The sequence below is a fragment of the Caulobacter sp. GW821-FHT11A05 genome, from assembly GCF_058809015.1.
Genome location: NZ_JBXASF010000003.1, coordinates 224,979 through 281,325 on the forward strand (window position 1 = coordinate 224,979; position 56,347 = coordinate 281,325).

General features: G+C 69.9%; 50 protein-coding genes (2 of these 50 only partly in view). 27 read left to right on the top strand and 23 right to left on the bottom strand.

Annotated features, from left to right (window positions below; all coding sequences use genetic code 11):
- The 3 genes in view from AC1RSK_RS07015 to AC1RSK_RS07025 are tightly spaced (at most 33 nt apart) and all read right to left on the bottom strand, a layout consistent with a single transcriptional unit that may run on beyond the window.
- On the bottom strand, positions 1–653 hold the 5' portion of the coding sequence (locus AC1RSK_RS07015; protein ID WP_492906784.1) for an SDR family NAD(P)-dependent oxidoreductase. Its footprint begins 121 nt before the window's first position; the window shows 653 of its 774 coding nt (coding positions 1–653); it begins with the start codon at positions 651–653; the stop codon falls past the left edge of the window.
- 8 nt (positions 654–661) lie between these two features.
- Positions 662–2,716: a glycoside hydrolase family 2 protein gene (locus AC1RSK_RS07020; protein WP_492906785.1), complete on the bottom strand. Its 2,055-nt coding sequence runs from the start codon at positions 2,714–2,716 to the stop codon at positions 662–664.
- A gap of 33 nt (positions 2,717–2,749) precedes the next feature.
- Positions 2,750–3,352, bottom strand: a complete 603-nt coding sequence (locus AC1RSK_RS07025) for a TetR/AcrR family transcriptional regulator (protein WP_492906874.1) — start codon at positions 3,350–3,352, stop codon at positions 2,750–2,752.
- A gap of 76 nt (positions 3,353–3,428) precedes the next feature.
- Between AC1RSK_RS07025 and AC1RSK_RS07030 the strand changes: the two genes are divergently transcribed.
- The 5 genes from AC1RSK_RS07030 to AC1RSK_RS07050 all read left to right on the top strand — a co-directional run bounded on the left by AC1RSK_RS07030 (position 3,429) and on the right by AC1RSK_RS07050 (position 7,441).
- Positions 3,429–4,637: a serine hydrolase domain-containing protein gene (locus AC1RSK_RS07030; RefSeq protein ID WP_492906786.1), complete on the top strand. Its 1,209-nt coding sequence runs from the start codon at positions 3,429–3,431 to the stop codon at positions 4,635–4,637.
- 43 nt (positions 4,638–4,680) lie between these two features.
- Positions 4,681–5,370, top strand: coding sequence for a GNAT family N-acetyltransferase (locus tag AC1RSK_RS07035; protein WP_492906787.1), 690 nt, complete (start codon positions 4,681–4,683; stop codon positions 5,368–5,370).
- 57 nt (positions 5,371–5,427) lie between these two features.
- Positions 5,428–5,961 (top strand): hypothetical protein, encoded by a 534-nt coding sequence (locus tag AC1RSK_RS07040; RefSeq protein ID WP_492906788.1) that lies wholly within the window; start codon positions 5,428–5,430, stop codon positions 5,959–5,961.
- A gap of 54 nt (positions 5,962–6,015) precedes the next feature.
- Positions 6,016–6,891, top strand: a complete 876-nt coding sequence (locus tag AC1RSK_RS07045) for a 50S ribosomal protein L11 methyltransferase (protein WP_492906789.1) — start codon at positions 6,016–6,018, stop codon at positions 6,889–6,891.
- A 64-nt stretch (positions 6,892–6,955) separates the two neighbouring features.
- The gene (locus tag AC1RSK_RS07050) at positions 6,956–7,441 is read left to right on the top strand and encodes a hypothetical protein (protein WP_492906790.1); all 486 of its coding nucleotides are present in this window, start codon (positions 6,956–6,958) and stop codon (positions 7,439–7,441) included.
- 57 nt (positions 7,442–7,498) lie between these two features.
- On the opposite strand, the gene AC1RSK_RS07055 is transcribed toward AC1RSK_RS07050, so the two are convergent.
- Positions 7,499–8,029: a carbonic anhydrase gene (locus AC1RSK_RS07055; protein WP_492906791.1), complete on the bottom strand. Its 531-nt coding sequence runs from the start codon at positions 8,027–8,029 to the stop codon at positions 7,499–7,501.
- A gap of 268 nt (positions 8,030–8,297) precedes the next feature.
- On the opposite strand from AC1RSK_RS07055, the gene AC1RSK_RS07060 reads away from it, so the two are divergent.
- Genes AC1RSK_RS07060 through AC1RSK_RS07070 form a run of 3 tightly spaced genes read left to right on the top strand, consistent with a single transcriptional unit; the run spans position 8,298 to position 11,585 of the window.
- Positions 8,298–10,097, top strand: coding sequence for an aminopeptidase P family protein (locus AC1RSK_RS07060; protein WP_492906792.1), 1,800 nt, complete (start codon positions 8,298–8,300; stop codon positions 10,095–10,097).
- Between the two features lie 22 nt (positions 10,098–10,119).
- Positions 10,120–10,710, top strand: coding sequence for a 3-keto-disaccharide hydrolase (locus AC1RSK_RS07065; RefSeq protein ID WP_492906793.1), 591 nt, complete (start codon positions 10,120–10,122; stop codon positions 10,708–10,710).
- Between the two features lie 8 nt (positions 10,711–10,718).
- A complete protein-coding gene (locus AC1RSK_RS07070) occupies positions 10,719–11,585 on the top strand; it encodes a hypothetical protein (protein WP_492906794.1) in 867 nt (288 codons plus the stop codon).
- Here the strand turns inward: AC1RSK_RS07070 and AC1RSK_RS07075 are convergent.
- The 5 genes from AC1RSK_RS07075 to AC1RSK_RS07095 form a co-directional block, all read right to left on the bottom strand.
- A complete protein-coding gene (locus AC1RSK_RS07075; protein ID WP_492906795.1) occupies positions 11,555–13,357 on the bottom strand; it encodes a hypothetical protein in 1,803 nt (600 codons plus the stop codon). The genes AC1RSK_RS07070 and AC1RSK_RS07075 overlap by 31 nt on opposite strands.
- 581 nt (positions 13,358–13,938) lie before the next feature.
- A complete protein-coding gene (locus AC1RSK_RS07080) occupies positions 13,939–14,616 on the bottom strand; it encodes a nitroreductase (protein ID WP_492906796.1) in 678 nt (225 codons plus the stop codon).
- 108 nt (positions 14,617–14,724) lie between these two features.
- Positions 14,725–15,870, bottom strand: coding sequence for an acyl-CoA dehydrogenase family protein (locus AC1RSK_RS07085; protein ID WP_492906797.1), 1,146 nt, complete (start codon positions 15,868–15,870; stop codon positions 14,725–14,727).
- Between the two features lie 45 nt (positions 15,871–15,915).
- Entirely contained in the window at positions 15,916–17,130 is a 1,215-nt protein-coding gene (locus tag AC1RSK_RS07090) for an acyl-CoA dehydrogenase family protein (protein WP_492906798.1), read from the bottom strand.
- 233 nt (positions 17,131–17,363) lie between these two features.
- Positions 17,364–17,690: a hypothetical protein gene (locus AC1RSK_RS07095; protein WP_492906799.1), complete on the bottom strand. Its 327-nt coding sequence runs from the start codon at positions 17,688–17,690 to the stop codon at positions 17,364–17,366.
- A gap of 205 nt (positions 17,691–17,895) precedes the next feature.
- Here AC1RSK_RS07095 and AC1RSK_RS07100 point away from each other — a divergent pair, with 205 nt between their 5' ends.
- The 3 genes from AC1RSK_RS07100 to AC1RSK_RS07110 all read left to right on the top strand — a co-directional run bounded on the left by AC1RSK_RS07100 (position 17,896) and on the right by AC1RSK_RS07110 (position 19,202).
- Positions 17,896–18,378, top strand: coding sequence for a PaaI family thioesterase (locus tag AC1RSK_RS07100; protein WP_492906800.1), 483 nt, complete (start codon positions 17,896–17,898; stop codon positions 18,376–18,378).
- On the top strand, positions 18,375–18,605 hold the full coding sequence (locus AC1RSK_RS07105) for a DUF1289 domain-containing protein (protein WP_492906801.1): 231 nt from the start codon (positions 18,375–18,377) through the stop codon (positions 18,603–18,605). Before AC1RSK_RS07100 ends, AC1RSK_RS07105 begins: the two co-directional genes overlap by 4 nt.
- A 90-nt stretch (positions 18,606–18,695) precedes the next feature.
- Entirely contained in the window at positions 18,696–19,202 is a 507-nt protein-coding gene (locus tag AC1RSK_RS07110; RefSeq protein ID WP_492906802.1) for a TIGR02281 family clan AA aspartic protease, read from the top strand.
- Here AC1RSK_RS07110 and AC1RSK_RS07115 read toward each other — a convergent pair.
- The 4 genes from AC1RSK_RS07115 to AC1RSK_RS07130 form a co-directional block, all read right to left on the bottom strand.
- Positions 19,199–19,651, bottom strand: coding sequence for a group III truncated hemoglobin (locus AC1RSK_RS07115; RefSeq protein ID WP_492906803.1), 453 nt, complete (start codon positions 19,649–19,651; stop codon positions 19,199–19,201). The genes AC1RSK_RS07110 and AC1RSK_RS07115 overlap by 4 nt on opposite strands.
- Positions 19,652–19,700: 49 nt before the next feature.
- The gene (locus AC1RSK_RS07120) at positions 19,701–21,119 is read right to left on the bottom strand and encodes a pyridoxal phosphate-dependent decarboxylase family protein (RefSeq protein WP_492906804.1); all 1,419 of its coding nucleotides are present in this window, start codon (positions 21,117–21,119) and stop codon (positions 19,701–19,703) included.
- 23 nt (positions 21,120–21,142) lie between these two features.
- On the bottom strand, positions 21,143–22,138 hold the full coding sequence (gene dusA, locus AC1RSK_RS07125) for a tRNA dihydrouridine(20/20a) synthase DusA (RefSeq protein ID WP_492906875.1): 996 nt from the start codon (positions 22,136–22,138) through the stop codon (positions 21,143–21,145).
- A gap of 193 nt (positions 22,139–22,331) precedes the next feature.
- A complete protein-coding gene (locus AC1RSK_RS07130; RefSeq protein ID WP_492906805.1) occupies positions 22,332–23,084 on the bottom strand; it encodes an SDR family oxidoreductase in 753 nt (250 codons plus the stop codon).
- 129 nt (positions 23,085–23,213) lie between these two features.
- Here AC1RSK_RS07130 and AC1RSK_RS07135 point away from each other — a divergent pair, with 129 nt between their 5' ends.
- Positions 23,214–24,137 (top strand): LysR family transcriptional regulator, encoded by a 924-nt coding sequence (locus tag AC1RSK_RS07135; RefSeq protein ID WP_492906806.1) that lies wholly within the window; start codon positions 23,214–23,216, stop codon positions 24,135–24,137.
- 117 nt (positions 24,138–24,254) lie between these two features.
- Here AC1RSK_RS07135 and AC1RSK_RS07140 read toward each other — a convergent pair whose 3' ends face one another.
- From AC1RSK_RS07140 to AC1RSK_RS07160, 5 genes are all read right to left on the bottom strand, one after another.
- On the bottom strand, positions 24,255–24,740 hold the full coding sequence (locus AC1RSK_RS07140; protein WP_492906807.1) for a glyoxalase superfamily protein: 486 nt from the start codon (positions 24,738–24,740) through the stop codon (positions 24,255–24,257).
- Entirely contained in the window at positions 24,682–25,221 is a 540-nt protein-coding gene (locus AC1RSK_RS07145; protein ID WP_492906808.1) for a DUF1697 domain-containing protein, read from the bottom strand. The genes AC1RSK_RS07140 and AC1RSK_RS07145 overlap by 59 nt, the downstream gene beginning before the upstream one ends.
- Entirely contained in the window at positions 25,218–26,258 is a 1,041-nt protein-coding gene (locus tag AC1RSK_RS07150) for a Cj0069 family protein (RefSeq protein WP_492906809.1), read from the bottom strand. Before AC1RSK_RS07150 ends, AC1RSK_RS07145 begins: the two co-directional genes overlap by 4 nt.
- Positions 26,259–26,407: 149 nt before the next feature.
- Positions 26,408–26,884 carry a chemotaxis protein CheW gene (locus AC1RSK_RS07155; protein ID WP_492906810.1) on the bottom strand — a complete coding sequence of 159 codons (477 nt, stop codon included), beginning with the start codon at positions 26,882–26,884 and terminating at the stop codon, positions 26,408–26,410.
- Positions 26,884–28,716 carry a methyl-accepting chemotaxis protein gene (locus AC1RSK_RS07160; RefSeq protein ID WP_492906811.1) on the bottom strand — a complete coding sequence of 611 codons (1,833 nt, stop codon included), beginning with the start codon at positions 28,714–28,716 and terminating at the stop codon, positions 26,884–26,886. Before AC1RSK_RS07160 ends, AC1RSK_RS07155 begins: the two co-directional genes overlap by 1 nt.
- A 447-nt stretch (positions 28,717–29,163) precedes the next feature.
- Here AC1RSK_RS07160 and AC1RSK_RS07165 point away from each other — a divergent pair, with 447 nt between their 5' ends.
- The gene (locus AC1RSK_RS07165) at positions 29,164–30,108 is read left to right on the top strand and encodes a DUF808 domain-containing protein (RefSeq protein WP_492906812.1); all 945 of its coding nucleotides are present in this window, start codon (positions 29,164–29,166) and stop codon (positions 30,106–30,108) included.
- 66 nt (positions 30,109–30,174) lie between these two features.
- Positions 30,175–30,894 carry a hypothetical protein gene (locus AC1RSK_RS07170; protein ID WP_492906813.1) on the top strand — a complete coding sequence of 240 codons (720 nt, stop codon included), beginning with the start codon at positions 30,175–30,177 and terminating at the stop codon, positions 30,892–30,894.
- Here AC1RSK_RS07170 and AC1RSK_RS07175 read toward each other — a convergent pair.
- Positions 30,891–32,462 carry an AMP-binding protein gene (locus tag AC1RSK_RS07175; protein ID WP_492906814.1) on the bottom strand — a complete coding sequence of 524 codons (1,572 nt, stop codon included), beginning with the start codon at positions 32,460–32,462 and terminating at the stop codon, positions 30,891–30,893. The genes AC1RSK_RS07170 and AC1RSK_RS07175 overlap by 4 nt on opposite strands.
- Positions 32,459–33,316, bottom strand: coding sequence for an NmrA family NAD(P)-binding protein (locus tag AC1RSK_RS07180; protein WP_492906815.1), 858 nt, complete (start codon positions 33,314–33,316; stop codon positions 32,459–32,461). The genes AC1RSK_RS07175 and AC1RSK_RS07180 overlap by 4 nt, the downstream gene beginning before the upstream one ends.
- Positions 33,317–33,382: 66 nt before the next feature.
- Here AC1RSK_RS07180 and AC1RSK_RS07185 point away from each other — a divergent pair, with 66 nt between their 5' ends.
- Genes AC1RSK_RS07185 through mhpA form a run of 4 tightly spaced genes read left to right on the top strand, consistent with a single transcriptional unit; the run spans position 33,383 to position 37,219 of the window.
- Positions 33,383–34,018, top strand: coding sequence for a TetR/AcrR family transcriptional regulator (locus AC1RSK_RS07185; RefSeq protein WP_492906816.1), 636 nt, complete (start codon positions 33,383–33,385; stop codon positions 34,016–34,018).
- Entirely contained in the window at positions 34,015–34,941 is a 927-nt protein-coding gene (locus AC1RSK_RS07190) for a VOC family protein (RefSeq protein ID WP_492906817.1), read from the top strand. The genes AC1RSK_RS07185 and AC1RSK_RS07190 overlap by 4 nt, the downstream gene beginning before the upstream one ends.
- 8 nt (positions 34,942–34,949) lie before the next feature.
- Positions 34,950–35,789, top strand: coding sequence for a fumarylacetoacetate hydrolase family protein (locus tag AC1RSK_RS07195; protein WP_492906818.1), 840 nt, complete (start codon positions 34,950–34,952; stop codon positions 35,787–35,789).
- Positions 35,786–37,219, top strand: a complete 1,434-nt coding sequence (gene mhpA, locus AC1RSK_RS07200; RefSeq protein ID WP_492906819.1) for a bifunctional 3-(3-hydroxy-phenyl)propionate/3-hydroxycinnamic acid hydroxylase MhpA — start codon at positions 35,786–35,788, stop codon at positions 37,217–37,219. The genes AC1RSK_RS07195 and mhpA overlap by 4 nt, the downstream gene beginning before the upstream one ends.
- 12 nt (positions 37,220–37,231) lie before the next feature.
- Here mhpA and AC1RSK_RS07205 read toward each other — a convergent pair whose 3' ends face one another.
- Complete coding sequence (locus tag AC1RSK_RS07205; protein WP_492906820.1) at positions 37,232–37,801, bottom strand: TetR/AcrR family transcriptional regulator; 570 nt, start codon at positions 37,799–37,801, stop codon at positions 37,232–37,234.
- A gap of 95 nt (positions 37,802–37,896) precedes the next feature.
- On the opposite strand from AC1RSK_RS07205, the gene AC1RSK_RS07210 reads away from it, so the two are divergent.
- The 3 genes from AC1RSK_RS07210 to AC1RSK_RS07220 are packed head-to-tail and all read left to right on the top strand — an operon-like array spanning position 37,897 to position 40,486.
- Complete coding sequence (locus AC1RSK_RS07210; protein WP_492906821.1) at positions 37,897–38,547, top strand: GNAT family N-acetyltransferase; 651 nt, start codon at positions 37,897–37,899, stop codon at positions 38,545–38,547.
- Positions 38,544–39,539, top strand: a complete 996-nt coding sequence (locus AC1RSK_RS07215; protein WP_492906822.1) for a Rossmann-fold NAD(P)-binding domain-containing protein — start codon at positions 38,544–38,546, stop codon at positions 39,537–39,539. Before AC1RSK_RS07210 ends, AC1RSK_RS07215 begins: the two co-directional genes overlap by 4 nt.
- Positions 39,536–40,486 (top strand): zinc-binding dehydrogenase, encoded by a 951-nt coding sequence (locus AC1RSK_RS07220; protein ID WP_492906823.1) that lies wholly within the window; start codon positions 39,536–39,538, stop codon positions 40,484–40,486. Before AC1RSK_RS07215 ends, AC1RSK_RS07220 begins: the two co-directional genes overlap by 4 nt.
- Here the strand turns inward: AC1RSK_RS07220 and AC1RSK_RS07225 are convergent.
- A complete protein-coding gene (locus tag AC1RSK_RS07225; protein ID WP_492906824.1) occupies positions 40,483–41,697 on the bottom strand; it encodes a patatin-like phospholipase family protein in 1,215 nt (404 codons plus the stop codon). The genes AC1RSK_RS07220 and AC1RSK_RS07225 overlap by 4 nt on opposite strands.
- Positions 41,698–41,884: 187 nt before the next feature.
- Between AC1RSK_RS07225 and AC1RSK_RS07230 the strand changes: the two genes are divergently transcribed.
- Positions 41,885–51,388, top strand: a complete 9,504-nt coding sequence (locus AC1RSK_RS07230; RefSeq protein WP_492906825.1) for an FG-GAP-like repeat-containing protein — start codon at positions 41,885–41,887, stop codon at positions 51,386–51,388.
- Positions 51,389–51,572: 184 nt separating this feature from the next.
- On the opposite strand, the gene AC1RSK_RS07235 is transcribed toward AC1RSK_RS07230, so the two are convergent.
- Positions 51,573–52,580, bottom strand: coding sequence for a hypothetical protein (locus AC1RSK_RS07235; RefSeq protein ID WP_492906826.1), 1,008 nt, complete (start codon positions 52,578–52,580; stop codon positions 51,573–51,575).
- Between the two features lie 192 nt (positions 52,581–52,772).
- Here AC1RSK_RS07235 and AC1RSK_RS07240 point away from each other — a divergent pair, with 192 nt between their 5' ends.
- The 5 genes from AC1RSK_RS07240 to AC1RSK_RS07260 form a co-directional block, all read left to right on the top strand.
- Positions 52,773–53,150, top strand: a complete 378-nt coding sequence (locus AC1RSK_RS07240; RefSeq protein WP_492906827.1) for a YciI family protein — start codon at positions 52,773–52,775, stop codon at positions 53,148–53,150.
- Positions 53,150–54,388: an RNA polymerase sigma factor gene (locus AC1RSK_RS07245; RefSeq protein WP_492906828.1), complete on the top strand. Its 1,239-nt coding sequence runs from the start codon at positions 53,150–53,152 to the stop codon at positions 54,386–54,388. Before AC1RSK_RS07240 ends, AC1RSK_RS07245 begins: the two co-directional genes overlap by 1 nt.
- 104 nt (positions 54,389–54,492) lie before the next feature.
- Positions 54,493–54,936, top strand: coding sequence for an RrF2 family transcriptional regulator (locus tag AC1RSK_RS07250; protein WP_492906829.1), 444 nt, complete (start codon positions 54,493–54,495; stop codon positions 54,934–54,936).
- Positions 54,933–55,859: an NAD(P)/FAD-dependent oxidoreductase gene (locus AC1RSK_RS07255; protein ID WP_492906830.1), complete on the top strand. Its 927-nt coding sequence runs from the start codon at positions 54,933–54,935 to the stop codon at positions 55,857–55,859. Before AC1RSK_RS07250 ends, AC1RSK_RS07255 begins: the two co-directional genes overlap by 4 nt.
- A 282-nt stretch (positions 55,860–56,141) precedes the next feature.
- Positions 56,142–56,347, top strand: the 5' portion of a protein-coding gene (locus AC1RSK_RS07260) for a VOC family protein (RefSeq protein WP_492906831.1). It continues 223 nt past the right edge of the window; 206 of the gene's 429 nt are visible here — the first part of the coding sequence; the start codon lies at positions 56,142–56,144; its stop codon lies beyond the right edge, outside the window.

Here is a 56,347-nt window from a genome sequence, read left to right on the forward strand (position 1 = left end):
GGGTGGCGCTGCGCCAGCTGGCTGCGGGCCTCGTTGTCGCCCAGGCCGGTCGCGCCGGAGAAGGCGGCCACCACCTCATCGCCCATGGCGGTCTCGATGACCCCCGGATGGACCGAGTTGACCCGCACCCCGGCCGGGGCCAGCTCCATCGCCAGCCCCTTGGTCAACAGCCGCACCGCTCCCTTGGAGGCGTTGTAGCAGACCGCCCCGGCCGACCCGACGAGGCCGGCCATCGACGACAGATTGACGATCGAGGTCCCGCCGCTCCACCGCCCTGCCCGCTCGGCCAACAGGGGGATCGCGGCCCGGCAGCCGAGGAAGACGCCCTCGACATTGACCGCATGCACCCGTCGCCAGTCGGCCAGGCTGGTCTCGGTCAGCGGCTTCATCAGGAACAGCCCGGCATTGTTGACCAGGATGTCCAGCCCGCCGGCCTTCTCGCGGGCGAAGGCCATGGCGGCATCCCAGTCGCCCTCCTCGGTGACGTCCTGGGCCAGGGCCAACCCGCCCAACTCGGCGGCGAGGTCGTCCGGCGCCCGCAGGTCGGCGCAGATGACCCTGGCCCCCGCCGCCGCCAGAGCCCGCGCGCAGGCCGCGCCGATGCCTCGCCCGGCCCCCGTCACCAGCGCGACGCGCCCGTCCAGATCGCTCATCCCAACTCCTATTGCCCTATCGCCGCCGGCTCCCGCCGCCAGGTCGCCGCGTCCCGCACCGCGTCGGCCACGACCTCGACGCGGTTGTCGCCCATCGCCAGGGCAACCTGGGGCCAGAGGGCGACGCCGTCCACCACGTCGCGCTCGCCGAGATCCTGGCCGTTCACCGTCAGCCGGGCCCGGGCCTGGTTGCTGTAGACCTTGACCGCCACCGCGGCCTCGCGCCGCACGGTCATCCGCTTGCTGGTGATGTGGACCATCGGCCGGTCCGACCAGCGGGCCTGGTACAGGTAGTAGGCGTCCTTCAGCGTGCGCCGGTCATAGCTGACCAGGCCCTTGTCGTTGATCCCCGGCCTGTCCCCCTCGTTGCGCCCGTCCGAGGCCAGGTCGGCGCCGACCCAGACGAACCGGCTCCACAGCCAGGGCCTGGCCGCCAGCTGCCGGTCGGCGTTCTCGTGCACCAGGGCCTGGTACTGCTCCGGATGCCAGCCGCCGCCAGGCTCCGGCCACTTCGGCGGGTCTTCCTGGTGCAGCACGCTGGCCCCGGCCCCATACTCGCTGACCGCCATGGCCCGGCCCGGCGCAACGGCGTGAGCCCGGTCGGCCCAGTCGCCGATCTCGCCCTTCTGGTCGGCGTACCAGCCGAAGTATTTGTTGAAGGCGATGACGTCGGTGTGCCGGGTGTGGGGCGCGTCGTCCGGCCCGCAGCAATGGGCGTAGACAGTCAGCCGCGAGGGGTCCTCCGCCCTGGCCTCGGCCTGCAGCCGGGCCAGCAGCCGGTTGCTGGTCTCGTCGGAGGCGTAGATCTCGTTGCCCAGGCCCCAGAAGGCGACCGACGGATGGTTGAAGTTCTGGCGGATCAGCTCGCGCAGCTGCTGGATCAGATTGGCCTCGAACGCCGGCGAGGCGTCGACCTTGCTGTTGAGCGGGATCTCGGTCCACAGCACCAGCCCGTCGCGATCGGCCAGCTCATAGGCCCGCCGCGGATGCTGGAAGTGCACCAGCCGCAGGGCGTTGACCCCCATGGCCTCGAAGATGGCGAAGTCCTCCTCGATCTCCGCCGCCCCCACCGCCAGCCCGCGCCCTGGCCGGCCGCTGTGGAACAGGTTGACGCCCTTCAGCTGATGCGGCCGGCCGTTGAGCAGGAAGCCGGCCTGCGGATCGACCCGGAAGCTGCGCACGCCCAGCGGCACGGCGACCTCGTCGGCCGGTTCAGGGCGGCCGGCCTCGGCGACCCGCACCCGCACGCTGTAGAGATAGGGGTCCCGCTGGCCGTCCCACAGCCGGGGTCGTTCCAGCGCCAGGGTCTGGACCACGGGCGCGGTCTCCCCAGCCACCAGCCGGGCCACGGCCGCGCCGCTGGTGGCCACCCTGCCCTGCGCGTCGACGATCTCGACCACCACCCGCGCCCGGACCTTGCGGCCGGTGTCGTTGCGCGTCCGGGTCAGCACCCGCACCAACGCCCGTTCGACCGTCAGCGTCTCGACGCCGGCATAGACGCCCGGCCCGCCGTGATCGAGGGCGTCGACATGCAGGGCCGGGGTCGCGATCAGGCGCGCGCCGCGATAGAGGCCGCCGAAGACGGTAAAATCGCCGCCCAGCGGCGCGACCTCGCTGGTCGCGCTGTTGTCGACCCGAACCGCCAGCAGGTTGCGGCCCGGCCGCACGGCGTCTGTGACGTCGAACCGGAAGGCCGCGTAGCCGCCGGCGTGGCGGCCGACCGACTGCCCGTTGACGAACACCTCGGCGACCAGCGCCGCCCCGTCGAACTGCAGGAACAATCGCCCGGTCGGGGCCCGCTCCAGCACCAGCTCGCGCCGGTACCAGCCGGGGCCTCGGTAGTAGCCGCCGCCGTCCTCGCCGTCCCCGGCGTTGAAGCTGTGCGGCAGCGTCACCTTCAGCCAGCCGCCGGCGTCGGTGGCCGGATCGGCCGCCCCGGCGACCTCGCCCTTCTGGAACCGCCAGCCGGCGTCAATGGCCTGCTCGCTCCGTCCTTGGGCCAACGCCGGGACCGCCAGGGCCAGCCAGGCGGCAAGGCCGATCAGGATTCTTCGGATGTCCACGCGCACTCCCGCCGGTTGGTCGACACCGTTGTCTCAGACCTCGGGCCTGCCCGCCAGCGCTCCGAAGGCGGCATGGAAGACCTCGTCGGGCATCAGCTCCGGCGTCAGGAAGCGCTGGAACACCAGGCCCTCGATCAGGGCGTTGATCACCCGCACCAGCGTCTCGGCCGGCATCGGCAGCTCGCCCTCGGCGCAGACCGCCTCGAACCAGGCCGCGCCGCCGTCGAAGCCCCGCGCCATGCTGTCGGTGACCTGCCGTCGGACGTCCTCGTGGCTCAGGGCATAGGCCCGAAAGGTCAGGGCCCCGACCGCCGCGTCGCGCCGGTCCGGGATGGAGGCCAGCACCGCCTCCGACACCGCCCGCATCTTCTGGGCGAAGCTGGAGCCCGGCGGGAACACCGGCCGCACCGGCGCCCACTGGCGCTCGGCCAGGGCCATGAACAGGGCTTCGCGGTTGCGGAAGTTGCCGTAGATGGCCCCGGTGGTCATGCCGGCCCGCTCGGCGACGTCCTGCAGGGTCGTGCGGTCGAAACCCTTCTCGCGGGTCAGCGACAGGGCCGCGTCGAGCAGCCGCGTCCGCGTCCGCTCGCGCTTGTCGCCCTTGGGCTTGCGCCTGTTCGAGGCCTCGCTGCTCATCGGCGGCACGCTAGCATCTTGCTATTTTATAATTTGCCTATTTTATAGCAAGCCTACGCTTTCGAAGGCCGTCCCCGTGTCCGACCCCGTCGCCGCCGCCCTGCAGAGCTACGTCGACGCCGGCGCCATGGCCGGCGCCACGACCCTGGTCTGGCGCCAGGGCCGGGAACTGCAGAGCTGCGCCGTCGGCTGGGCCGATATCGAGGCGCGCCGCCCCCTGGCCCGCGACAGCCTGTTCCGCATCGCCTCGATGACCAAGCCGGTCACCTCGGTGGCCGCCATGACCATGCTGCAGGACGGCCTCTTCTACCTGGACGACCCGATCTCCCGCATCGCGCCGGAGTTCGCCGACATGCGGGTCTCGCGTGACCCCGCCGGCCCGCTCAGCGACACCGTCCCGGCCGAGCGGCCGATCACCTTCGGCGACCTGCTGACCCACCGCTCCGGCCTCACCTACGGCGGCCTCCATCCCGGTCCCCTGGAGCAGGCCTATGCGGAAGCCCTCGGCGGCGACATCGACAGTCCTGTCGAGCCGGACGCCTGGATCGCCGGCCTCGCCGCCCTGCCGCTGATCGACCAGCCGGGCGGGGCCTTCCACTATGGCCATTCAACCGACCTGCTGGGCCAGCTGCTGGCCCGCATCGATGGCGTCCCGCTTGGCGAGGTGCTGGCCCGGCGGGTGTTCCAGCCGCTCGGCATGACCGACACCGGCTTCCTGGTGCCGGCCGACCAGCGCCACCGCCGCGCCTGCCTCTATGGCTTCGACGCGGCCGGCGTCATCGAACCGCGCCAGACCGCCTCGGCCGGCTCCAGCCTGCCCGAACGGCCGGACGACATGGCCTATGAGTCCGGCGGCCAGGGCCTGTGGTCGACGCTCGACGACTACCTCCTCTTCGCCCGGCTGTTCGTCGAGGGCGGCGGTCCGCTGCTGCAGCCTTTCGCCTACGACCTGATGATCGCCAACCGCCTGACCGAGCCGCAGCGCCAGGCCGCCACGATGATGGGCATGCCGGTCTTTCTGCCCGGCCACGGCTTCGGGCTGGGCCTCGCCACCGTCCTCGATCCGGCCACCGCCTCGCATCTGCGCGGCAAGGGCGGCGTCGGCACGGTCAGCTGGCCCGGCGCCTTCGGCGGCTGGTGGCAGGCGGACCCCACCGACGGGTCGGTGATGATCTTCCTGGCCCACAATGTGCTCGACCTCGACCTGGCGGAGCGCGGCATCGGCCTTGGCGTCTACGGGGCCATCGGCGAATTCCATGCGCTGGGAAGCCGATTGAAGGCCTGAGGCGATTGCCTCACCCGGCGGAGGGTCCGATAAGACCCGTCCGATGGTCACCGGCCCCCACCCCCTGAATCGCCCGATCTGGAACGCCCTGCGCGGCGCCCAGGCCCAGCATGCCATCGCCCGTGGACCGGCCCTGCGGTTCGAGGCGGCCATCGGCCAGTTCGCCGCCATCCCCGACACCTCGCCGGAAAGCCTGGCGGGCCTGGGCCAGCTGGTCCAGGAGCTGGGCGAGGTCTATCTGTTCGAGCCGGCCGACCTGCCGCCGGTCCCCGGCGCGACCCTCGCCCTGCAGGCCCAGGCCGTGCAGATGGTCGCCGAGCGCCAGATCGCGCCCTCCAAGCCGCCGTTCGAAATCCTGGCCCTGACCGACGCCGACGCGCCCGAAATGCTCAGCCTCGCCACCCTGACCAAGCCCGGCCCCTTCTTCGAACGGACCCACGAGCTGGGACGCTTCGTCGGTGTCCGCGAGCACGGCGTGCTGATCGCCATGGCCGGCGAGCGCATGCGGGCCGGGCCGTTCACCGAGGTCAGCGGCGTCTGCACCCTGCCCGAACATCGCGGCAAGGGCCTGGCCGGCCACCTGATGCGCCACGTCGCCGGGGCCATCCAGGCCCGCGGCGAAACCCCCTTCCTGCACGCCTATGCCAACAACACCGGGGCCATCGGCCTGTACGAGAGCCTGGGCTTCGCGTTGCGCACAGAGCTCACTGTTTCGGTCTTGGCGCCCGCCTAGAGCCGCCGGCGCAACCAATGTCCGATCTCCGCGCTGTGCCCCTTGAGGAGCCCAGCCATGAAGTCCCTGTTCTACGGTATCGGCGTCGCCACCCTGTCGGGCCTCCTGATCGGCGGCGTCCTGCGCCCGACCCTGGCGCAGGACCGCATCGGCGGACCGCAGATCGCCCTGGCCGACAGCGGCCGCCGCGCCTACGGCGACGCCGAGGCCGGGACGAGCAGCTATCCCTACGGCGTCCCCGACTATGTGATCGGCACCGACCACCTCTACCAGCCGGCCGACTACGCCGCCTGGCAGCCGGATGATGCCTACGTCGACACCTCCTGGCGCGACGCCGCCCCCGACCTGCCGGTCGTCGAGCCGGCCAGCTATTCCCCTGCCGCCTACCAGACCGCCTCCTACGATGTCACGGTTCACTACCCCAGCCAGGGCGGCGGCACCCTCGCCGGCCTGGACCGTGATGAGGCGCCCGCCGACCTCGGCCCCGAGGTGTTCGAACCCGCCGACGCCCCGCCGGCCGCCATGGCCGCCTTCGAGCGCGACGAGGCGGCGGCCAGCGGCGACACCTCCCGCGCCGCCCCGCAGTCCTGAGGTTTGGCCTGATCGGTCATTGAGCGGCGGCGGTTTTCCGCTAAACCCCGCCGCATGACCGAGATTTCCGACGACGCCGTCCAGATCATCGCCCGCGGCCCCCGCCTCGCCGCCGAGGCCGCCGCCGAGGCCATGGACGCCAATCCCCTGCTCGAGGGCGCCACCTACTCCATCCTGGAGGAGGACGAGGACCGCGGCGTCTGGCGCATCGACGCCTTCCCCGTCACCCAGGGCGAGGCCGACGAGATCCGCAAGGTCCTGGCCGACTGGGCCGAGCTGAAGGTCGTCACCGAGGACCTCGCCGACGCCGACTGGCTGGCCATGTCGCTGTCGGGCCTGCCGCCGGTCCGCGAGGGCCGCTTCTTCGTCTTCGGCCTGCATGACAAGGGCCTGGCGCCGCCCAATGCCGTACAGCTGCGCATCGAGGCGGGCGCCGCCTTCGGCACCGGCCACCACGGCACCACGGCCGGCTGCCTGCGGGTGTTCCACGACCTGCTGAAGGGCCGCCGGTTCGGCAAGGTGCTGGACGTCGGGGCCGGCACCGGCGTGCTGGCCATCGCCGCCGCCCGCACAGGCAGCAAGCTGGCCGTCGGCACCGACATCGACAGGCCGAGCGTCCGCATCGCCGGCGAGAACGCCAAGGTCAACAGGTCGAACGCCCGCTTCGTCTACGCCTCGGGCCTGAACCACCGGCGGGTCGCCGCCACCGCCCCCTACGACCTGGTGTTTGCCAACATCCTGGCTCCGCCGCTGGTCTCGCTGGCGCAGGACATCAGGACGGCGCTGAAACCGGGCGGCGTCGCCATCCTCTCGGGCTTGCTGCGAACCCAGGAGCGGCGCGTGAAAGCGGCTTATCTGGCCCGAGGGTTCCGATTGAAGCGCCGCCTGCATAGGGACGCCTGGGCAACACTGGTTCTGGAACGGCGTTAACGCCGGAACCCGACTCATCGCCCCCCGTTCTGCTCCCATCAGGGACGACAGGAGCGACAGGGCTATGACCTATCAACCGGGCGAACCCCGCCATGTCTACGAAGAAACCCCGCGGCAGGCGGCGCGTGAAGAACAGCGCCTGGCCGCCCGCGCCAGCGGCAACACCGCCGCCTGGCTGATCGCCGCCCTGGTGGCGGTGGTCGCCATCATCGCCGTCGCCTTCATGGTCGGCAGCGCCAATCAGGACGCCAAGGTCACCCAGGAAGATCTCAGCACCGTCGCCGAACAGGCCAGGGCGCAGGGGGCTCTTGAGGGCGCCCAGGCCGGCTACAACGCCGCCGCCAGCCAGGCCCAGGCCCAGTCGAGCCTCAACGCCCAGTCCAGCTACAACGCCCAGGCCGCCAACGCCCAGCTGGCCGCCGACCGCGCCGCGGCTGAGGCTCGCGCCGCCGCCGCCGAGTCCCGGGCCGCCGCCGAACGCTCGCGCGCCCAGGCCGCCGAAGCCGCCGCCCGCGAACCGGTCTACGAAGAGCCGGCTCCGCAGCAATAGCCGGCCCCCATCGGACCGACGACAGGCCTGCGTCTGCCGACGCGGGCCTGTTTGCCGTCAGACGACCTGCATCACCGTGCCGTCCAGCGCCATCAGGCCGATCTCGACCTCCATGTGCGGATGCTTGGTCAGAATGGCCGAGCGGACGGCATAGAGCTGCCTCACATGGCTCTTCAGCTCGGTGTCGGGGTCCTTCACAGCCGCCTCGCCGAGCACCAGCCTGTAGGCGCCGCAGTCGCGGTGATCGAGGATGATGACCCGGTGGACGTCATGCAGCTGCACCGCCAGGTCGATGTGGGTCATGAAGACGTCCTTCCAGGCCGGGAACTTGTCGTTCAGGGCGCCCAGCGAGGCGCCGGCCAGGATGACGTGGTCGTATTTGTCCCGCAGGCCCCGCGCGTCCATGTAGGCGGTGACCTCGTTGGCGAGGCGGAAGTCCATGCAGGTCAGCAGCAGCGCCTCGCAGTGCCCGCCGGCCAGGGCGGCGGCCGGCGCCAGGGCGGCCAGGCCCACGCCCACCGCGCCGGCCAGCGCCGCGCGGCGGGTCATCACTGGCCAGCGGCCCAGCGTGTTGCAGTCACAAGTCATGGCGTTCCTCAAGGTCTGAAGGGGCACCATGGGCGCTCATGGTTAGCGTTGCGTTTCCTTCTCCCGCTCGTCGGGAGAAGGTGGCGGCCGCAGGCCGACGGATGAGGGCAGCACCGGCCCTCAACGAGCGCGCGCGTTCTGGCGCGTTCTGCGCTGTCGCCAATCTTCACTGTCCGCTCTGCCCTCATCCGACCCCTTCGGGGCCACCTTCTCCCGGCAAGCGGGAGAAGGAATTGCGCGCTCTCCTCGCCAGGCCTAAATCCCTCCCATGCGCCAGACCTTCGATGAATCCACCGACCCGTCCTTCGGCTCCCGCCATGTGCCGCTGATCCGCGCCGCCATGGCCCAGCAGGGCCTCGACGGCCTGCTCGTGCCGCACGAGGACGAGCACCAGAACGAATACCTGCCCGAGGCCAACGACCGGCTGGCCTGGGCCACCGGCTTCACCGGCTCGGCCGGGGCCGCGGTGATCATGAAGGACAAGGCCGCCGTCTTCGTCGACGGCCGCTACACCCTGCAGGTCCGCGAGCAGGTCGACCAGAACCTGTTCGAGATCCGCGACCTGGTCGAGGGCGGCGTGCCCGCCTACGTCGAGCTGCAGAAGGGTTCGGTGATCGGCTACGACCCGCGCCTGCACAGCCCGGATGCCCTTAGCAGCCTGCGCAAGGCCGCCGACAAGGCCGGCGCGACCTTGAAGCCCGTTGCGACCAACCCCCTCGACGCCGCCTGGGGGACCGAACGCCCGCCGCAGCCCAAGGCCAAGGTGGCGCCCCATCCGAACGAATACGCCGGCGAGGACAGCGCCGCCAAACGGGCCCGCATCGGTGAGTCGCTCAAGAAGCTCGGCGCCGACGCCGCCGTGATCACCGCCCCCGCCTCGATCGCCTGGCTGTTCAACGTCCGCGGCGGCGACGTCATCCGCACCCCCCTGCCGCTCAGCCAGGCCGTGGTCCGCGCCGACGGCACGGCGCGTCTGTTCCTCGACCCGGACAAGGTGACCACCGAGCTGCCGGCCTGGCTGGGCAACCAGGTCAGCCTGGAAACCCCCGACGACCTGGAAGCCGCCCTGGAAGCCTTGAAGGGCCAGAAGGTGCTGGTCGACCCGGCCCAGTCCTCGGCCTGGTATTTCGACAAGCTGGGCGAGGCGGTCATCCGCGGCATGGATCCCTGCACCCTGCCCCGGGCCTGCAAGAACGCCGTCGAGATCGCCGGCACCCGCGAGGCCCACCGCCGGGACGGCGCGGCGCTGAGCCGTTTCCTCCACTGGCTGGCCACCGAAGGCCAGATCAACCCGCCCGACGAGAAGGAGGCCGTCGCCAAGCTGGAAGGCTTCCGCGAGGCCACCGGCGTCCTGCAGGACCTGTCGTTCAACACCATCGGCGCCGCCAACGGCCACGGCGCCCTGCCCCACTATCACCCCACCGACCGCAGCAACGAACGCGCGAAGCTTGGTTCTCTCCTCCTGGTCGACAGCGGCGGCCAGTACCTGGACGGCACCACCGACGTCACCCGCACGGTCGCCATCGGCGAACCAACCGAGGAAATGCGCCGGCGCAACACCCTGGTGCTCAAGGGCCACCTGGCCCTGGCCCGCCTGCGCTTCCCGTCCGGCACCACCGGCAGCGCCATCGACGCCTTCGCCCGCGCCGCCCTGTGGTCCGAGGGTCTCGACTACGACCACGGCACCGGTCACGGCGTCGGCGTCTACCTGGGCGTCCATGAGGGCCCGCACCGCATCGCCAAGGCGCCCAACACCGTCGCCCTGCAGCCGGGCATGATCGTCTCCAACGAGCCCGGCTACTACAAGAGCGGCGAGTACGGCATCCGCATCGAGAACCTGGAAGTGGTCATGCCGGCCGAGGACATCCCCGGCGGCGAACGCCCGATGCACCGCTTCGAGGCCCTGACCCTGGCCCCGATCGACAAGCGGCTGGTCGTCCTCGACATGCTGACCGAGGTCGAACGCACCCAGTTCAACACCTACCACGCCCGCGTCCTGCGTGAGATCGGCCCTCTGGTCGACGGCGAGGCCGGCGAATGGCTGAAGGACGCCTGCGCGCCGCTGTAGCGGCCAAAACCGGGGGACCATCATGATCCAGAGGCGCGGCGTCATGCTCGGCCTGGCCGCTGCGGGGCTGGCTGGACCGGCCCTGGCCAAGGGACGGTTCGAGCCGCTGTTCGATGGCAGGAGCCTCAGCGGCTGGACCACCGTCGGCGACGCCAACTGGGCGGTGCGGGACGGCGCGCTGTCGGCCGACCAGGGCCCGATGAGTTTCCTGGTCTCGAACGGCGTCTACCGCGACTTCGACCTGCGGGTGGAGGTCTGGGTCAGTTCCGACGCCAACTCGGGCATCTTCATCCGCTGCGCCCAGCGGACGGGGATCACCCAGGTCAACGCCTACGAGATCAACCTCTTCGACAACCGGCCGGACCCGACATACGGCACCGGCGCCATCGTCGATGTCGCGGCGGTTTCCCCGATGCCCAAGGCCGGCGGGCGCTGGAACCTCCTCGAGATCAGCGCCCGGAGCGATACCTTCTCGGTCGTCTTCAATGGGCGAAAGACCGTCGATAGCGTTCGCGATGTCGCCCACGCCGAGGGGCCTGTCGCCCTGCAGTACGGGTCCGGGACGGTGAAATTCCGCAAGGTCGAGATTCGCGTCCTCGACCCATCGACATGAGCTTTCCGGTGAAGGTGACCTCTATCCGCCTGCTGGCGGCCTTCGGCGCCCTATCCCTGGCGAGCGTTCTGGCGGGCATGGCCATCTGCTCCGCCAGCGAGGTTCCGCTGACGATGGGCCTGCGCAATCTGGTGGCCTGGGCGATCGGCGCTGTCGCCGCGACGGCCATCGCCATGACCGCCCGGCGGAACGCCCTGCCCGTATTCCTCTGGCTGGCGCCGGCCGGTTTGCTGGCCAGCTTCCTCGGCCCGGACCTGCAGGGCGTCCACCGATGGCTGGCGATTGGGCCGCTCAACCTGAACATCGCCATGCTTCTGGTCCCGGCCGCCGTGGTGGCTTTCGCCGGGCGGGTCGAGAGCCATCCGCTGAGCTCCTGGATCGCGCTCCTGGTTAGCCTCACACTGACCGTCGCCCAGCCCGACGCCTCTCAAGCCGCCACCCTGGCGCTGGTCGCTCTCCTGGCGGCATGGCGCATGAAGGGCCCGCCCCTTCCCCGCCTCCTGCTTGCGGCCGTCGTTGTCGGCCTCGCGGTGCTTGCCGGGCTGCGGCCCGATCCCTTGGCGCCGGTCCCGGAAGTCGAAGGCGTTGTCGGCCTGGCCTTTGCCCTGTCCTGGCTCACCGGCGTGCTGGCGCTCCTCCTGCTGCTCGCGACCGCCGCCACCCCGCTGCTGTCCGCCGCATCGCCCGGACATCGGCTACCGGCTTTGGCGCTCGGCGTCTGCCTGCTGGCCTGGTCAGTCGCGCCCTTCTTCGGCGCCTTCCCCGTCCCCTTCCTCGGGATCGGGCCAAGCCCCATCGTCGGCGCCTGGCTGGGCCTTGGCCTCCTCGCCGCCCTGCTGAGGGATCAGGCCGCCCGGGCGTCCAAGGCGGCGTAGCTGAACAGCCTGTAGCGATAGCGCTGCTGGGCCCGGATGTTGGCGGCGATCCGGCCGTGCAGGGCCTCGTCCCAGGTCCCCCATTTGGCGATGAAGGCCTCGGCCGCCGCCTTGTCGCCATTCACCTGCAGGGCCAGCACGGCCTTCAGCAGGTCCGCCACGGCGTCGTGATAGCGGCCGTAGTCGATCGACATTTTCGCCGTCGCCGCATCGAAGCTCAGCACCTTGCGGTCGAGGAACCAGTTCCACTGCATCAGCTGCATCATGTTGTAGGGCTGCTCGCGGCGCGGCCTGTTGTTCTGCAGGCAGCGCAGGATGCCGCTGGCGTAGAGCGAGCGCAGCTGGTCCTCGGTGTAGTAGCCGCGCGTCTTCAGCGCCTTGGCCACGAACAGCGAGACCAGGTCGGCCTTCATCTCCTCCAGCAGGCTGGCGTCGGCGCCCAGCGCGTCGGCGAACTGGCCGCCGTCCTTGGTCAGGTCCGGGCCCAGATAGTGGCCGACCTCATGCCAAAGGGTGCGATAGAAGTTGGCGTCCGAGGTCAGATGGCCGGCGTAGGGCTGGGCCATCGCCGCCCCGAAGGTGTCGCCGCTGCCTTTGAAGAGGTCGGGATTGCGCATGATGTTGACGCGCAGAAGGATGATGCTGCCGTAGCGCTCGACCAGATAGGCCTCGTTGGGCAGGTTGGTGGCGGTGTTGGCCCCGCGCGCCTGGCCGAAGTCGGCGATGACGTCGTAGACGCCGACCGGAATGTCCTCCTGCACCTTCCTGTGGCTCGGGGTCGGCAGGCTGTCCTCCAGCGCCTGGACGCCGCTCATCGCCTTGCGCAGCGCCGCCCCCTCCGCGTTGCGCGCCGCCAGCAGGCTGAAGCTGTAGAAGGCCCGCGTGCCCGCCAGCTCGTCGTCGTAGCTCTCATAGGCGCCGATCTGGGCGTTGAGGTTCCTGAACCGGCCCTTCAGCCAGGCGGCGTCGCCGGACTCGTAGTCGTCGCTGAGCAGGTCGCGCGAGCGGTTGCGCAGGTATTTGGCGAAGGCCCAGTCGTCGGCCTCGACCGCATCGGCCGCCTCATTGAGCAGGGCGTGGCAGCGGATCATCTCGTCGGCGTAGGCGACCGAATAGGGCGCCGCGTACAGCGTCTTCGGGTCCGGCCGGCGGCTGAGCCGCTCGAGCCGCGCCCGCAGACCCGGGTGCAGGGTGTCGAGGGCCGGATAGCGCTTCAGCTTGCCCAGGTCTCTCAGCAGGGTCGGCTTGTCGGCGCGGCGGACCACCGAGCGCTCATGGGTCAGCGCCGCCTTCTGGTCCGGATGGGCGGCGAGATAGGCTTCGAACTCGGCCTTGGTCAGGTCCCAGGGGTAGACGTTCTTGCCGGGCGGCGCGTCGTCGATGGCGACGAAGGGAAGGCGCTTGTTGTCCAGCGTCGTGGCGATCGGTCCCTGGAACACCCGGTACAGGGTGGCCAGATCGCGGCCATGGGCGTCGGTGCGCCGGCTGAGGGCGCCGCGCACCTGCAGGGCGGCGCGGTGCCGCTGCAGCTCGTAGACATCCTGGAAGATGGTCCCGACGGCCAGAAGCTTGCCGACCGCGGCCTGCTCGCCGGCCGACAGGTGGCTAAGATCCGGCGCCAGGGTCAGGGCCTGGGTCTTGTCGAGGATGGCCTTGGCCTGGTCCGGCGTCCATTCGACAGGCGTCGTCTGGGCAAGACCCCGCGGTGCGGCGGCCAGCGCCAGGGCCGAGGCGGACAGGGCGATGGCCGAACGGCGAGAGACTGAAATCATGATGCTTCCCGGGGATTGGGGCGCACCATATCAGCGCCGTTGCCCCAGGAAAGCGGGGGAGCCCGCCCGGCTCTCTGTGCAGCGGGGGTGCGGCCGGGCGGGCCTCGATGACGCGTGGGCTGGGGTTGGGCGTTTGGGCCCCGTGTCATCGCCCGGGACAACTATAGACCCAATTTAGTGATTCGCTCGTTTAAGTTGTGATGCGCGGTTCACGCGAATTGGACCCGATCGGCGGTCGATCCGAGACCGCGCGCAAGATCCGAGACCGCGCGCAATATGTCTAGACTTATTCATCCAAGGACGGTGGAGAGGCGTCGGATGCCCCCTCGACCAGCCACCAACACCCGTTCCAGCCATGCGCCGTCGTCAGGCCGCGCCGGCGCCGTAGGCGCCTTCCCCTCACCCACCGGTCAACATTTCCCGCCCCGGCGCCCACGCTTCATCAACGCCGATGTCAACGTTCACAGCGCCAGCCGCCACCAAATTATCACGTTAAATCAGCGGTTTGATGGAAAACAGCCGCTTCCCATATCGGCGGCGTGGTATAGTCGTAGACCGCTTCGACAAGCCGTTCGGGGAGATCAATCCTCAAACCCCACGAACACCGCCGCCTCATCGACGCTCTTGCGCTGCGAGACCACGGCGTTGGCCGGGAAGGCGTCGTCGGGATAGCCCATGGCGATGCAGATCATGATCACCTGGTCCTCCGGGATGGCCGCGTGCTCACGCACCACCGGCGACTGCATGATGCCCTGGCTGTTGATCACGCAGCCCAGCCCCCGCGACCAGGCGGCGTTGACCAGGGCGTTGGCCACCGCGCCGCAGTCGAAGGGGGCGATGTCGCCGCCGTGGATCGAGCGGTCGTAGGTCACCACGATCGACACCGGCGCGTCGAACTGGCGAAAGCCGCGCAGCACCCAGTCCTGGCGTCCAGCCTTGTCTTCCCGCTCGATGCCCATGGCCGCGAACAGCTGCTTGGCGACGCCGATCTGCCGCTCGCGATGGTGACCGCCGTATTCGCCGTGAATGCGGAACTCGCGGCTGTGGGGTACGCCAGCCAGGTTGCGCTCGGTGTTGCCGGCCCGGATGCGGTCGAGCGGCTCGCCGGCCACTACGTAGAAATTCCACGGCTGGGTATTCAGCGACGACGGCGCCCGCATGGCCAGTTCGATGACCTCCTTGATCACCGCCTTCGGCACCGGCTCGGGCTTATAGCCCCGGATGCTACGGCGCCCCAGAACCACGTCGTCGAACCTCATGGCTGACCCCTATGCTGACTTTGGTGAGGTGGCGGAGCAGAACCCAACCGGAAAAAAGGCCCGACCGCTGGGAGCGACCGGGCCTTGCGCCTCTGAAAGCCGAAGGCCTCAGGCGGCCTTGCCGAAGCTCAGTGTCTCGTAGCGGCGCAGATGATGGTCGACCGAGCCGTAGAGGCCCTCGATCATCGTCGCCCGCTTGAAGTAGTGGCCGACGGCCAGTTCCTCGGTCATGCCCATGCCGCCGTGGATCTGGATGGCGTTCTGGCCGACGAACTTGCAGGCCTTGCCGATCTGCACCTTGGCGGCCGAGACGGCCTTGGCCCGCTCGGCGTCGCTCTCGTCGAGCTTCAGGGTGGCCATGTAGGTCATCGACACCGACTGCTCGACGTTCATGAACATGTCGACCATCCGATGCTGCAGCACCTGGAAGTTGGCGATGGCGGTGCCGAACTGCTTGCGCTGGCGGGCGTAGTCGAGGGTTTGCTCATGCATCTTGCGCATGGCCCCGACGGCCTCGGCGCAGGCGGCCGCGGCGGCTTCGTCCAGCACCTTGTTGACCAGGGGGAGGCCCTTGCCTTCTTCGCCGATCAGGGCGCTGGCCGGGACGGTGACGTTCTCGAGGTAGACTTCCGAGGCGCGCTGGCCGTCGACGGTCGGGTAGTCGCGGGTGACGATGCCCTTGGCGCCCTTCTCGACGATGAACACCGAGACGCCGGCCTCATCGCGCTGGCCGCCGCTGGTGCGGGCGGTGACGATCAGGTGGCTGGCCCAGGGGGCGCCGATGACGACCGCCTTGTGGCCGTTCAGCACATAGCCGTCGCCGTCCTTCTTGGCCGTCGTCTTGATGTCGTTCCAGCTGTAGCGGGCCTGCGGCTCGGCGTAGGCGAAGGCGATGGTGACCTTGCCCTCGATGATGCCGGCGATCAGGTCGGCCGCGCCGGCGTAGCCCGAATGCTTCAGGAAGCCGCCGCCGATCACCACGGTGCCGAGGTAGGGCTCGACCACCAGGGCTTTGCCGAACTCTTCCATGACGATCATGTTTTCGATGGCGCCGCCGCCCAGGCCGCCCAGCTCTTCGCTGAACGGCGCGCCGAGGATGCCCAGCTCATTGGCGAAGGCTTCCCAGATTTCCGGGCTCCAGCCGCTCTCGGACTTGATCAGCTTCTGGCGCTTTTCGAAGTCGTACTTGTCCTGCAGGAAGCTGGCGACGGTGTCGCGCAGCATCGATTGCTCTTCGGAGAAATTGAAGTCCATCGGGCGTCCCTAAGCTTGGCGTTTCTGCTGCGGTTCCTTCGAGCCTTAAAGGCCGAGGACCATCTTGGCGATGATGTTGCGCTGGATTTCGTTCGACCCGCCATAGATCGAGGTCTTGCGGGTGTTGAAGTAGTTGGGCGCGGTGCGGTGGGCGCTCTCCGGGCCGATCGGGTGCATGTTGTCGCCGTCGGCCGGGAAGCCGCGGAAGTAGGGCGAGGCGTAGTGGCCCGCCGCTTCCAGGGCCAGCTCGGTCAGCCGCTGCTGGATTTCCGTGCCCTTGATCTTCAGGAGGGAGGATTCCGGACCCGGGCCCTTGCCGGCGCTTTCCGAGGCCAGCACCCGCAGCTCGGTGTATTCCAGCGCCGTCAGGTCGATCTCCAGTTCGGCGACCTTGCGCTTGAAGTCGGCGTCCTTGAGCAGGGCCGAGCCGTCGTCGCCGGCCTCGGCCGAGGCCATTTCGCGAACCCGCTCGACGCCGCGCTTGGAGCGCGCCACGCCGGCGATGCCGGAGCGTTCATGGGCCAGCAGGAACTTGGCGCAGGTCCAGCCCTTGTTCTCCTCGAACACGCGGTTCTCGACCGGAACCTTGACGTTCTCCAGCCAGACCTCGTTGACCTCGTGGCTGCCGTCGATGGTGATGATCGGACGCACGGTGATGCCCGGGCTCTTCATGTCGATCAGCAGGAAGCTGATGCCTTCCTGGATCTTGGCGTCCGGATTGGTGCGGACCAGGAAGAAGCCCCAGTCGGCGTGCTGGGCCAGGGTGGTCCAGGTCTTCTGGCCGTTGACCAGGTAGTATTCCTTGCCGTCGTCGCCGGTGATGCGTTCGGCCTTGGTCTTCAGCGACGCCAGGTCCGATCCCGAGCCCGGCTCGGAGTAGCCCTGGCACCACCATTCCTCGCCGTTGTAGATTTTCGGCAGGTAGCGTTCCTTCTGCTCCTGGGTGCCGAAGGTGTAGATCACCGGGGCCACCATGGCGACGCCGAAGGGCAGGATCGGAATCGCGTCCGCCCGGGCCATCTCCTCGCCGAACAGGTATTTCTGGGTCGAGGTCCAGCCGCAGCCGCCCCACTCCTTGGGCCAGGACGGGGCCACCCAGCCCTTCTTGGCCAGAATCTTGTGCCAGGAGAGGAAGTCCGCCTTGGACAGCTCCTCTCCCTCCGAGGCTTTCGCCCGCAGCTCGGCGGGATAGTTTTCGGTCACGAAGGCGCGGACCTCGTCGCGGAAGGCGAGATCTTCGGGCGAAAAGTCGAGGTTCATCAGGGGCTCCCGGCGCGGCTCTTTGGGCCGTGTTCTAGTCGGAAGCGATCATAGGCGCCAAACACTTGTTTGGAAAGATGACGCTTGCGTCAACGTAAGGACTTTTGCTGTCCCTAGAAAGTTCAACCTAACGCGACACCGCGACGCCCACGGAGCCGACCCCAAAGAAAAGAGCGCCCCGTCGGGGGGACGGGGCGCCAAGGGGCTCTGGGTGCTCGATAGAGAGTGCGAAATTACCCCGCCACGCCGAAGGCCTGGCAGGCGCCGTTCCGCTCGGCGATCAATTCGGCCCTGCGCGTCGCATCAGCGCGGCTGGCCTCGGCCTGGGCGTCGTCCTGGGCGTTCATGGCCTTGTCGACGATCCAGTCGGCGCGGCCACGCTTGTTGGCCTTCAGCACCTGGTCGACACCCTTGGTGTCGACGCCGTCGGCCTTGGCCAGGCCCTTGCAGCGGGCCGCCTTGACGAACTGAGCGTCGCTCAGACGCTCGGCCGGCTGAGCGGCTACCGCGGTGGCGCCGGCGAGCGCCAGCAATGTAGCGGAGATCAGCAGGGTCTTCATGGGTCGCTCCCGTCAGTGATTGAATTCGATGACTGGAGGGTGCGCCACGAACACCGTATTCACAAATTAAACTCTTGAAAGACTCCGAGTATTACATAGATTTCATATCTAAACTTGTTGTAATGCTTCGGGCGAAATCATGGCGCCGTCTTGACGGTTTTGTCTCACTTGCCAGCGCGCCGCCGGCCCGCGATCCTTGGGGGCGATGACCGACACGCCTTCCGATCTCACGAGCGGCCTCACCGGCCCCGGCCTGGGCGCCCTGCGCATGGACGCCGCCCAGCTCAACGCCTTCCTGTCGCGCGCCTTCCCGCATGGCGACCCTGAACAGATGGTCAAGGTGATCCGCGTCGATCCCGGCATCGTCACCCTGGCCATGCCGACCTCCGAGCGCAACCTGCGCCCCGGCGGCGTCATCTCCGGCCCGACCCTGATGGGCCTGGCCGACAGCGCCGCCTACAGCCTGATCCTGGCCCATATCGGCGAGGTGGCGATGGCGGTGACGACCTCCCTCAACATCCACTTCCTGCGCCCCTGCAAGCCGGGCCGGCTGATGGCCGAGGGCCGGCTGTTGCGGCTGGGCCGCCGCATCGCCACCGTCGATGTGCTGATGTGGACCGAAGGGCCCGACCGCGCCGCCGCCAAGGCCACCGTCGCCTACGCCATCCCCGAAGGAGCCGTCTCGTGACCCTCGGCCCGCCCTACACGAGCCCTCCCAAGGCCATCACCACCCCCTGCGTGAAGGTCTGCATCGTCGATCCCGAGAGCAACCTCTGTCTCGGCTGCTTCCGCACCCTCGCCGAAATCGGCGGCTGGGCCGGATTCAGCGCCGAAGAGCGCGACCGGCTGATGGCCGAACTGCCAACCCGCCGGTCGCGCATCCGTCCGGAGAAGCTCGGACTCTTCGCCGGCTGATTCACCGGATGCAAACCCTGAGCCGCTAGAACGCTTCTCAACGGCCCGTCCAGAACGGCCCGACGAAGCCAAAAGGGCGGGGTGTCATCAATGTTGAGGTTCGCAGCAGTCGTGCTGGTGGGAGCATTGTCGGCCGTCGGCGCGGCCAGCGCCGTCGTCAGGTTCGATCCCTCACAGCAGGCCTCGGCCGCCAACGTCCAGCTGGCCACCACGCCCGTCTCCAACAGGCCGACGCCCGCGCAGGTGACCAAGGCCGCCGATGGCCACTACTGGGCCACCGCCGACGTCAACGGCAGCGCCGTGCGCTTCCTGGTCGATACCGGCGCCACCGCCGTCGCCCTGACCGCCACCGACGCCCAGCGCCTGGGCCTCGATCTCTCCAAGCTCACCTACGGCGTGCCGGTGACCACCGCCGACGGCAAGACCATGGCCGCCCAGGTCAAGCTGCGCAGCGTCACCATCGCCGGCGCCCGGGTCGAGAACGTCGACGCCCTGGTGCTGCAGAGCGGCCTGGAAACCTCGCTGCTCGGCATGAGCTACCTCGGCCGGCTGTCCTCCTTCGAGGCCACCCGCACGGCGCTGATCCTGAAACCCTAGGCCGGCTGCCGCAGCGGCGGCAGCTCGCCGCGCGACACCGCCAGCCCCAGCTCCAGGCTGCGGCCGATCATCGTCGCCCGCTCGACGAACAGCGCCGCCGCGGCCGGCGGACAGACCTCGCGCGCCGTATCGCCGAACAGCGCCAGCCACCGGCCGAAATGCTCGGGCCGGATGTCGGGCAGGCGGTTGTGAACCTGCATCGGCCGCCCCTGGAAGCGGCCGGTCGCCAGCATCACCGACGACCAGAAGTCGTACAGCTTGGCCAGGTGAACGTCCCAGCTCTCGCCGATCGCCCGGTCGAAGATCGGTCCCAGCGCCGCGTCCTCGCGGACCCGGGCATAGAAGGCGTCCACCAGGTCGCGGATCATCGCCTCGTCGATGCCGACGGCGACGCCCGGGCCGACGCGCGGGCCTTCGCCGCGAGGATGATCTGCTGGTCTGTCGGCCATAGGGCTGAGTTAGGGGCCGGCGCCTCATCCCGCAACCAAGGGATAACCCCTAGGCGCTTCTGACACGCCGCCAGGCGGCGATGATCGCCCCGGCCAGCACATCGATGTCGTCCTCGGTCAGCCCCAGCGAGATCACCGACACCCGCATCGCCCAACGCCCCCGCCAGGCCGTGACGCCGGCGTAGCAGAGGTTGTCCTCCTGCAGGGCGGCCACGGCAGCCCGCGCCAGGTCATCCTGGCGCTCCGGCGGCTCGCCGACCCCGAACCCGATCACCACCTGATTGAGAGCGATGGTGTTGAGGATCTCGATCCCCGGCTCGGCCGCCAGGATTTCGCCCAGCCGCGCCGCCAGGGCGCAATGGTCGCGCACCATGGCCGCTATGCCGCTTCGTCCCAGCGCCCGCAGCACCGCCCAGGCGGCGAAGCCGCGCGCCCGCCGCGACAGCTCCGGCACATAGAGGGCGGGGTCATGCTCGGCGCTGCCCGAGGGCGGCAGGTAGGCGGCGGTGATGCTCATCGCCCGCTGATGGGCGGCGGTGTCCTTCACGATGGCCAGGCCACAGTCATAGGGCAGCTGCAGCCATTTGTGCCCGTCGGTAGCCCAGCTGTCGGCCAGGTCCAACCCAACGGCGAGATGGGCGGTCTCCGGCGCCGCCCGCGCCCACAGCCCAAAGGCGCCGTCGACATGCAGCCAGGCCCCGGCCGCCCTTGCCGCCGCCGCGATCTCGACCATCGGGTCGATGGCCCCGCTGTTGATCTGCCCGGCCTGGGCGACAACGATCCCGGGTCCATCGTGCGCGGCCAGGGCTTCGGCCAGGGCCGCCGCCTGCATCCGTCCGTCGGCGTCAACCGCCACCCGCACCGCCCGCCGCGAGCCAAGCCCAAGATAGCGAAGGGCCGAATGCACCGTCGCGTGCGCCTCCTCGCCAAGGAAGACCTTGACCTCCGGCGCGCCGATCAGGCCGTCGGCCTCGACATCCCAGCCGACCTTGCGCAACACCTCGTTGCGCCCCGCCGCCAGCCCCACGAAGTTGGCCATCGTCGCTCCGGTAACGAAGCCGATCGAGCTCTCGCGAGGCAGGTCGAGGATATCCAGCAGCCAGGCCGAGGCCGCCTTCTCGGCCATGGCCGCGGCCGGCGCGGCGCTGTAGTTGCCGGCGTTCTGCCCCCAGATGCCGGTCAGCCAGTCGGCCGCCACCCCGACCGGGTGCGAGCGCCCGATCACCCAGCCGTAGAACCGCCGGCCGGTCATCGCCATCAACCCGGGCCGCGCCGCATCGTCCAGCGCCTCGACCACCTCCGCCCAGTCCCCGCCGTCCTCCGGCGTCGGCCCGCCGAACAGCGCCTCCAGCTCCAGGGCGGTCGCTGTCGGTCGTGGCGGCCCGGTATCCACCGTCGACCGGTAGTCCCCGGCCCGCGCGTGCGCGACGCCGAGCGCCCGCGCGCCGTCCTCGATCCAGTCCGTCATGATGCCTCCCCAACCGGCGGGTGTCAGGCAGCTTCCCGCGCGCCGCTCACCGCGTCCAGCGCCCGGTCAACGACCTCGATGCCGGCCCCAGGCTTGACCCCTTCGACGGTCAGGATCCGCCGCCAGCTACGCGCCCCCGGGCGACCGTGGAACAGACCCAGCATGTGCCGCGCCATGGCCGGCAGATGGACACCCCGCTCCAGCTGGGTCAGCAGATAGGGCCGATAGCGCTCGACCGCCTCGAACGGCGAGACGTCCGCACCGTCAACGCCGAACACACGCCGGTCGACCTCGCCCAGCAGCCCGGCCTCATGATAGGCGGCCCGCCCCATCATCACCCCGTCGACATGCGCCAGATGCGCCTCCGCCTCCTCAAGCGAGGCGACGCCGCCGTTGATGACGATGGTCAGATCCGGCCGCTCGCGCTTCAGCCGGTAGACCAGCGGATAGTCGAGCGGCGGAATGTCCCGGTTCTCCTTCGGCGACAGCCCTTTCAGCCAGGCCATGCGGGCGTGGACGACAAAGGTTTGAACCCCGGCGGCGGCCGACAGGTCGACGAGCTTGAACAGGCTCTCCTCCGGCTCCTGGTCGTCGACCCCGATGCGGCATTTGACGGTCACCGGCACATCGACGGCGGCGATCATCGCCGCCATGCAGTCGGCCACCAGCTCCGGCTCGCGCATCAGGCAGGCCCCGAACCGCCCCGACTGCACCCGGTCCGACGGACAGCCGACGTTGAGGTTGATCTCGTCATAGCCCAGCGCCGCGCCGATCCTGGCGCTGGCCGCCAGATCAGCGGGGTCGGAGCCGCCCAGCTGCAGGGCCACCGGGTGCTCGACCGGATCATAGCCCAGCAGCCGCTCGCGGTCTCCGTGCAGCACGGCGCCGGTGGTGACCATCTCGGTATAGAGCAGCGCCCGCCCGGTAAGCGTCCGGTGCAGCGCCCGGCAGTGACGGTCGGTCCAGTCCATCATGGGTGCAATGGACAATCTATGTGCTTGAAATTGCTTCAATTTTATCGCATCTTCAAAGGGTTGGTTCGCGGCGTGGGCACTCCGTTTTACGCTATCGCACGACGTTTTTCGCGGCCTTTCGACGAGTCAGCGCACACGGAGCGCACACGAAAATGGCCACCTTCACGAAGCCCTCGCTTGGGTCGTGGCGCGCCCAGGTTCGCCGCAAGGGTCGCTACAAGGCCGCCGCGGCGGATGCTCAGCCGTTAAGGCTGCGTCCGCCATCGACAATGATTTCCGAGCCCACGGTCCAGGCGGATTCATCGGAGGCGAGATAGAGCACCGCCTTGGCTACTTCCTCGGGCGAGCCGAAACGACCGAACGGAATGCTTGCTGTGATCGCCTGGGTCATCTGGGCGCGATGGGTGTCCGAGATACCAAGCTTGTCGTAGAGCGGTGTTTCCACCGGTCCGGGGCTGACGGCGTTGAGGCGAACGCCGCGCCCGATCAGCTCGTTCGAGAGCGTCTTCGACAGGCTCAGGAACGCGGCCTTGGTCGCGGCGTAGACCGATGAATTCGTCATGCCGACATGGGCGTTGACCGAGGTGTTGAGGATCACGGACGCGGGGTTGGCGAAGACCGGCAACAGCGACTGGATCAGGAAGTAGGGGCCCTTGACGTTGATCGCGAAGGAGCGGTCATAGGCCTCCTCGGTCCAGGCCTCGATGGGCTGCCACACGGACACGCCAGCGTTGATGAAGGCGACGTCAAGCTGGCCGTATTCGGCGGCGACGGCCGCGGCCAGCTCGCGCTGCGCGCCGATGTTAGCGGAATCGGCGGCGAGCACGGTGACGTCAGAACCCAGTTCCGCCCGGGCGCTGGCCAGGCTGTCGGGGTTCACGCCGGTGATGATGACGCGGGCGCCCTCGGCCAGGAAGCTCTTGGCGGCGGCCAGGCCGATCCCGGTCGTGCCGCCGGTGATGAGGGTGCGTTTGCCGGTAAGTCGAGACATGGGACGATCCTTGAAAACCTTGAGGCGGATGCGTTCCGTCTCGGTGTCTGCAAGATGCGCTCATGCTCGGAATGAGATAAGTCGGTCGTATCGCATATGCTTCATACGTCAGACGCATAATTGGATAAGATGGACCGCCTGCTTTCCATGGAGTGCTTCGTCCGGACGGTGGAGACGGGCAGCTTCTCGTCCGCCGCGAGAGATCTCGGGCAGAGCCAGCCGAACGTGAGCCGCCATGTGGCGGCCCTCGAGAGCCATCTTCAGCACCGGCTCCTGCAGCGCTCCACGCGAAAGCTGCGCCTGACGCCCGAGGGCGAGCGCTACTATGCGGAGGCCCGACGCATCCTCGACGCCATGAACGAAGCCGAGTCCGCGCTGAAGAGCGACGTCAATCCGTCTGGACTGCTGCGGGTCGCATGCCCCACGGCCTTCGCCCACGAGTTTCTGATGCCGCGGGTTCCGGAGTTCCTGAGGGCCTACCCGGATCTCCAACTCGATCTGCAGATTTCCGATCGGTTCGTGAACCTGGTCGACGACGGCGTAGAGCTAGCGCTGCGAATCGGACACCTCAGCGACAGCGCCTTGCGCGCGCGGCGTGTCGGTCTCTTCACACGCATATGCGTCGCGGAGACGGGTTATCTGAACGCGCGCGGGACGCCGGAAACCCCGCAAGATCTGAAGCACCATGACTGCATCGTCTATTCTCTGCTTTCGACGGGCGCGACCTGGCGCTTCGCCGATGTCGAGGTTGCGGTGTCCGGTCGCCTTCGTGTGAGCGCTCCGCAAGCGGCGCGGGAAGCCGCCCTTGCCGGTTTGGGAGTCGCCCTTGGCCCGCACTGGTTGTTTGAAGACGGACTGAAGACCGGTCGCCTGAAGCGGATTCTCACGGGATACGAAGCCGCCCCCGTCCCGATCCACATCCTCTATGTGGCCAACCGCCTTCTTCCACGTCGAGCCGCGGTGTTCATGGACTTCATGGCCGCGGCGTTTTCCAAGGTCGAGACCCTGAATGTGCCTCTCTCACCTTCGGTTGAAGGTGACGACCGGAGCTGAACGCACACGCCAGAGTCGCTGGAAGGACAGAGAGGGCCGCGGGATCGCCATTCCGCGACCTTCTACGATCCTTTTTCGCGCGCGGAGACTGGCAACCATCGTCAAAACGATGAGGCGTCAGAGACGATCGGGCAGTTGCTGGACGGCCCAGCGGTTGCCGTCCGGATCGCTGAAGAAGATGAACCTGCCCCAGGGATACTCCTGGACCTCGCCCACATCCATGCCGCGCCCGATCAGTTCCGCCCGCGCGGCCGCGACGTCGGAAACGACCAGTTGCAGGCCCTGTACGGACCCTGGAACCGCCGTCGTGACGCCCTTCCCCAGCGCGATCGAACAGGCAGAGCCCGGCGGCGTCAGCTGGATGAAGCGGAGGTCGTCGTTGACGGTATGATCGTGATCGACCGTGAAACCGGCCTGTTCAGAATAGAAGGCCTTCGCGCGGTCCACGTCCGAGACGGGCACGGCGACCAACTCCAGCTTCCAGTCCATGATCTGTCCTCTCGTTTGGCGTTCAAGGCGGGCGCGTCCGAGGCGGGAGGCTCGATCAGTCCAGCATCTCACCAATCCGGCGCACGGTATTCCAATTGCGCAATGTGCCGACACCGAGGCGTTTGGCCGTGAGGACCGGCAGAAGCCTGGATTGGGCCGGCTGGTCGCGGAAATGGAGCCAAAGGTCGCCATCGACGATCTCCAGGCGCTCGCCTTGGGTCGCGTAGGGGCCGAGCATCGCCGCCACATCCGGGCTCAGCGGCTCACGCATGACCCGGACCGCCACGCGATCGCCCTCGCCTCGGGATTCCTCGACGAAGGGATTGCCGCCGACCAACCGCCGCCAGCGCTCCGCGGTCCGAACGATGGTGTCCACCCGTCGTCCGAAGGCGCCGGCGAAGGCATCCTCCAGCAATGTCTCCAGCCGCTGACTCGAGGCGATCTCGCTCTCGAACACCGCATTGCCGGTCGCGATCAGCGTGCGCGGGTTGCGCAGGCCAAGGGAGGCCATCATCTCCCGCCACTCAGCCATCCTCACCCGCCCTCTGTCGCCGAGGGTGATGCTGTAGAGCAGCGCCACGTACGCATTGGTCATCGCAAAGGACCTTTCCGCGCCGCCGCCCGCTCGGCGGCCCAGGCCGCCACCGGCCCCGCCGCGCTGTCGGGATAGGGCGCCACGGAGCTGATGTTGATCTCGCAGAGAACATAGTTGTCCGCCCCGGCCGCATCGCGCGGGCCCAGCAGGAAGTCGGCGTCCCACAAGGCCGGCATGTCCTCGCTTCGGATGTCCAACAGCCGGCGCAGGCCGGGGATCCACTCCTCCTCCATCCGGCGGCGCAGGGCCGCGAAGGCCGGGGCGTCCGGCGGGTGCATGATGCGGGGGCCGGGCTGGGCCTGGGGGCTGTCGGGCCCCTCGGGCGGCGGCGGCAGGAGGGCCTTGATCAGCTGCTGGCCGTAGCCGACCACCGTCTCGCCGCTGACGTAGCAGCGGATCATCCCCTCCGGCAGGCGCGGCTGGAACGGCTGGTCGATGATCAGCCCGTCGTTCTCGAAATAGGGCGCCATCCGCGCCAGCAGCGCGTCCAGGGTGATGCGTTCGGGCAGGCTGCCCCGCCGGGCGTGCAGCACCTCGACCTCTCCCCTCCCCGCCCAGCTGACCTTCCACACCCCGATGCCGCCGTTTCCGCGCCGCTGCTTGAGCACCCGGGGGCCCTCGTCCAGCAGGCCGGGCAATGCCGCCGCAAGGGCGTCGGGCGTCGCATGGCGCCGGGTGTCGACGCCCCAGCCCAGCGCGCGGGTGTCGTACAGCACCGCCTTGACGCCCATCTTCTGGATGACGTCCGGATGCGAACTGACCCAGACTCCGGCCGCCGCCACCTCGCGCAGCAGGGGATCGAGCGCCGAGCGGTCGCCCGCCTCGCTGATCGGATCGACCCAGACCAGCAGGCCGTCCAGCGCCAGCAGCCGCTCGCGCAGCCCAACAGCGGCCTCGTCGTAGAGCAGCGGAACCGCCCTGGCTCCCAGCGCCTCCAGCGCCGCGAAGATCAGGTGGAAACGGCTGTCGGCCGGATCAGGGACCGGCGCGCCGGCCGGGCCGCGCCACATCAAGCCGATGTTGAGGGGATGGTCCATCACAGCTCCTTCTCGTCCCGGGCGGGATCGCAAGGAGCGGGTGCTTGGACGACAGGTCGTCTTCGGGGCGACCCGCGCGGGCCCCGACGCCGCGGAGCCTAGACCCGCTCCCGCCGCGCCGTCCAGTCGCTTTGAGGACGCGGAAGCGACTAGGCCGCCAGCGGCTTGTCCTGCTGAACCAGCCGCTCGACGATGAGCCGGCTGATCATCCGGCCGTCCAGCGGCAGGATGGCGTCGACGATGCCCAGACCGTCCTGCTCACAGACCGAAGGCGGCGCCTGCAGCTGCGAGGCGGAGACATGGAAGGTCTCCTGCACGCTGTCCACCAGCAGGCCGACAAGCTCCTCGCCGCACTGGGCGACGACGATGACATGGCGGCCCGTCGGCTCGGTCAGGCCCAGATTCAGCCGGGCGGCCAGATCGAGCACCGGCATGACCACGCCGCGAAGATTGATCACGCCCTTCACGTAAGGCGGCGCGTGCGGCACCGGCGTCGCCGGGGTCCAGCCGCGGATTTCGCGGACAGCCTTGATGTCGACGCAGAACTCCACGTCCTTGACGACCAGGGTGATGACTTCGGTGCGGCTGTCGTCGCGGGCCAGGACCTCGCTCAGGTCGCCCCCCATCAGAACTCCTCCCAGTCACTGGAAGGCTTGGCGGCGGCCCCGCCGGATCTGGCGAACGACGCCACGCGCGCCCGGGCGGCGTGAACGGGGTTGGCGCCCGTCCCCGACTGCCCTTGAGACGACGCCGCATGAACCGGCGCCGGCCGAGGCGACGCCGCCGGCCGGGCGGAGGGCGCCGAACGCCCTTCCCCACCGATCTCGAAACCGGCGATCAGCCTGGCCAGGCCCGAGGCCTCGCTGCGCAGGCTGGTCGCCGCGGCCGTCGCCTGCTCGACCATGGCGGCGTTCTGTTGCGTCACCTGGTCCATCTGGTTCACGGCGGTGTTGACCTCGCCCATGCCGGTCGCCTGTTCCTGGGTCGAGGCGGCGATCTCGCTGACCAGGGCGTCGATGTTGGCGATCGCCTCGACAATGGTCGACAGCGCCTTGCCGGTGTCGCCGACCAGCTTGGCGCCGCGGCCGACCTGGGCGCCCGAGGCGCTGATCAGCGACTTGATCTCCTTGGCCGCGTCGGCCGACCGCTGGGCCAGCGCCCGCACTTCGGAGGCGACGACGGCGAAGCCCCTGCCCGCGTCGCCGGCCCGCGCTGCCTCGACGCCGGCGTTGAGGGCCAGCAGGTTGGTCTGGAAGGCGATCTCGTCGATCACCCCGATGATCTGGCCGATCTGCGAGGACGAGCTTTCGATCTCGCCCATGGCCCCGACGGCGTCGCGCATGACGTCGCCGGACTTCTGGGCCTCGACCCGCGCCTGGCTGGCCGCTTCGGAGGCCCGCCGCGCGCCTTCGGCGGTGCGCTTGACGGTCTGGGTGATCTCTTCGAGGGCGGCGGCCGTCTCTTCCAGGCTGGCGGCCTGTTGTTCGGTGCGCCGGGACAGGTCGTTGGACGCCTGGGCGATCTCGTTGGAGCCGCCGTCGACGCTGTCGGCCGCGGTCTTCACCGCCTCCATGGTCCGCTGCAGGGCGTCGGTGGCGTTGTTGAAATCGCTCTTCACCTTCTCGAAGGCCGGGTCGACGGGGCCGGTGACCCGATAGGTCAGCCGGCTGTCGGCCAGATGGGCCAGACCCGTGGCGATCTGGTCGACCGACCGCACGCGACCGGTCACGTCCGTCGCGAACTTCACGACCTTCACGACGCGTCCGCTGGCGTCGAGGATCGGATTGTAGGAGGCCTGGATCCAGACCGACGAGCCATCCTTGGCGCGGCGTTCGAACTCGTCGGCGACGAACTCGCCGGCGTTCAGCTTGCGCCAAAAGGCCGCATACTCGGGGGTTTGGGCGTAGGCCGGGTCGACGAACAGGCGATGATGGCGCCCCTTGATCTCGTCCAGCCGGTAGCCCAGCACCTTCAGGAAGTTGTCGTTGGCGGTAACGACCTCGCCGCCGGGCGTGAACTCGATGATCGCCTGCACGCGATCGAGGGCCGCCAGTCTGCTCGCCGCTTCGGCGGCCTTCAACTTGGCGTCGGTGACGACCGAGGCCACCTTCACCACCCGCTCGACACCGCCCTTTCTGTTCAGAACGGGGTTGTAGGAGGCCTGAATCCAGACCTCGTCGCCGTTCTTGGCCAGGCGGCAGTATTCGCTGGCGTCATACTCACCACGGCGAAGCTTGGCCCAGAAGGCGGCGTAGTCGCTGCTCTTGGCGTAATCGGGGTCGACGAACAGGCTGTGATGGCGGCCTTTCAGCTCGGCCTCGGAATAGCCCATCGCCGAACAGAAGTTCGCGTTGGCGCGCAGGATGAGCCCGTCCCGGTTGAACTCGATGATCGCCTGAGACCGGTCGAGGGCGCCTAGGATCGCCCCCTGATCGCGCGAGGCAGTGAATAGCGCCATTTTGCCTGGACCCCAGCCTTTTAGGTTAATTACCTGCCTCCTAAATGAACGCCTGACCTTAATAGACATTGAACGCCGTTCGCCCTGCCGTGGCGCTATTGACCCGGATTGAGCATTCAGATTTCAACCTCGAAAGCTTTGAGACAGCCACAGCCGATCGGCCTCTCGACCACTGACTTCGAGCATCGAGACACTCAATACTTTAGAGCGCGTCTCGAATAATACTACCATTCCGAGATTTGTGACTAGAAATTTGCCACTCAGCTGACGAAAGCCGGCCCAGGAGAAGACCACGCTCGGCGGCGCGACAAGAAGCCCTGCGGCAGTCGCCTCTTGAGCCCGGCGCGAGTAGCGGACCGCGCCTGCCGACGCTTTACGATAGCCGCCGAACTCTCTACCCACTCAGCTTTTCGGGGCCTAGCGGTCCTCCATGGCTAGAGGCATTCGATGGCATCCGGACTCGCCGCCCTTCTCGACGACATCGCCGGCATCGCCAAGATCGCCGCTTCCTCGCTGGACGACGTCTCGGCCGCCGCCGGCAAGGCCGGGACCAAGGCGGTCGGGGTGGTCATCGACGACACGGCCGTGACGCCCAACTACGCCGTCGGCTTCACCCCCGACCGCGAGCTGCCGATCGTCGCCAAGATCGCCAAGGGCAGTTTCATCAACAAGCTGGTGTTCCTGCTGCCCGGGGCGCTGCTGCTCAGCGTCTTCGCGCCCTGGGCCATTCAGCCGCTGCTGATGATCGGCGGCGCCTACCTCTGCTTCGAGGCCAGCGAGAAGATCCTTGAAGCCTTCTACCACGGCGAACATGAGGTCGACGGTCCCGAGGACCTGGCCCTCAGCTCGATCGAGCTGGAAAAGCAGAAGGTGGCGGGCGCCATCCGCACCGACCTGATCCTGTCGGCCGAGATCATGGCCATCGCCCTGGGCGAGGTCGCCGAGCAGCCCTTGATGATCCGCGCCGCCGCCCTGCTGGCGGTCGGCATCGGCATCACCATCGTCGTCTACGGGGTCGTCGCGCTGATCGTGAAGATGGACGACATCGGCCTGCACCTGGCCAAGAGCCCCCGCAAGCCAACCCGGGTGTTCGGTGAAGGCCTGGTCCGCGCCATGCCGGCGGTGCTGTCGGGCCTGTCGATCGTTGGCACCGCCGCCATGCTGTGGGTCGGCGGCGGCATCATTGTGCACGGGCTGGAGCACTACCACTTCAGCCCCGTGCCGGTCTGGGTCGAGGCCGCCAGCCATGCCGCCGGCGCGGTTCCCGGCGTCGGCCCCCTGCTCGGCTGGTTCACCTTCGCGGCCCTGTCGGCGGTGGTCGGGCTGGTCATCGGCGGCGTCATCGTCGGCGCCCTGCACCTGATCCCGAAGAAGAAGCCGGCGGCCCACTAGCGGAACCCTCGCCGCCCTCCGGGGATTTCCAAAGCGGTCGGGGACGCCACGCGAGGGACCCGACCGATGACCGCCCCGTTCAAGACCTGGACCGTCCTGCCCCACGGCCGGCTCGTGCCGCTGACCGACGACATCCTGACGGTGCTGGGCGAAATCCACATGCCGATCGGCGAATTCCCCCGCCGCATGACGGTGGTGCGGCTGCACGACCGCCGCCTGGTCATCTTCAGCGCCGTCGCCCTCGATGAGCCTCAGATGCGCCAGCTGGAGGCGTTCGGCGAGCCGGCCTTCCTGGTCGTGCCCAACGCCATCCATCGCCAGGACGCCTGCATCTTCAAGCAGCGCTATCCCGGCATCCAGGTGATCGCGCCGCGCGGCGCCCTGCTGAAGGTCGAGGAGGTGGTCGCCGTCGACGCCACCGAGGCCGACTTCCGCGACCCGCACGTCCGCCTCGTCGAGGTGGCCGGCACGCAGTCGAACGAGTTTGCCCTCGAAGTCACCCGGCCGGAGGGGAGTAGCCTGATCCTCAACGATCTGGTGGCCAACATCCACGGCGAGCACGGCATCTCCGGCTGGCTGCTGCGGCTGATTAAGTTCGCCGGTGACGAACCCCACATCCCCGGCCCGGTGCAGCGCAAGCTGGTCGAGGACAAGGCCGCCCTGGTCGGCCAGCTGATGGCCTGGTCGCACCTGCCCAGCCTCAAGCGCATCGTCGTCAGCCACGGCGACGTCATCGAGGACGACCCGCCGGAGGCCCTGCGCCGGCTGGCCGCCTCGCTGGTCTAGGTCTCCGCCGCCAGCATCGTCCGCAGCTCGGCCTTGGCCACCTTCTCCAGGGTGGCGCGCGGCAGGCTGGCCACCAGCCGCACCTCGCGCGGCCGCTTGAACGCCGCCAGCGACCGCGCACAGGCCTCGTCGATCCGCGCCGCCAGTCCCGCGTCGGCGGGGTCGTGCGGGATGACGAAGACCACCGGAACCTCGTCCAGCATCGGATGGCGCCTGCCCACCACCGCCGCCTCCTTCACCCCGGCCACCGAAGCCACCACCCGCTCGATCTCCGAGGCGGCGACGTTCTCGCCCCCGACCTTCAGCATGTCCTTGCTGCGATCGGCGAAGTAGAGCCAACCGTCCTCGCCCAGCCGCACCCGGTCGCCGGTGATGAACAGCCCATCCTCGCGGAAGGCCTTCGCCGTCGCCTCCGGATCGCCGGCGTATTCCAGGAACAGCGACAGGCCGCGGATACCCTCGACATAGAGGTCCCCCGTCTGCCCCGGCTTCACCGGCGCCCCGGCCTCGTCCAGCACATGGATGCGATAGGCGGGCGAGGGCCGGCCCATCGACATCGGCGCGTCTGGCAGGCGCGCGTCGCCGACCACGCCCTGGGTGACGGTCTCTGTCATCCCCCACCAGCCGATGGTCTTGACGCCGAAAAGGGCGTCCCAGGGGGTGTCGCAGATGCCGTTGCCGAAGTGGCGGTAGCTGTGCCGCTCCGGCAGCGGCTGCTCCAGCAACGCCTTCAGGCAGAAGGGCACCATCGAGGCCCAGGTGCAGCCATGCTTCAGCGACACCGGCCAGAAGCGCGAGGCCGAGAACTTCGGCTGCAGCACCACGCTGGCCCCCGCCCAGAAGGCGGCGGCGAAAGAGTAGACCTGGGCGTTGGTGTGGAACAGCGGCAGGGTGATCAGGTGGACGTCGTCCGGGGCCAGGTCCTCGTGCAGGGCGCTGACCTTCGCGCCCCACAGGAAGTTGGCATGGGTCCACAGCACCGCCTTGGGCCGAGCCGTGGTGCCTGAGGTGTACTGGATGGCGAAGGGCGCCATCGGCGCGTGTAGCCGGTCGCCCAGGGTCGCCGGGTCGGCGTCGATGGCCGCGAAGGGCTCGAAGCCGGAGACATCCGCCTGGGCCGCCGCGCCGTTGTCCGTCTCCGTCACCGCCAGCCAGCCGAGCCCGGGCGCCGCCTCGGCCACCAGGGCGGCGAAGCGCGGCTGCGTCACCCCGCCGACCGCCCCGCTGTGGCTGGCGTAGTAGGCGACCTCCTCGCCACTGGCATTGGCGTTGGTGGTCACCGCCACCGCCCCGGCGTAGGCGCAGCCCAGCCAGGCGATCACCGACTCCGGACAGTTGTCGAGATGGACCAGCACCCGGTCGGCCGGCTTCACGCCGCGCGCCTGCAGCCCGGCCGCGAACCGCCGCACGGCCTGCGCGAACTGGCCGTAGGTCCAGGTCGGCCCCTCGCCCTCGAAGGGCTCCCAGATCAGGCAGGGATGGTCGGCCCGGCGCAGGGCCTGCCGGTCGATCAGGGTGCGGGCGTCCTGGCCCTCGAAGGGGGTCATCGGCGGCGGCGGCGGCGTCATGGGCGAGTCCTTTGGGCGGTGAGCCAGTCGGCGACCGACCGGCCCGCCCAACCCGTAGCATGGGCAAGATCAGGCGACACAGACGCCATCGCGCCGGCCCGCATCAGGTCCAGCATCGCCAGCTGGTGGCGACGCAGGAAGGGATCGGCGATCCGCCGACCCAGCGCCAGCCGCGCCAGCCAGCGTGGCGGCGACACCGCCTTCACCGGCCGGCCGAGGTCGATCGAGGCCACCGCCGCCAGCTCGGCGACGCCCAGCGCCTGCGGCCCGGTGATCGTCAGGGTCTGGACCTGGTCGCGACGGGTCAGGGCGGAGGCGGCGGCGCGGGCGATGTCCTCGATGTCGACGAAGGCCACCTTCGCCCGGCCGAGCGGCAGCATCAGCCGCCCGGTCCGGCTGGCTTCCGCCATCGCCGGCCCCAGCAGGGTCTGCATGAAAACACCGGGCCGCAGGATCGTCCAGGCCAGGCCGGAGGCCTTCAGCGCCGCCTCCGACGCCGCGTGCGCGCGGCCGACCGGCGTCGGGCTCTCCGCGCCAACCACCGCCGGGCCGGCCGACAGCTTGACGATCTGGTAGGCGCCGGCCGCCTTCGCCGCCGCAATGGCGGCCAGCTCCTGGGCCGCCTGGCGCGGCGACTGGGCGGTGAGCAGGAACAGGGATCCCACACTCTGGAAGGCGGCCGCCAGGGTCTCCGGCCGGTCGAGATCGCCGGCGACGACCTCGACGCCCTCGTCAAGCCTGGCCCGCGCCGCCGCCACGTCGCGGGCCATCACTCGCACCGCCAGGGTCCGCGCCCGCAGCTGTTTCACCAGGCTCGAACCGATACGGCCCGTGCCGCCCAGGATCAGGATCATGAGAAGGCCTCTTGCATTTTTGACTGATTAGTTCATTAATGACCAAACAGTCAACTAGAGCTCGCCATGTCCCCCGAACCTCGCCCCGACCGCCGTCGCGCCCGGACCCGGGCCGCCCTGCTGCAGGCCGGCCAGGCCCTGTTCTCCGCCCAGGCCGTGGACGCGGTCAGCATCGACGACATCGTCGCCGCCGCCGATGTCGCCAAGGGCAGCTTCTACAACCACTTCCCCGACAAGGAGGCGCTGGCCCGGACCATCGCCCAGTCGGTGCGCGGCGACCTGGAAGCCCAGATCGACAAGGCCAACGACGGTATCGCCGACCCGGTCCTGCGCATGGCCCGCGCCCAGGCGGTGGTGTTGCGCTTCACCGCCCGCGAGCCTGAGCGCGCCCAGGCCATGAGCCGCCTCTTCGCCGGCGCCACCCTGCCCCACGCCCCGCTCAATCGCGGCGTCCGCTCCGACATCGAGGCCGGCCTGGCCGCCGGGGTGTTCAACGGCCTGAGCATCGAGACCGGGGTGCTGCTGGCCATGGGCGTCGCAACCATCGCCGCCGCCCGCCTGCTCGACCCGGCCAACCCCACGCCCCCGCCGCAGCTGTCGCGGCAGATGAACCTTGGCCTGCTGCGCGGCCTCGGCGTCCCCGACGCCGAGGCCCGCGCGGCCGCCGACGCGGCCGCCGCCATCCTGGAGGAGACCCAATGAGCACCATCCGCATCGAAGACATCGCCTGGGTCCGCTTCCGCGCCCCCGACCTGGCGGCGATGCAGGCCTGGCTGGAGGAGTTCGGCCTCACCCCCGCCGCCGTCGAACCAGACCGCCTGTTCATGCGCGGGACGGGCGGCGCCCCCTTCCTGCACGCCACCGAACGGGGCGAGCCCGGCTTCACGGCCCTCGGCCTGCGCGCCGCCAGCCTGGCCGATCTCGAGGCCCTGGCCGCCGCCGAGGACCTGCCGGTCGAGCCTCTCGATGCGCCCGGCGGCGGCTTCGTCGTCCGCCTGAGCGACCCGGACGGCCATCTGATCGAGGTCGTCGCCGGCCAGACGCCCGCCGCCCCAACCGCCTTCGCCGCCCGCCAGCCCTGGAACGGCGTCGAAGCCCGGGCCCGCCTGGGCGGGGTCAAGCGGGTCGAGGCCGGCCCGGCCAACGTCGTCCGCCTCGGCCACGCCGTCCTCAACGTCTCCGACTTCCGCGCCTCCGAGCGCTGGTACAAGGAGCGCTTCGGCTTCCTGACCTCCGACGAGATCGCCGCCGCCCCCGGCTTCTCGATCGGCGCCTTCCTGCGCTGCGACCGCGGCGAGGTCCCCACCGACCATCACACCCTGTTCCTGCTGCAGGCGCCGCAGGGCCCCGGCTTCAACCACGCCGCCTTCGAGGTGCGCGACCTCGACGACCTGATGGCCGGCCACGACCATCTGCGGGCCGCCGACCGCACCCCGGCCTGGGGCGTCGGCCGCCACATCCTCGGCAGCCAGGTGTTCGACTACTGGCGCGACCCCTGGGGCCACATCCTCGAACATTGGACCGACGGCGACCTGCTGACCGCCGCCACCGGCCCCAACACCGCCACCCTGCAGGACCTGCTGGGCGTGCAGTGGGGTCCGGCCACCCCGCCCGACTTCGGATAGGACAACCGATGAAACTCGCGACCTTCACCACCGGCGGTCCCGCCCGTCTCGGGGCCGTCACGGGCGACCGCATCGTCCCCCTGACCGCCCCCGGCCTGCCGGCCGACATGATCGGCCTGATCGCCGCCTGGCCTCAGGTCGAGGCCGAGGTCCGCCGCCTCGCCGCCGCCGGCCGGGACGCCCTGCCGCTGGACTCCGTGCGCCTGCTCGCCCCCATCCCCCGCCCCGGCAAGATCTGGGCGATCGGCCTCAACTACGCCGACCACATCGCCGAGAGCGGCGTCGACACCCCCGCCCACCAGGTCTGGTTCAGCAAGGCCGCCACCGCCGCCACCGGCCCCTACGATCCGGTCCAGGTCCCCACCCCCTTCTGCGACTACGAGGTCGAGCTGGTCGCCGTGGTCGGGGCCGGCGGCCGCAATGTCGGCCGGGACCAGGCCCCCGCCGCCCTCTTCGGCTGGTGCGTCGGCAACGACGTCACCGAACGGATGTGGCAGCACCGCACGCCGCAGTGGTCGCTCGGCAAGTCCTTCGACACCCACGCCCCCTTCGGCCCCTGGATCACCACCGCCGACGAGGTCGCCGACCCCCATGCCCTGAACCTCCGGTGTCTCGTCAACGGCGAGGTCCGTCAGGACTCCAACACCCGCCACCTGGTCTTCGACGTCTGGGCCCAGGTCGAGCACCTGTCCCAGGCCATGACCCTGGAGCCGGGCGACCTGATCTTCACCGGCACCCCCGGCGGCGTCGGCGCGGCCATGGACCCGCGCCAGTTCCTGAAAGCCGGCGATCGCGTCCGCTGCGAGGTCGAGGGCCTGGGCCACATCGAGACGGTCTGCGCGCCGTGAGCCGGCCCTACGACTGCGACGTCCTCATCGTCGGCCTCGGACCCGTCGGCGCGGCCCTCGCCGCCCTGCTGGCCCGGCGGGGCGTCAGCGCCATCGCCGTCGAGAAGGACGCCGGCGTCTACCCCCTGCCCCGCGCCGCCCATTTCGACCATGAGATCATGCGGCTGTTCCAGCAGCTGGGCCTCAGCGCCGCCATGCTGGCCGCCTCGCGGCCGGCCACGGCCTACGAGTTCCGCAACGCCGCCGGCCAGGTGCTGATGCGCTACGACCTGGACGGCCCCGCCCCCAGCGGCTGGGCCGCCGGCTACATGTTCCATCAGCCCAGCCTGGAGCACGGCCTGCGGGCCCTGCTCGCCGCTTCTCCGCTGGTCGAGACCCATCTTGAGTCCACCCTGGCCGCCTTCGACCAGGACGAGGCCGGCGTCACCGCCGTGATCGAAGGCCCGCAAGGCCCGCGCACCGTCCGCGCCCGTTGGCTGGTCGCCTGCGACGGCGCCCGCAGCTCGGTCCGCGAGGCGCTCGGCATCGAACTGGAAGACCTGGCGTTCGACGAGCCCTGGCTGGTCCTCGACGTGCTGGTCCGCGACCCGGGCCGCCTGCCGGCCGTCAATCTGCAGATCTGCGATCCCGCCCGTCCGACCACCTGCGTGCTGATGAGCCAGGGCCGCCATCGCTGGGAGTTCATGCTGCTGCCCGGCGAGACGCCCGATCAGGTTCTGGACGAGGCCTTCATCCGCCAACTGATGGCCCCCTGGGACTGCGCCGGCGCGGTCGAGATCGAGCGCAAGGCCGTCTACCGCTTCCACGGCCGCATTGCCCGTAACTGGCGTCAGGGCCGCGTCCTGCTGGCCGGCGACGCCGCCCATCAGACCCCGCCCTTCGCCGGCCAGGGCATGTGCGCCGGCCTGCGCGACGCCGCCAACCTGGCCTGGAAGCTGGCCGCCGTCCTCAAGGGCGCCGCCTCCCCCGCCTTGTTGGACAGCTACCAGAGCGAGCGCGAACCGCACGTCCGCGGCGTCATCGGCCTGGCCATCCAGATGGGCCGGGTGGTCTGCGCCACCGACCCCGACATCGTCGCCCAGCGCGACGCCGCCATGCTGGCCCAGCGCGCCGCCGGCCAGGGACCGCCGCCCCTGCCTCCCTCCGCCCTCGGCCCCGGCTGTCTGCTGGCCGACAGCGCCGGCGCCGGCGAGCTGTTCCCGCAACCCTGGTCCGGCGAAGCCCGCCTCGACGACCTGCTCGGCGACGGCCCCTGGCTGCTGCGCCGCGACGCCCTGACCGGCCCGCTGGCGCCTTTCGCCGAGCCCCTGGCGGGCTGGCTGGGCGCGCGTGGGGTGGAGGCCGTGCTGGTCCGCCCGGACCGCTATGTCTTCGGAACCGGCGAGGCGGAGGGGCTGCGCCAGGCGTGGCGCGAGCGCGTCGTCGCCTAGGCGCGACCGCCGTCAGCGGGGATCCACCGCCCCACGAAGGATTCGCGACAGGGCGTCAATGGCCTGCGCGCGGGACAGCCGTCGGTTCGCGGCGGCCTCCGACAGGCTGTCGGCGGCGCCGATCACGCCCAGCATGATCGCCCGCGTCGGCGGCTTGGCGAAGGGCGCCAGGGCGGCGCCGTAGGCCGCGGCATAGCCGTCGCGCAGGGTCTGGCGGAAATCGGCCATCTCCTCGGTCCCCGAAAGGGCGGCGGCGATGGCCCCGAACTCCGGGCCCGAGGACAGCACGCAGTCGACATAGGCGGCGCTGAGGATGCCGATGACGTCGTCCAGGCCGCGAGCGCGGGTAGCGAGCGCCAATTGCACCGCCTGGGCCTGACGGTCGTCATAGTGACGATAGAGCGCGACCAGCAGGCCCGCCCGCGTCCCGAAATGTTCGTAGGCGATAGGCTTGGTCACCCCCGCCTGCTCCGCCAGATAGGCCAGGGTCAGGGCGTCTGTGCCCTGCGCGCGCACGATGGCCGAGGCTGTCTCCAGCAGTTGAAGCCGCCGCTGCTCCTTCGGCATCCGCTTGGTCGACACGTCCAGTCCTTCCCGGTTGACCGCAGCGCGGCGTTGCCTATGTTACGATTCGTAACTTACTAGTCGTAACATAATCGGTTCTAGCGGAGCGGCCCATGACAGCCAAGTCCCCCCACATCGCGCCGGCCACGGCGGCGCAGGCGCGAGCCTTCGCCGACCGGATTCCGGAGCTGATCCGCGCCACCGGCCCGGTCAGCTACGACTACCAGTTCGGCGCCGGGACAGGGCTGCTCGCGCGCCTGGTCGCGGCCTCGTGGCAGGCGCCGGCCACCCTGTTCGCCGCCGCCTCGACCACCTTTGCCACCGAAGGCGATGACCTGCTCGGCCTGGAGCTGGGCTTCGAGGGCCCGAACTTCTATGCCTTCAAGGACAATCTGGCTGCGCTGGCCCCGGATCTGATCGCGCGCGGCGTGATCGGGTTCGAGGAGCTGCAAGGCCTGGCGGCGCGGGCCGGCAAGGCCAGCTACCTCAACGCCCATGTGCCGGACGGCGTCTACTATCTGCACGCCCTTTCCACCCCGCCGGACCATCGCGGCAAAGGGGTGGGCAAGGCGCTGCTGACGGCGGCCATCGATCGAGCCCGCGCCGCCGGTCATGCCGAACTGCAGCTCGACGTGCTGGCCGACAATCCCGCGGTGGGTTTCTACCAGGCGATGGGATTGAGCATACTGGCCGAGACCCGCTCTCCCGAGCTGTCCCGCGACCATGGCTTTCCCAGTGAGCTGCGCATGGCGATCAGCCTGTGAGCGCCCGCCCGACAATCCTCATCGCCGGCGGCTATGGCCTGGTCGGCGGCCACATCGCCCGTCACCTGCGGACCGCTGGCCACGACCTGGACCTGGTCCTGGCCGGCCGCAATCCCCAGGCCGGCGAGCCCCTGGCCCGTGAACTGGGCGCCCGCACCGCCCGGCTCGACCTCGACGACGCCACCGCCGACCTGGCCGCGATCGGTCCGGTCGAGCTGATCATCGCCGCCCTGCAGGACCCCGGCGATGTCCTGGTCACCGCCGCCCTCGGCTCCGGCGCCGGCCACATCGGCATTACCCGCGGCGTCGATTCCCTCACCCCCACCGTCATGGCGGTCAGCGCCACGCGAGCGCGGCGGCCGATCGTTCCACTGGCCCATTGGCAGGCCGGCGTCCTTACCCTGGCCGCCCTGCAGGCTGCCCAGGCGTACGCCCTAGTCGAGCGGATCGAGTTGGCCGCCCTGTACGACTACGCCGATCCCATCGGCCCGATGACCGTGGCCGACAACGCCGGCTTCGTCGGCCGGGCCCTGACCCGCCGGGCGAGGCATTGGGTCTGGCTCGAGGCGCCGGATCATCCACGGCGGGTGGAGCGCGCAGGACATCCGGCCTTCGACGCCCTGCCGATGGGGGTGCTGGACGTCCCGGCCCTCGGGGCCGTCACCGCCGCGCGGGATATCCGGTTCGACCTGGGGACAGGCCATTCGCTCGGAACCCTGGCCGGCGAGGCCGCCTCCCACGACCTCTACATCGACCTTGGCGGTCGATTGGTTTCAGGGGAGACGGCGACCCGGCGTGCGACGATCAGCGACCCCAAAGGCCAGGCGCACCTGACGGCGCTGGGCGTGCTGATCTGCGCCGAGCGCGTCCTGGGCCTCGACGGCCGGCCGCCGCCGCCCGGCGGCCTGGCCTTTCCCGAGACGCTGCTCGATCCGGCCGCCGCCCTGGCGCGGCTGGCCAGTTTCGGTGTGCGCCATGGGATCGCGCCATGAGTGAGCCGATGCGGGCGCTGGGCCTCGGGTCCGACGGCCGGATGGCTGTCGTCCTGACCGACAGACCCATTCCCGCCAGGGGCCAGGTGCTGGTGGAAATCCGGGCCTCGGCGGTGAACGAGATGGACGTCCAGGTCCGGGCCGGCGGCTGGGCGAACCAGGTGAAGCGCTTCCGGCGGGCCGGGCCGGTGCTGACCGGCTTCGAGTTCTCCGGCGTGACGCGCAGCGACGGCGACCGCATCCGCGCCGGCCAGCGGGTGATCGGCTACAGCCCGGTGCTTGACGGCCCGCGCACCCACGCGGAGTTCGCGGCCGTGGCGGAGCGTGACCTTCAGGTCCTTCCGGACGCCCTGGACGACGAGGCGGCCGCCGCCCTGGTCGTCATGGGCCTGACCGCCATCGAAATCCTGGAGCGCCAGCGCCCGCTGGACCGCGGCGACCGCTGCCTGATCGCCGGAGCGGCCGGCGGCGTCGGCGCCTACAGCCTGCAGCTAGCTGTGGGGCAAGGGGCCAAGGTGGTGGCCGTGGGGTCCAGGTCCAGCGCGCCCTGGCTCGGCGCCCTGGGCGCCCAGGAGGTTCGCGCCCATGAGGACGGTGGCTGGTGGCGGGACGGCGACCGGTTCGACCTGGTGATCGACACGCCCGGGAAATCGACCTTCGCCCAGGCAGCGCCGCGCCTGGCGCCTAGCGGCATGTATGTGACCACCAACCCTCAGACCGACATCGCCGGCTTTGCGCGAGCGATGCTGTCGTCGCGGCGGGCCGGCTACCTGATGCTGTTGCGCAGCCACCCCGCGGGCCTGCAGCGGCTGATAGATCTGGCTCTGGCGGGAACACTCAAGGCCGTCATCGACAGCGTCTTTCCGCTGGACCAGGCGGACGCCGCCTTCGACCGCTTCGCCACCCGGGGCAAGCAGGGCCGCGTGCTTCTGAAGGTCAGCCGCTAGCCTTCGTCTCCGTCCAGGTCCTCCACTGGCCCATTCCGCGGCACCGCCCCCGCCCGATCCGGCCGCATCTTCAGCGACTGCAGCAACCCCGCCGCCACCGACGGCTCGGCCACCGGCGTGGCCCACAGCGCGTCGCCCATCGCCCGCTCGACCGCGTTGTCGAAGTTGCGGCGCATGCTGGCGGTGTCGAAGCTCATCATGCTGAAGGCCTCGCCCGGATCGGGGATGGTGGCGACGCTGAACGGCAGGCGGTGGCGGGCGCAGAAGGCCGCCGTCACCTCGATGGCGTGGCGATAGCTGAACCGCAGCATGGTGTCGAAGCTGCGGATCAGGATGGCGGCGATGTTGTTCTGGGTGGTGCGCGGGGCCTGGTCGAGCACGGTGTTGACGATGGCGTAGACCTGGCTGCGGGCCAGCCGCTGGCCCAGCTTGCGCCAGCGCAGCAGCGCCTCGGGCATCAGGAACAGCGGCGTCGTCACCCCGCCGTCGACATGCATCTCCTCGTACATCACCCCGTCGCACTGGCAGCCGATGCGCTTGGGCGGGAAGATGCCCGGCAGGCTGCCCGAGGCGACCAGCACCGTGCGGAACAGGTTCAAAGCCTCCTCGCCGCCCTTGCTGGCGATCTCGCCCATGTCCCAGATCACCGTCCTCTGGCGGTCCAGGTCCGTGGTCGCCACCAGCAGGCGCCGCCCCTTGGCGTGCTCCTCGGCGATGGCGCCGAGCATCTCCGCGTCGATGAACTTGCCGACCAGCCGGTCGAGGGACTCGGCCCGGAAGATGGCCCCCGACCCCGGCCCCAGCTTGCCCAGCCCCAGCAGGTCGGCCGCGTGGCCGCCGGTGTAGGCGTCGGTCAGCCGCTCGTCCCAGCTCGGTCCCAGGAAGGCGAACGGCGCGATCAGGGCGCCGGTGCTGACCCCCGTGACGATGGCGAAGTCCGGCCGCCGCCCGGCCCGGGTCAGCCCGACCAGGATGCCCGCCCCATACGCGCCCCCCGCGGCCCCTCCGGAAATGGCCAGGATGTTGAACGCCTCCCGCGCCCAGGGCGCCCGCAGCGGGGCCAGCCGGTCGGCGGCGGCCATCAGCGAGTCCTCGGCCTCCTCGACGCTCAGGCGCACGCCCTCGAAGCCGGCGATCCTGGCCTTGGCGGCCAGCGGCGCGGGCAGCCGCGCGCCCGGCAGTCGGCTTCGCCAGTTGGGGGTGTCGCTCATCGTCGCCGCCTCGTCGTTACGCACCCAGGAATATAGCGCAGCAGACAACGCCGTGCGGGCGCAAAGGTGGCCGCCGCCAGCCAGCGGAGGCCACTCGCGCAAAAGAACACCACAGTTTGTGCAGTCCCCGGCCCTTTCCGGCTGTGGCACCGCACGCTCGGATTTCCTTGTTCTGTAAGGCCGAGCCATGACTGCCCCGACTCTGACCGCCCTCGACACCGTCGCTCTTTCCGAGACCGACGCCAGCGCCGCGCCCCAGCTGATCGACGCCGACGTCACCCTGACCGATGTCGAGGCCGACCTGGCGAACGGCCAGCTGCGCGTGCACGGCCTGCTGGCCGAGGACATCGTCTCGCTGTTCAACCAAGGGACCGGCGCGGGCCAGGTCGGCTACAACGCCGCCACCGGCGAGGTCACCTTCGGCGGCCTGCTGATCGGCATCGCCTCGGGCGGGGCCGGGACCGACTTCACCATCGCCTTCAACGGCGCCGCCACCCTGGCGGCGGTCGAGGCGGTGATCGAGCACCTGACCTACGCCAACCTCTCTGACCATCCGACCTCCAGCCGCACCCTGACCATCGACGTCACCGATGGCGCCGGCCAGACCACCGGCAGCGTCACCGGCTACACCCCCGGCGTCCTGGCGCTCGGGGCCGGCGGCGATCCGCTGGAGCAGAGCCCGGTCGCGGCCGGCGACTTCGACAACGACGGCGGCCGCGACCTGGTCTTCGTCACCACCGGCGGCGCCCTGGTCTTCCATGAGCACAGCGCGACCGGCTTCGACCTCTCCTCCGACGTCCATATCGCCATGGACGCCACCCTGGCCCCCGGCTCGGCGATCACCGCCGGCGACATCAACGGCGATGGCTTCACCGACATCGTCGCCGTGGACCCAGTTGGCTCACTCCGCGTCTTCGCCGGCCACGGCGCCGGCTCGGGCTACGACGGCGAGTTCATCGAGGACAGCGACAGCGCCCTCGCCGTTTCCAGCCATCTGCCCACCGATCCCGGCATGTCCCTGGCCATCGCCGACTTCAACAAGGACGGCTTCGGCGACCTGGTGGTGGTCAGCAGCACAGGCCAGATCTCCACCCTGCTGAACTACGTCCCCTACGGCATGGGCTACGAGCCGGTGTGGACGTCCAGTGAAACGGCGACCGGCCGGCCGCTGCTGGCCGATTTCACCGGCGACGGCGCCCTCGACCTGATCATCGCCCTGACCGACGGCGCCGTCACCCTTGGCCGCGGCGACAGCATGGGCGGCTTCGACTTTACCGGCCCCAACCCGTTCGCCGGCCTCACCCTGACCGCGCCGGGCTCTCTGGCGGCCCTCGACGTCAACGGCGACGGCGTCCTCGACCTGGTGGCCTTCGACGCCAGCGGCTTCCAGGTGCTGGTCGCCCCGCCGCCGATCACCAACACTGTCAGCATCCAGGTCTACGACGAACTGGGCCAGATCGCCCTCGCCGGCCTGCCTGCCAACCTCGCCTTCGAGGAGGACGCCGTCAGCGCCGCGCCGCAACTGCTGTTCGGCGACCTGACCCTGACCGACAGCGAGCAGGACCTGGCCAACAGCTACCTGTCGATCACCCCGCAATCCTCCGACGACCGCATCTCCATCCGCGACCAGGGCATGGGCGCCGGCCAGGTCGGCTTCGACGGCGGCCAGATCTATTTCGGCGGCGTCGCCATCGGCCAGTTCCAGGACCTCGGCGGCCAGTGGCTGATCACCTTCTCGGGTGCCTCGCCGGCCGCCATCGAGGCGGTGCTGGAGAACCTCACCTACGCCAACAGCAGCAACGCGCCCCAACCGTCCCAGCTGACCCTCGACATCCTCGACGCCAGCTCCAGCCCGATCCTCCAATACGTCGTCGGCCTGACCATCACCGACAATCCCGAGCAGATGACCCTGTCGGGCCTGGCGCCCCAGCATCGGATCGAAATCGGCGACGCCGCCGATCCGGTCGCCCTCTGCGCCGACCTCACCCTCCAGGATCCGGAAGGCGACCTGAACGGTTCGGTCTTCACCGTCAGCGGCCTGGAGGCCACCGACCAGGTCAGCCTCGCCCCGACCACCGACCTGACGGTCAGCGGCGGCGTCGTCAGCTACCTGGGCCTGGCCATCGGCGTCGCCGCCGGCGGCCAGGGCGCGACCTTCTCGGTCACCCTCAACGCCGACGCCTCCGTCGCCGCCGTCCAGGCGATGATCGCCGCCCTCAGCTTCACCAGCCCCGGCGCCGCCGTCGGGGCTCACACCCTGACCCTGGCCCTCACCGACCAGGCCGGCCATGCCCTGGTGGATGACGCCGGCGGGGCGCCCGGCATCGAGATCGTCGTCTACGAACAGGGCGACCTGACCGACCTCGCCGCCGCCCTCGACCTCACCCTGGCGCAGGCCGCCACGCCGCATCTGCTGGACAGCGGCGTCACCGTCACCGGCCCCGGCGGCAGCTGGCAGGGCGCCCGCCTGACCGTCACGGGCATGGCGCCGGGCGACGTGGTCGGCATCGCCGACGGCGCCTTCGACATCGTCAATGACAAGGGCAACCTCTACCTGGTCCTGAACGGCGACCAGATCGGCCAGATGATCGATGGCGGCGCCAGCTTCACCGTCCACTTCGGCAGCGGCGCGACCAAGGCCGGCGTCGAGGCCGTCGTCGAGGCCCTGACCTTCAGCAACGCCGGCACGCCCGACGCCGCCCGCACCCTGACCCTGACCCTGCACGACCCGGCGGGCCTGGTCAGCGCCGACCAGATCGTCGTCAACATCGCCGGCGGCGTCAGCTACGCCATGGAGCTCTCGGACTTCGCGACCGCCGTCTCCGTGCCGCAGGCCTACGTCGCCAGCTTCACGCCGCTCGACGCCGCCGTCACCCTGCGCGACACCAACGGCGACTACTCAGGCGCGGTCCTGACCGTCTCGGGCGCCGCGGCCAGCGATATCCTGGGCTTCTCGGGCCACGACATCCAGGCCCTCTACCAGGACCCGAACGGCGACCTCCTCGTCAACTTCTCCACCGTCATCGGCCATGCCAGCGGCGGGCTGAATGGCGATCCGCTGACCGTCACCTTCGCGGCCGGCGTCACCACGGCCGAGGTCGAGCTGGTCCTCGAAAACCTTGCCCTGCGCACCGACGCCACGACTCCGGAGGCGATGCGCACCCTGACCCTGTCGCTGCAGAACAGCGAGGGCGAGGCCCTGCACCGTGTCGGCGAGACCGGCCCGGTCACCCTGGCCTTCGAGATCGAGATCGCCGCCCCGCAACTCATCGTCAGCGGCCTCGGCTTCAACGGCGTCCTCGATGAGAACCTGCTCAACTACCAGGGCGACTTCGTCATGCCGTCCGTCACGATGATGTCGAACGGCGGCCTGCCGGGCGGGCGGCTGGTCGTCGAGGGCCTGCAGGCCGAGGACGGCGTCACCATCCGCTCGGTCAACCGCGTCAGCTTCGACGGCGCCACCGGCGAGGTCCGCTACGACGGCCAGGTCATCGCCACCACCGCGCGGGTCGGCTCGCAGTTCACCCTGACCTTCGGCGAGGTCACCGACTCCAAGGTCGTCGAGGCCGTGCTGAAAGCGGTCGCCCTGCTCAACAGCAACGACAACCCGACCAGCGATCCCCATTCCCTCAGCGTCATCCTGTACGGCGCGGACGGCCAGACCGCGGCCGCCGGCTGGAAGTACACCATCCAGGCCCGGGGCGAGGTAACCCAGCTCAGCCTGACCCCGGCCGCGACCACCTTCGACGAACAGGTCGTCAACGCCCGCCCACAGGCCCTGGTCACCGACGCCGTCCACAACCCGCAGAACGAGCCCGTGGCCGGCGCCGTCCTCACCGTCGGCGGCCTGACCGCCGGCGACCGCGTCACCCTGCTGGACGGCTCGGGCCTGGTCTTCGACGACCAGACCGGCGAGGTCAGCATCTCCGGCGCCGTTATCGCCCATGCCGCCGTCACCGATGGCGTCAGCCTCGTCGTCACCTTCAACGACCAGGCCAATCAATTCAGCGTCGACGCCGTCCTCGAAGCCCTGGGCTTCTCAACCAGCAGCGACACCCCCGCCGCCACCCGCACCCTGACCCTCGCCCTGGTCAACGTCTACGGCCACCCGGCCCTGCTCCCCGGCCTCATCGCCCCGACCCTGACGGTCAACGTCACGCCGCAGTTCGACCCCACCGCCGTCGTCGGCCTGGACGCCTCGGTGACCTTCGGCGAACAGGCGGTCAACGCCGGGCCGCAACGGCTCGACGCCGACGTCCATCTGACCTCGTCGGAAGGCGTGCCCATCCAGTCCGTCCTGATTTCCGGCCTGCTCGCCGAGGATCGCCTGAGCTTCACCCCGGACGCCAATTTCAGCTGGGACCCGGACACCGGCGTCATCACGATCAACGGCGTCCCCGGTCCCCGGATCGTCTCCGACGGGGCCGGCGGCTTCGCGCGTGTGCTGCTGCCCGACGGCAGCTACGGCGTCTCCATCCTGGTCGACAGCGCGCCCGAGCCGGGCGTCCTGACCGACCTCGAGGCCATCATCGAGCACCTGGCCTATGCCAACGCCAGCGACCACCCGACCGCCAGCCGCACCCTGGCCTTCCAGATCGTCGACGCCATCGACACCGGCCATCCGCCGGCCCCGGTCCAGATCGTCGTCAACGTCACAGACGAAACCGAGGCGCCGTCGTTCACCGACTTGGGCCCCATCGTCGTCTACGAGAACGCCGTCAACGCCGGCTACGTCCCGCTCGACGGCGCGGTCAGCTTCCACGCCCCCGACACCCCCAGCTTCGCCGGCGGGTCCCTGAGCTTCACGACCGCCGAGTCCACCGGCTTCGTCAGCCTGGATGTCTCCGGCCGCCTCGCCTTCGGTTTCGGCGCCATCGGCCTGAGGGTCGACGGCCAGCTGGTCTCCGACACCTACGCCGGCGGCCCGGTCATCCAGTTCAACGCCAACGTCACCGCCGCCGACATCGAAGCCATCGTCGAAGCGGCCCGCTACCGCAACAGCGACCAGGCCCCGGACGGCGCCGACCAGATCACCATCACCCTGACCGACTCCATCGGCGTCGTCAGCCAAACCCAGCACGACGTCACCATCATCGCCGAGAACGACCCCACCGTCCTCACCGGCATCGGCAGCGTCACCCTGCAGGAAACCGCCCTCCAGGCCGGCGGCCAGCTGCTGCTGCCGCTGGTCAGCTTCACCGATGTCGACGATGTCGGCTCGGGCCAGCACATCATCATCCGAAACCTGCCCGACGAGTTCACCCTGTCCCTGGCGGCCCAGGACGGCGATCCCGCCGTCGGCAACCTGCGCACCGCCGGCGTGCTCAGCTACGGCGGCGCCACCCTGTTCATCGCCAGCCCCGGCGGCGCGACCGGCGACATCATCGTCCACCTCAACGGCGCCACCGTCGCCCAGGTGCAGACCTTCCTCGCCAACCTGACGATCCAGAACGCCAGCGACTTCCCCTACCCGCTGTTCAACCTGTCGTTCGAGATCGTCGGCTCCAGCGGTTCATTCACCACCCTCCATCAGGTCACCGTCGAGCAGCAGTTCGACCCCACCACCCTGACCGAGGTCACCGCCAGCCACAGCTTCGGCGAACAGGCCGTCAATGCCGCCCCGCAGCTGCTCGACGCCGCCGTCACCCTGACCTCGATCGAGTTCCGCCCGATCACCGGCCTGACCGTCAGCGGCCTGCTGGCCGAAGACCGCGTCACCCTGCTCGGCGACGCCCATCTCAGCTGGAACCCCACGACCGGCGCCATCACCCTGGGCGGCGTGCTGATCGGTAACGCCACCGGCGGCGTCGGCGGCGACTTCAACATCACCGTCGCCGGCCTGAACCCCATCGCCCGGCTGGCCAACGCCGAAGCCATTCTCGAGCATCTGGCCTACGCCAACGTCAGCAACACCTCGACCGCCAGCCGCACCCTCAGCATCCAGGTCATCGAGACGCCGCCGCCCTCCGGCGACTTCGTCCCGGCGGCGCCGGTCAGCGTCACCATCAACGTCACACCCTACGAGTCGCCGACCGTCCTCACCTTCAGTGGCTTCGAGGCGACGGTCGACAGCGGCGACCACAGCGCCTTCGCGACGGCCATCTCGGTCATCGATGCCGACGGCTTCGACATCGGCGGCACGGTCCTGCGGATCACCGGCCTGGCGGCCGGAGAGACCGTCTACCTGGAAGCCACCGTCGGCGGCATCACCTCGCAGTCGGGCCAGGACCTCTATCGCGGCTCCGTCCTGGTCGGCAGCCTCAGCCTGATCGACGGCGGCGTCGCCCTGACCTTCACCGCCGACGCCACCGTCGCCGACATCAACAACGCCGTTCACCAGCTGCAGTGGTCTTCGCAGACGCCGTGGAACCTGGGCGCCGACCACAGCTTCCAGGCCGTCCTCGACCTGCCCGGCGCCGCCCCGGACCAGAGCGTCAGCTTCGAGGTCCACACCCAGGCCCCGCTGCGGACCACCCTCGTCTCCTTCGGCATCACTGCGCCCGGCCAGGCCACCGTTCACGAAAACGCCGCCAACGCCGGCCTCACCGCCATCGACCTGGGCGGCTTCCTGATCGGCGAGCCGACCAACTTTCAGGGCGGCCACCTGCACATCGACATGGCCTATGTCGTGGCCGGCGAGACCTTCGAGATCGTCAACCAGGGCACGGGCGCCGGCCAGATCGGTTCCAGCAACGGCGTGGTCACCTACGGCGGCGTCGCCATCGGGACGGTCACCACCGGCGTCTCCGGCGGCGCCCGCATCATCGACGTCAGCTTCAACAGCAACGTCACGCCCCTCGCGGTCGAGGCCCTGCTGGCCGCCATCGGCTTCAGCACGACCAGCAATACGCCGCTGGCCGACCGCACCCTGGGCATCGCCCTGACACCGGCCCCCTACCTGCTCGACGCCTCGCTGGTCCTCGCCGGCGGCCCGCTGCAGCTGTTCAAGGAGGCCAACCTCGCCCCCTTCTACCAGTCCCCGACCGTCGTGGACTACGACGCCGACGGCGACCTCGACATCCTCTACACCCGCGATTTCAAGGGCATGGGCCTGGCCCTCAACACCGGCACGGCCCAGGCCGCGCACTTCGTCGAGATGGCCCTGCCAGGCTTCACCGGAAACCTGGACCCGGGCGCGGGCAACCCCGCGAACGCCGCCGTGACCTCGGTGATCGATTTTGACGGCGACGGCGACCTCGACATCGTCGCCGGCCGGGTCAACGGCACGATCGCCTACTTCGAGAACACCGGCGGCCCCGGCATGGCCGGCGCCTGGACCCAGCGGACGGGCGCGGCCAATCCGTTCAGCGGCTTCGACGTCAACCCCGGCATCGCCAAGGTCTCACCGGTGTTCGGCGACCTCGATGGCGACGGCGATCTCGACATGCTGGTCAACGGGCCGTTGGGGACCATGCGCTTCGACAATGTCGGAACCCGCGCCGCACCGGTCTTCCAGCAGCGTGATCTGGCGATCAACGCCGTCGCCACCAGCCGGCCGTTCGTCGGTGACCTCGACGGCGACGGCGATCTCGACATCCTCTACGCGACGGGCCTCTACACCCTCTACAGCCTGGAAAACCTCGGCGGCGGCGTCTTCGGCGCCCCCGACTATTTCGCCCGGGTCTACGACGCCAGCAGCGGCGCGACGCTCGACGAAGCCGTCCTCGCCGATCTCAACGGCGATGGCATTCCCGAGCTACAGATCTCCGACGAGATCTGGTACCTGCAGACCCTGAGCGGCGGCCCGCGCCTCTACCAGCCGGGCCCCGCCTACTTCTTCACCACCCTGACCGTCATCAACGAGCCGGAGCACGTCTACGGCACACCCGGCGACGACACGCTGAACGGCGACGCCAATGACAACGTCCTCCACGGCCTGGCCGGCAATGACGTCCTTGACGGCAAGGGCGGCCCCGACCAGCTCATCGGCGGCCTCGGCAATGATACCTATACGATCGACGCCTCCGACACCGTCATCGAGCTCGACGGCGAAGGCATCGACACCATCAAGGCAGCCTTCAGCTACACCCTTGGCGACTTCCTCGAAAACCTCACCCTCACCGGCCTGACCGCCCTCAACGGCACGGGCAACGCCTTGGCCAACACCCTGGTCGGCAACGCCGCCATCAATGTCCTCACGGGTTTGGCCGGCAACGACATCCTCAACGCCGGGGCCGGGGCCGACATCCTCGACGGCGGCGACGGCGACGACAATCTGCAGGGGGGGCTCGGCGCCGACGTCATGCGCGGCGGCCTGGGCAACGACCTCTACAACGTCGAAGTCCTCGGCGACGTCACTGACGAGACCGGCGGCGGCGGCATCGACACCGTGCAGAGCTCGATCACCTGGACGCTGGCGGCTGGCCTGGAAAACCTGATCCTGATCGGCACGGCCGCCACCCTCGACGGGACCGGCAACGCCGCCGGCAACAGCCTGACCGGCACGGCCAACATCAACACCCTCACCGGGCTGGAGGGCGACGACGTCCTCAAGGGCATGGCCGGCGAAGACATCCTGATCGGCGGCGACGGCGCCGACCTGCTCGATGGCGGGCTCGGGGCCGACGCCATGCTCGGCGGCCTCGGCGACGATACCTACATCATCGACAACCTCGACGACTTCGCGGTCGAGATCGGCGGCGGCGGCCTCGACACCCTCCAGTCGAAGATCAGCTGGGTGATGGGCCTGGGCATCGAGAACCTGGTCTTCACCGCCAACGGCGCCCTCGACGCCACCGGCAATGCGGTGAACAACCTGATCACCGGCAACCTCAGCAACAACCGCCTGTCGGGCCTGGGCGGCGATGACAGCCTGATCGGCGCGGCCGGCGCCGACACCCTCGACGGCGGCGACGGCAACGACCTCCTCGACGGCGGCCTTGGCAACGACATCCTGACCGGCGGGGCCGGGATCGACGCCCTGACCGGCGGCGACGGCAACGACAGCCTCGACGGCGGCCTCGGGGCCGACCAGCTGGACGGCGGTCTCGGCAACGACGTCTACGGCGTCGACAACGCCCTCGACGTCATCGTCGATACGGGCGGCACGGACCTCGTCAACGCCGCCATCACCTACGTCCTGGCCGGCGATCTGGAGAACCTGACCCTGACCGGCTCGGGCGACATCGCCGGGACCGGCAACGCCCTGACCAACATCCTCACCGGCAACGGCGGCGGTAACCTCCTGCATGGCGGCGGCGGCCTCGACACGCTCAGCGGCATGGCCGGTGACGACCAGCTGTTCGGCGACGCCGGCATCGACATCCTGGTCGGCGGCGACGGGGCCGACCGCCTCATCGGTGGTTTCGACGCCGACAAGCTGACCGGCGGGACCGGCGCCGACAGCTTCGTCTTCACCGCCGACGATGTGCGCCTGTCGGGAGGCGGCCTGCTGGCCGACCGCGACAGCATCCTCGACCTCAACTTCGCCGAGGGCGACCGCATCGACCTCTCGGCCATCGACGCCAACAGCCTGCTGGCCGGCGACCAGGCCTTCGCCTTCGCCGCCAGGTTCACCAAGGTCGCCGGCCAGGCCACCCTGAAGTTCGGAGCCGGCATCACTACCCTGGAGTTGGACGCCGACGGCGACGGCAAGGCCGACTTCCGCGTGGCGATCACGGGGGATCATTCGCTGACGGGCGCGAACCTCTTTACCGGCGCGGGCGACACGAACGGCGGGTGGATCCTGTAATCTCCCCACCCAAACCCTGTCATCCTTCGGTCGCGCAGCGATCCGGAGGACCCACCCGTAAGCTTGGCGGCTGGCGTTGGCAGGGTTGCTCGAACAGCGATGCCGGCCTTCCGACTCCAGCCGGCTCCGCCCCGCGGTGGGTCCTCCGGATCGGCTTCGCCGACCGAAGGATGACAGCCCTTGGTCAGGCAGCCTTGGAGCTGGCGCCCGCTTCCTGCAGCTCGATGATCCGCCTCACCGTCCCGACCCCGATGATCAGAATGCCCGTGAAGGTATTGATCTCGACCCGCATGCGCCGACGGATGCGCAGGTTGCCCTGGCCGTCGGTCTGCACCATGCCGGCGGCCTCCGCATCGCGCAGCATCCGCTGGAAATGCGCCCGCGAGGCGCCGGAACGACGGGCGAGATCCGAGATGCTGATCGGAAACCACGCGGCCGTGGGCCATGTCTCGCCCGGCGGGGCGGCATGGATCAGCTGCCAGAACATCGGCATGCCGTTCCGCCGCTTGGAGAAGACATCCATGGTCGGATCGGTGTTCTGGCGGTGGATCAGCGCCGAGGTCAGCTGGGCGTCGCTGGCGGCGATCACGAAGCGGTCGAACGTCGCGTCGTCCCGGGCCAGCTGGTCGGCATAGCCTTCCAGGTGAGGGTCGACCCCGGCGGTGATGCGCACCTGCCGGACAAAGTGAGCGCGGAACGCCGACCGCAGGCGAGCGGTCGGGCGAAAGCGCCGTTCCCGCCGGTCATCGCTGCTCGCTTCAGGCTCGATGTAGCCGATGAAGCGCAGATAGGCGAAGGCGGCGTGCGACCAGGTGCGGCTGCCATAGCCGACCGCCTCGGCCAGGGCGTTGAACCGGGCGATGGTCAGGCCGCCGGGCTGGGCATAGAGGCCCAGCGTCCAGATGCCGGCCGCGAACCGGGTGACGTCGCGCAGGGCATGGATGACAACGCCGCTGTCCGCCCGCTCCGGCAGGCCCATCTCCATCAGGCCGATGGCCGCCGCCCGATAGCCGGGCTCTTTCCAGACCCGCGACAGATTGGCTTCGGTCAGCGGCCCGACGACCAGGTCGAGGATCTCGTCGGTGACCACATGGGCGGGCACGGAAGCCCCGGCCCGGCGCGCCGCGCGCAGGCTCTGGTCGCGCCGGATGACCGCGACCTTCGCGGCAAGCTTCTCGTCGCTGATCGCCATCGCCGCCCCACGAACCTCAAGCGGTCCGCCCCTGCCCGACTCCCCGGACCGGGCGACCCTAGTCCCGAAAACCAAAGTTCCGCAAACGACCACCCGTTTCGAGTGTAGACGCGCGGCTGGACATTTTTTCGGGGGCGTTGTCGGTTCAGGCCAAAGCCGCCCGTCCTAGGGCTGTCACCGGAGGCCAAGCCCATGCTCTACGCGATATTCTGCTACAATCAGGAAGACGTCGTCGGCTCCTGGAGCCAGGAGGAGGACGAGCGCGTCATGGTCGCCCTCGGCGCCGTGCAGGACCGCCTGTCCGCCGCCGGCAAGCTCGGCCCCGTCGCCCGCCTGCTGCCGACCACCGCCGCCACCACCCTGCGCAAAGGCGACGAGCCGCTGGTCATCGACGGCCCCTTCGCCGAGACCAAGGAACAGCTGCTGGGCTTCTACGTCGTCAACGTCGCTGACCTGGACGAAGCCCTGGCCATCGCCAAGGACCTCGCCAAGGCCAACCCGGGCCTCGGCAGCTACGAGATCCGCCCGATGGCCGTCTTCCACCCCGGCGGGGACGTGGGCAGCCTCTGATGACCGATCCGGCCTGGATCCAGTCGGCCCTGACCTCGGCCCGCCCCCAGGCGGTCGGCGCCCTGCTGCGCTATTTCCGCGACCTGGACACCGCCGAGGAAGCCTTTCAGGACGCCTGCCTGCGGGCCCTGCGCACCTGGCCGGATAAGGGCCCGCCGCGCGATCCGACCGCCTGGCTGATCATGGTCGGCCGCAATGCCGGCATCGATCAGGTCCGCAAGCTCAGCCGCCAGACCGCCCTGCCCGACGAGGAACAGATCAGCGACCTCGACGACGCCGAACCCGACCTGGCCGAGCGCCTCGACGGCGCCGACTACCGCGACGACGTCCTGCGGCTGATGTTCATCTGCTGCCACCCGGCCCTGCCGCCGACCCAGCAGATCGCGCTCGCCCTGCGTATCGTCAGCGGCCTGACCGTGCGCCAGATCGCCAAGGCCTTCCTGGTCGGCGAGGCGGCCATGGAGCAGCGCATCACCCGCGCCAAGGCCCGCATCGCCGCCGCCGGCACCAGCTTCGAGACCCCCGGCGCCGTCGAGCGCTCCGAACGCCTGGCCGCCGTCGCGGCCATGACTTACCTGATCTTCAACGAAGGCTATTCGGCCGGCCGGGATGACGAGGACAAGGGCCAGCTGGCCGGCGAGGCCATCCGCCTGGGCCGCCTGCTGCTGCGCCTGTTCCAGACCGAGCCGGAGATCATGGGCCTAACCGCCCTGATGCTGCTGCAGCAGTCCCGCGCCGACGCCCGCTTCGACAAGGACGGCGAGGTCATCCTGCTCGACGACCAGGACCGGTCGCTGTGGAACCGCAAGCTGATCGCTGAGGGCCTGGCCCTGATCGACAAGGCCATGCGCCATGCCCAGCCCGGCTCCTACCAGGTCCAGGCCGCCATCGCCGCCCTGCACGCCCGCGCCGCCACCCCCGCCGACACCGACTGGCAGCAGATCGACGCCCTCTACGCCAACCTCGAACGCCTCCATCCCTCGCCGGTCGTCACCCTCAACCGCGCCGTCGCCGTCGCCAAGACCGCCGGCCCCGAGGCGGCCCTGGCCCTGGTCGACCCCCTCGCCGACCGCCTCTCCGGCTACTTCCATTTCCACGGCCTGCGCGGCTGGCTGCTGACCCAGCTCGGCCGCAAGCCCGAAGCCCGCGAAGCCTTCGACCGCGCCATCGGCCTGGCCGGCAGCCTGGCGGAAGCGACCCACATCCGCCGGCAGATCGACAGCCTGCTGGCGGGGTGAAAGCCGCCCTCATCCTCCCCCGTACGCGCTTCGCGCTACGGGGGAGGATAGAAAACCCACCTCTACCCCTTGCATCTCCGCGCTCACGTAACAAATAAAGTTACATGAAACGCAGCAGCCGCACCTCGGTCGCCCTCCACCTCCTCGCCCACATGGCCGCCAAGCCGGACGAGCCGGTGGTTTCCGAAACCCTCGCCGCCTGGGCCGACACCAATCCGGTCGTCGTCCGCCGCACCTTCGCCGGCCTGCGCGAGGCCGGCATCCTGGCCTCGACCAAGGGGGCCGGCGGCGGCTGGCGGCTGGCCCGGCCGGCCGGGCAGATCACCCTGGCGCAGATCCAGGCCGCTCTGGGCGAGACCCTGGTCGCCTTCGACCCGGCCGAGGAGTCGCCCGGCTGCCTCGTCGAACGGGCCGTCAACGACATCCTTGCGGACGTCCGGCGCGAGGTCGAGACCCTGCTGGCCGCCCGCCTGTCCCGCATCACCCTGGCCGACCTCGCCGCCGACGTGGCGCGGCGCGGCGGCGTCCGTCTGGAGATCCACCCATGACCCTCCCCCCGTCCTCGCATGACGTCATCGTCGTCGGCGGCAGCTTTGCCGGCCTGTCGGCCGCCCTGCAGCTGGCCCGCGCCCGCCGCCGGGTGCTGGTCATCGACGCCGGCCTGCCGCGCAACCGCTTCGCCGACGCCGCCCACGGCTTCCTCGGCCACGACGGCAAGGCCCCGGCCGAGATCATGCGCGAGGGCCGCCGCCAGCTCGAAGCCTATCCCACCGTCGAATGGCTGACCGGCGAGGCGGTGGAGGCGACCGGCGCGATCGGCGACTTCGTCCTGCGCACCGCCGACGGACGAGACCTCCATGCCCGCCGCCTGATCCTGGCCGTCGGCGTTCGCGACACCCTCCCCGACATTCCCGGCCTTCGCGAGCGCTGGGGCGCCAGCGTCCTCCATTGCCCCTACTGCCACGGCTTCGAACTGCGCGACCGGCCGCTCGGCGTGCTGGCCGGCCACCCGATGTCGGCCCACCAGGCGGCCATGCTGCCCGACTGGGGCCCGACCACCTACTTCGGCCAGGGCCTCTTCGAGCCTGACGCCGACCAGGCCGCCCTGCTGGCCGCCCGCGGCGCGGCCATCGAACGCTCCCCCATCGTCGAACTCCTGGGACCGGCGCCGGAGCTGGAAGCGGTGCGGCTGGCCGACGGCCGCCTGCTGCCCCTGGCCGGCCTGTTCATCGCCCCCAAGACCCAGCTCGCCTCGCCCCTGGCCGCCGATCTCGGCTGCGCCTTCGCCGACGGCATGACCGGCCCCTATGTCCTGGTCGACGACATGAAGGCCACCAACGTCCCCGGCGTCTTCGCGGCCGGCGACGCCACCCGCCAGATGCACAACGCCACCTTCGCCTCGGCCGACGGCGTCATGGCCGGCGTGGCCGTCCACCAGTCCCTCATGCACGACGCGCTCAAGGCCGCCTGAAGATCTATAATGGTCCGCCGCTTCGATAAGCGCCGCCCGGCGACCGAACCGCGATTCCCCGACGCTTTCGCCATGGTTTTGTCGGCGCCCCCCCACTCCACCACCCACAGATACCCGGCACGACCCCTGCAGAAACCGAACCTGACCCCTACGAAATCCGCACCCCCTCGAAAACATAAAACCTTCTTTTTCAACAGCTTATCGACCCCCGACGGATTTTAAGACCCCCCTGTCGGATTCACCGCCTCCCGGCCGTCCTTAGGTTTTCTACAGGAGACGCCCATGACCGACGCCCTCACCCAAGCCAACGCCAAGGCCGGCCTCGAGCCCGGCGTGGTGCCCTACATCATCATCGAGCGCGCGGCCGAGGCGGTCGCCTTCTACAAGCAGGCCTTCGCCGCCGAGGAAGTCGGCGTCATTCCGGCCGAGGACGGCAAGCGCCTGATCCACGCCCAGCTGACCATCAACGGCGGCTCGGTCATGCTCAA

Bases quoted from the DNA above. Each gene is read 5' to 3' on its own strand.
- AC1RSK_RS07025 (WP_492906874.1), bottom strand. From the start codon at position 3,352: ATGAGCAGCGAGGCCTCGAACAGGCGCAAGCCCAAGGGCGACAAGCGC.
- AC1RSK_RS07035 (WP_492906787.1), top strand. From the start codon at position 4,681: ATGGTCACCGGCCCCCACCCCCTGAATCGCCCGATCTGGAACGCCCTG.
- AC1RSK_RS07040 (WP_492906788.1), top strand. From the start codon at position 5,428: ATGAAGTCCCTGTTCTACGGTATCGGCGTCGCCACCCTGTCGGGCCTC.
- AC1RSK_RS07045 (WP_492906789.1), top strand. From the start codon at position 6,016: ATGACCGAGATTTCCGACGACGCCGTCCAGATCATCGCCCGCGGCCCC.
- AC1RSK_RS07050 (WP_492906790.1), top strand. From the start codon at position 6,956: ATGACCTATCAACCGGGCGAACCCCGCCATGTCTACGAAGAAACCCCG.
- AC1RSK_RS07055 (WP_492906791.1), bottom strand. From the start codon at position 8,029: ATGACTTGTGACTGCAACACGCTGGGCCGCTGGCCAGTGATGACCCGC.
- AC1RSK_RS07060 (WP_492906792.1), top strand. From the start codon at position 8,298: ATGCGCCAGACCTTCGATGAATCCACCGACCCGTCCTTCGGCTCCCGC.
- AC1RSK_RS07065 (WP_492906793.1), top strand. From the start codon at position 10,120: ATGATCCAGAGGCGCGGCGTCATGCTCGGCCTGGCCGCTGCGGGGCTG.
- AC1RSK_RS07075 (WP_492906795.1), bottom strand. From the start codon at position 13,357: ATGATTTCAGTCTCTCGCCGTTCGGCCATCGCCCTGTCCGCCTCGGCC.
- AC1RSK_RS07080 (WP_492906796.1), bottom strand. From the start codon at position 14,616: ATGAGGTTCGACGACGTGGTTCTGGGGCGCCGTAGCATCCGGGGCTAT.
- AC1RSK_RS07085 (WP_492906797.1), bottom strand. From the start codon at position 15,870: ATGGACTTCAATTTCTCCGAAGAGCAATCGATGCTGCGCGACACCGTC.
- AC1RSK_RS07090 (WP_492906798.1), bottom strand. From the start codon at position 17,130: ATGAACCTCGACTTTTCGCCCGAAGATCTCGCCTTCCGCGACGAGGTC.
- AC1RSK_RS07095 (WP_492906799.1), bottom strand. From the start codon at position 17,690: ATGAAGACCCTGCTGATCTCCGCTACATTGCTGGCGCTCGCCGGCGCC.
- AC1RSK_RS07100 (WP_492906800.1), top strand. From the start codon at position 17,896: ATGACCGACACGCCTTCCGATCTCACGAGCGGCCTCACCGGCCCCGGC.
- AC1RSK_RS07110 (WP_492906802.1), top strand. From the start codon at position 18,696: ATGTTGAGGTTCGCAGCAGTCGTGCTGGTGGGAGCATTGTCGGCCGTC.
- AC1RSK_RS07115 (WP_492906803.1), bottom strand. From the start codon at position 19,651: ATGGCCGACAGACCAGCAGATCATCCTCGCGGCGAAGGCCCGCGCGTC.
- AC1RSK_RS07120 (WP_492906804.1), bottom strand. From the start codon at position 21,119: ATGACGGACTGGATCGAGGACGGCGCGCGGGCGCTCGGCGTCGCGCAC.
- AC1RSK_RS07130 (WP_492906805.1), bottom strand. From the start codon at position 23,084: ATGTCTCGACTTACCGGCAAACGCACCCTCATCACCGGCGGCACGACC.
- AC1RSK_RS07135 (WP_492906806.1), top strand. From the start codon at position 23,214: ATGGACCGCCTGCTTTCCATGGAGTGCTTCGTCCGGACGGTGGAGACG.
- AC1RSK_RS07145 (WP_492906808.1), bottom strand. From the start codon at position 25,221: ATGACCAATGCGTACGTGGCGCTGCTCTACAGCATCACCCTCGGCGAC.
- AC1RSK_RS07150 (WP_492906809.1), bottom strand. From the start codon at position 26,258: ATGGACCATCCCCTCAACATCGGCTTGATGTGGCGCGGCCCGGCCGGC.
- AC1RSK_RS07155 (WP_492906810.1), bottom strand. From the start codon at position 26,884: ATGGGGGGCGACCTGAGCGAGGTCCTGGCCCGCGACGACAGCCGCACC.
- AC1RSK_RS07160 (WP_492906811.1), bottom strand. From the start codon at position 28,716: ATGGCGCTATTCACTGCCTCGCGCGATCAGGGGGCGATCCTAGGCGCC.
- AC1RSK_RS07165 (WP_492906812.1), top strand. From the start codon at position 29,164: ATGGCATCCGGACTCGCCGCCCTTCTCGACGACATCGCCGGCATCGCC.
- AC1RSK_RS07170 (WP_492906813.1), top strand. From the start codon at position 30,175: ATGACCGCCCCGTTCAAGACCTGGACCGTCCTGCCCCACGGCCGGCTC.
- AC1RSK_RS07175 (WP_492906814.1), bottom strand. From the start codon at position 32,462: ATGACGCCGCCGCCGCCGCCGATGACCCCCTTCGAGGGCCAGGACGCC.
- AC1RSK_RS07180 (WP_492906815.1), bottom strand. From the start codon at position 33,316: ATGATCCTGATCCTGGGCGGCACGGGCCGTATCGGTTCGAGCCTGGTG.
- AC1RSK_RS07185 (WP_492906816.1), top strand. From the start codon at position 33,383: ATGTCCCCCGAACCTCGCCCCGACCGCCGTCGCGCCCGGACCCGGGCC.
- AC1RSK_RS07190 (WP_492906817.1), top strand. From the start codon at position 34,015: ATGAGCACCATCCGCATCGAAGACATCGCCTGGGTCCGCTTCCGCGCC.
- AC1RSK_RS07195 (WP_492906818.1), top strand. From the start codon at position 34,950: ATGAAACTCGCGACCTTCACCACCGGCGGTCCCGCCCGTCTCGGGGCC.
- AC1RSK_RS07210 (WP_492906821.1), top strand. From the start codon at position 37,897: ATGACAGCCAAGTCCCCCCACATCGCGCCGGCCACGGCGGCGCAGGCG.
- AC1RSK_RS07220 (WP_492906823.1), top strand. From the start codon at position 39,536: ATGAGTGAGCCGATGCGGGCGCTGGGCCTCGGGTCCGACGGCCGGATG.
- AC1RSK_RS07225 (WP_492906824.1), bottom strand. From the start codon at position 41,697: ATGAGCGACACCCCCAACTGGCGAAGCCGACTGCCGGGCGCGCGGCTG.
- AC1RSK_RS07230 (WP_492906825.1), top strand. From the start codon at position 41,885: ATGACTGCCCCGACTCTGACCGCCCTCGACACCGTCGCTCTTTCCGAG.
- AC1RSK_RS07235 (WP_492906826.1), bottom strand. From the start codon at position 52,580: ATGGCGATCAGCGACGAGAAGCTTGCCGCGAAGGTCGCGGTCATCCGG.
- AC1RSK_RS07240 (WP_492906827.1), top strand. From the start codon at position 52,773: ATGCTCTACGCGATATTCTGCTACAATCAGGAAGACGTCGTCGGCTCC.
- AC1RSK_RS07245 (WP_492906828.1), top strand. From the start codon at position 53,150: ATGACCGATCCGGCCTGGATCCAGTCGGCCCTGACCTCGGCCCGCCCC.
- AC1RSK_RS07250 (WP_492906829.1), top strand. From the start codon at position 54,493: ATGAAACGCAGCAGCCGCACCTCGGTCGCCCTCCACCTCCTCGCCCAC.
- AC1RSK_RS07255 (WP_492906830.1), top strand. From the start codon at position 54,933: ATGACCCTCCCCCCGTCCTCGCATGACGTCATCGTCGTCGGCGGCAGC.